We start from the raw sequence: 55,803 nt of genomic DNA on the forward strand, positions 1-55,803 counted from the left end.
AGCGGTACGCCAAACAACTGTGCAGCCACGCCGCCTGGAAAACTCCCCGCGCGGAGTGGACCCCGCCGGACGGTGTGATCGAGTTCCCCGCCGACATGGGGACCTGCCGGATGACCGTGGAGCCCGACCACCTGCTCCTCGCCATCGAGGCCACCGACGCCGCGAACCTCGCCAGGATCCAACAGATCATCGGCGCGAACATCGAGCGCTTCGCCAGCCGAGACGGCCTCACCGTCGAGTGGATCCCGGACGCAGATCACTAGACCTGCGACTGCGTCCCGCGCCGCCCGGACTCGCCGGCTCGTCGGACGGTGATCCGCCGCTCCTCGCGGATTCCCTGGGGTGGTGTCCTGGTCGGGAACTATCTACTACCTCCGTACGTAGATAGTAAGAGAAGGTGGTCGGACGCCCGTGCCGGCCCCGGTGGAGGAGCCATGCAGTCGGTGTTGTGGGGTATCGCGGTCCTGGCCTGCCCGGTCGGGATGGGCCTGATGATGTGGCTGATGATGCGCGGCCAGCGCAAAGACCATGGTGACGCGAAGGAACAGCAGGTCGCGCAGTTGCGCGCGGAGGTGGAGCAGCTCAAGGCCGAGCGCGCGAAGGGCCTCCGCTGATGCCTACCTGGTTCGTCGCGGCGGTCGCGATCGCGGCGGTCACGGTCACTTACTTCTCGTGTGTGCGGCCGATGCTGCGCGAGCGTGGGCACTGCGACGCGCCCGGCAGAGGTGGCGACCTGGATCGGCGGATCGCCGAACTGCGGGAGGAAGTGCGCGTGTTGCGCGCTCAGGACTCCCTCGATGGTAGCCACTGATGGATCGATCGAAGGCTGGCGAGGGGGCGGTGGCGATGACGGATCCGGGACTGCGGGCCTCGGACGCCGATCGGGAGCGCGTGGTGTCCGGTTGCGCGAGCAGGCGGGCGAGGGCCGACTGACGTTGGAGGAGTTCCCGGAGCGGTCGGCCGTCGCGTACCAGGCTCGCACCCTGGGCGACCTCGATGCGCTGACCTGTGATCTTCCCGTCCCTGAGCCATCGCCGCGCGGACGACCTCGCCGCGATGGCTGGTGCCGACGGTGATCGTGCTCGCGGCGGGCCCCTTGCTGGCAGCGGCGGGTCCGGTGACCGCGGACGCGATGAGCCAGATGATGGCGGAGGTGGGCCGCCTGTGCGGCTGACCCCTTGCGGTCAGTCGTGGCCGGGGTAGACGAACCGGCGGTGGATCAGGTGGGTGTCGTCGGTGAGGGTTTCCTCGCTGAGCCGCCCCCGCCCGTCGAGGGTCAGGGCGACGGTGATGGCGGCGGCCGGGTAGCCCAGGGCGAGCCGGACCGGTTGGCCGTCGCGGGAGATGCGCGTGGCGATCGGGGCGCTGCCTGCGGCGTAGGGCTCCTGGGAGGCGAAGAACTCCCCGGTCAGGTCCAGCTGCTGGGGTTCGGGCAGGGCGGTGGTGGTGTCGCTGGTGACGGACTCGTAGAGGGTGAGGCGGTCCATTCGGCGCAGCGCCTGCACCGCACGGGCCAGTTCGGCCGTGCCGGAGGTGGCCGGCCAGGGTACGAGCAGGCTGACCGTGCCGCCCAGCCAGGTGGATGCGTCGGCGTGCAGGCTGAGCACGTTGTCACCTGCCTTCCAGTCCACAGTGGACATGAAGCAGCCGTCGCCGCAGCCATGAAACTCGACCGGCGTGCTGTCCTGACGCGGCGCGGTGAGCCGGCCGGAGAGCGTGAAGTGCTGGACCGTTTGGGGCGCGTAGTAGTCGCCGCGGCGTGGTGTGGTCAGCCGCACCACCAGTTGCCCGTCGCTGGCCTGCGCGGTCACCCCGACCTGACCGGCCAGGGTGCTCAGCGGGACGACCTGCCCGCGGGGTGGTGGTGGTCCGGGTTGCTTGCTGGTGGCGGGCGGGGTCGAGACGAGTACCGCGCTGATCGCGAGCACCCCGATGAGCACGACGCTTTCGATGCGGGTCAGCAGGCGCACCCGGTCGGGGAGGTCCCGGCGCCGCAGGGCGAGTCGGGCGGTGAGCGCCAGGCTGGTCGCAAGGGCGACGAGGCCGAGTTTGATCAGCAGGATCTGCCCGTAGGTGGTGCTCAGCAGTGCGGAGAGGGGCACCAGCAGCAGTGCGCTGATGACCCCGGTGGTCACGACGAGCGCGAACATCCAGGCGGCGAGCCGCAGGTAGCCGGCCAGCACCCACCGCACCGCCGGGCGCTCCCCGCGCCACACGAGGATGGCGCGGGCCACGTGCGTCAGGGCGCCCACCCAGACCGCGACCGCAGCGAGGTGCACGCCGGTGAGCAGGGCACCGAACCCCGGTGTGGTCACGTTCGCGTGTGAGCGCCATCCCTCGGCGAGCACCACGACGACCAGCGGTACGACCGTCCACGGCCGCCACCGTCCACTTCGGACGACAGAGAGTCCGAACGCGACGGTCAACCCCAGGGTTTCAGCGATCAGCAGCGGCCCGACTCGGCCCTGCCACAGGGCGGTCGGCGTGCTGGTGTCCGCGATGAGCAGGATCGCCAGCCCCGCTGCGCCGCCCAGCCCGACGAGCACACCGGGCGGCACCCACGAGCGCAGGACGGGAAGGCGGGGGTTCTCCGCACGGGCGGAGGCGGTGAGGCGCTCGCCGAGCACCCCGCCCAGCGCGAGGGCGAGGCCGGTGAACAGCAGCCACCGCAGGGCCGCCTCGCCCCACGAGGTCGACGGGCCACCGGTCGTGCCGGTGCCGGTGACCGTGGTGCCGACGGCGAAGCGGAACTCTTCCTCGACCTGGTCACCGTCGGACCCGGTCGCCTGCCAGCGCACCCGATAGGTGCCCGGGTCCAGTTTTCCCGCGAGTTTGGCCGTGACGACGTGGCCGTCGCGGGCCGTGGTCGTGGCAGCGAGCGGCACGGTGCGCCCGTCGCCGTCGAGCAGGGTCAGGGCGTGCGGGCCGGCCGTGACGGCCTCGTTGAACACCAGCGTGATCACTGGTGGTGTGTCGGGGACCGCGGTGTCGGCGGCGGGGTCGGTGAACAGCAGCGTCGGATGCGCGCTGGCCGGTGTCGCGCCCAGCAGGACCGCACCGAGGACCAGGAGCACAAGCACGGCGATGCGGCGAAGAGCGTGGCGCCACGAGGGGACGGTCGTGGTCATGCGTGATGGTGCGGGAAGCGCTTGTCGAGGGCGCGGCGCAGCTTGCGTTCGGGCAGCCGTCCGAACGAGAACGGCTGCCCGGCCACCACAACGCCCGGCGCGAACAGCACACCCGCCTGCGCGGCCAGCCGCCGGCCGTCCTCGGTGGCGAGGTCGATCTCGGTGACCTGCAAGGGATACTCGGCTCCAAGGCGGTCGAGGACTTGTTTGGCGTGGTCGCAGAACCCGCAATCGTCCTGGGTGAGCAGGGTGATCTCCACCGGCTCACCGTCCGCCGCGGGTTCGCTCACGGTTTCCGTTCCGTGGCCAGGTCGGTGAGCATCTTCTGGGTGGGCAGGAACATCGTGTAGTCCGGCGACCCGCCGTAATCGGCCCGCCAGCGGATCGTCCCGTCCAGGCCGACCAGCAAGAAGCTGTGGCCGTCGCGCATATCGCCCATCATCCCGTAGGAGTTGGCGTGATAGGCGCGCGACACCGCCAGGTCCGGGTCGGACAGCACCGTCGTCGACAGCTTCTCGTCGGCCATCTTCTGGGCGATCAAGGTAGCCGGGTCGGTGGTGATCGAGACGACGGCGTCGACCCCCGCGTTCTTCAGTGCCTGCTGGTTCTGTTCCAGATCCTTGATCTGGTCCCAGCACGGCTGACACGACAGGCCCTCCTGGAAGTACAGCAGCACGCTCTTGCCACGGAAATCAGCCAAGCTGACCTGGCCGCCCTCGCTGGCCGCGAGCGTGAACGCGGGAGCCGCCGTGCCGACACCGGGTTGGCCGGCCGTGTGCCTGAAGCCACTCCCGCCGCCGGTCGCCGTGGTTGCCTGGTTTCGCTGGGAGTTCTGGTAAATCAGGTAGAGGACTGCGACCACCAGGACGACCACCAGAACACCGGCGATGGTCCACACTGGACGGTGGGACGAGTCACGAACGTCGCGTATCGACCGGTTGGCCTGCTGGTGCTGGCGCGTCTGAGTCTGGCGGACGCGTTTACCGACCGGGGATTGATTGGTGGTCTTACCGCTGGTCTTGCTCACGTCGGTTCTCCTCGACGGTGACGGGGGTCAGGGTGTCGTTCTGCTCGGCACAGCAGGCCGGCGGCGATGAGGCCGGGGTTGTCGCGGTCGCGGTCCTGTTTCGTCGGGCTCGGCGCACCAGCAGGGCGAACCCGAGCAGCAGCACGACCAGCAGGACCCAGCCGGGGATCCAGGACAGGGCGGCCAGGGCGAGACTGGAGATGTGCTGGAGCCAGGCGCTCAGGTCGGTCTGCCAGCCGCCGCTGGGCATGCCGGGTCCGGTGAACGCCAGCACCATCGCGAGCACGCCCATGGCGATCATCAACCCGCCGCCGACCGCGCTGCCCAACGCCAGCCGCCGCTGCCATGGGCCCAGCCGCAACCGGATCGTGCGGTCGGTCAGCAGCCGGGCGGCGCGTTCCCGGCGGGTGTCCCACAGCAGCGCGACCAGTGCCAGCGGCGCGACCATGCCGGCGACGTAGGCGGCACCGATGGCCAGCGCCGCGGGGAACGAGGCGGCGGCGCCGGAAAGCACCGCCACCCCGGCCAGCACCGGGGCACAGCAAGCGCTGGCCGCCCCGGAGAACGCGCCCAGCACATAGGCCGAGCCGAAGCTTCCTTCCTTGACCGCGCGGGCGCCGGGCATCGGCAGGTTCGGCTTCCAGCCCGCCAGCACGGCGACCCCGCCAATGATCATCAGGATGCCGCCGATCGAGAAGATCCACAGGTGCCCGTCGACCAGCAGACGGCTCAGGAAGGTGGCGCCCAGCCCGATCGGGAGGATCACCGTCGCCACCCCGGCCCCGAACATCAGGGTGGCAGGGAGCACGCCGCCGCGGTGCCGGAACCCGGTGGCCAGGTAGGCGGGCAGCATCACCGACACGCAGCACGGCGCCAGCAGCGCCACCATGCCACCGAGGAAAGACGCCAGCAGCGTCGTGGACAACAGCAGCTCACCCATGGCGTAGCTCCACAGCCACCAGGTCCGGCAGCAGCTCCCGCATCGTTCCTCCTCGCCTTGAGTGGCCTGAACAGCTACTATCTACGGTCTCCGTACGTAGATAGTAGCTTGGTGGCGTGAGGTCCCTGTTCGACCGGCTCGCCGTGTCTGCGACCTGGGGAGACAGGGCGAGCCGGTCGCCGACGTACCCTGTGGGGGACGGTCGGCGGTTTCGATGAGGAGGTGGCGTGCGCGGGTTCGGCGAGCTGGAGGCAGTGGTCATGGACCGCATGTGGGACCGGGACGGCGAGACCACGGTCCGCCAGCTGTTCGAGGACTTGCGCCTGTCCCGCGAGATCGCCTACACCACGGTCATGTCCACGATGGACAACCTGCACCGCAAGGGCTGGCTGGCCCGCAGGCGGCAGGGCAAGGCGTTCCTCTACTGGCCGAGCCTGACCCGCGAGCAGTACAGCGCCCGGCTGATGCGCGACGCGCTCGACGCCGGCGGGAACGCCTCGTTGGTGCTCAGCCATTTCCTGGAGCAGATGAGCGACGAGGAATCCGCCGCCCTGCGACGGCTCGCCTCCGAGGAAACAGGATGAGCGTCGCGGCCTGCCTGCTGCTCTACAGCTTCGCCGTCGCGATACTCGCCCCGCGCCCGCTGATCCGGCTCACTTACGCCGGGGCCGCGCCGCGACTCGGGGTCGCGGCGTGGCTGGCCGCCATCGGCAGCGTCGTCGGCTCATGGGCTGTCGCCGCGGGTTTACTGGCAGCCGAGCTGGTGCGCGACTGGAGCCAGCCCCGCCCGACCATTCTGAGCACCTGCTTCGCACAACTACGCGCCGTCGCCACCGGCAGCTACGGCATCGGAGTCCAAATCGGACTGCTCTCCCTCGCCACGTTCGCCGCGGCGGCCGTGACATTGCTGCTGGCGCGGCTGGGCCGGTCGTTGCTGCGGGCGCGAGCCGCGACCTACGAGCACGCCACGATGGCCCGCCTCGCCGGTCGACACGACGCCAAGCTGGACGCGGTCGTGCTCGACATCCCGGAACGCGCTGCCTACTGCGTAGCAGGCCGACCGCACACCATCGTGCTCACCCGCGGGGCGCTGGCCGCACTCGACGACCGCCACCTGGACGCCGTGTTGTCCCACGAGCGGGCCCATCTGGCCGGCCACCACCACCTGTGCCTGGCCCTCACCCGCGGGCTCGCGGCCATCCTGCCCCGGATCGCGCTGGTCGCCACCGGCGCCGCCGAGATCGCCCGGCTGCTGGAAATGTGCGCCGACGACGCCGCGGCGCGCACCCATGGCCGCGGCACCGTGCTGCAGGCCCTGCTGGCACTCTCCGGCGCAGCACCCATTCCCGCCGGGGCCCTCGGGGCCAGCGGCGTCGGCGTGCTGGCCCGCGCCGAACGCCTCGCCGCACCACCCGGACCCGCCCGCCGACTGCGGGTACGCCTGCTGCTGGGCACCACAGCAGTCCTGATCACCCTGGGGCCGCTCCTCGCGGGCGGGCTGGCCACGACCGGGGTCGCCCTGTGCGGCCCGATGACCGGCTGATCATCGTCCGTCCGGTAAGCGGGCGCTCCCCATGATGTGCGCGTGCGGCGGCACGAACCGCAACGGGGCGTACGAGAAGCGATGCAGGGGCCCGATGTCGAACCCGGCCGCCCGAATGGACTCGGCGGTGTCCCGGTTGAGATGACAACCACCCCCCGCCCGTGACCACAACGGGGTCAGCGCATCCTGCAGCAGTCCCAGCAGTGGGTTGATCGAGCGCACATGCTCGAAGAACCGCAGCTCCCCACCCGGCCGCAGCACCCGGCCGATCTCCGCCAGCGCCGCGGGAACGTCGGCGACCGAGCACAGCACCAGCGAGGCCACCGCGGCATCAAACGCGCCATCCTCTCCGGGCAGGGCACCTCCGTGCCCGGCCACCACCCGGACCGGCACCCGAGCGTGCGCGGCGGCCCGCTTCGCGAGTGCGCGCAACCGGTCCTCTGGCTCCACCGCCACCACTTCTGTCACGGTTTCCGGGTAGTGGGTGAAGTTCAGGCCGTTGCCGGCGCCGACCTCGATCACCCGTCCGGCCAGTCCGGCCAGCGTCAAGTCTCGTTGCTCGGCGGTGCCGCGCTGCTCGGACTCGGCACTGATCCGCTCGTACATCCGCGCGAACCGCGGATGCTGGAACTCGGAGAGATCTGCCATCGCTACACCCTTCCTCGGACGCCCCGACCGTAGCCCCGCATGAACCGGTCGGCAGTATCTACTAACCTACGAAGTAGCTACGTAGATGTCGATCGAGGGAGCCAGGATGCGCAGGACGCGGTGGCCGGGCCTCGCCTTCGCCGTTGCCGGGCTGCTGACGCTGACCGCGTGCAGCGGCGGCACCGACGCGGTCGCACGAGGCAGCACGTTCGAGTTCGTCTCGCCCGGCGGGAAGACGACGATCTTCTACGACCCGCCCGAGAACCGGGGCGCGGCGCCGGACTTGAACGGGGAGAACCTGCAGAAGCCGGGCACGCAGATCCGCTTGTCCGACTACACCGACACTGTCGTCGTGGTCAACATCTGGGGTTCGTGGTGCGGGCCCTGTCGGGCCGAGACACCCGAACTGGAGAAGGTGTTCGAGCAAGCCGCGGCGTCCGGAGTCCAGTTCCTCGGCGTCGATGTCCGGGACGACCGCGCCGCGGCCGAAGATTTCGTCCGCGACCGGAAGGGCACCTACCCCTCGATCTATGACCCGTCCGGCCGGTCCCTGCTGGCGCTGAACGGCTACCCGCGCAGCGTCGTGCCTTCCACGATCGTGCTCGACCGCCGGCATCGGGTGGCCGCCGTGTTCCTGGTCGCCCTGATCGCCAGCGACCTGCTGCCCGTCGTGCGGCGCGTCGCCGCCGAACCGACCGCCTCACCGGGACGGCCATCGTGAACTTGACTGACCTGGCCGTGTCCGGGCCCCTGCTGCTGGCCGCGCTGCTGGCGATCGCGGCCGGGGCGGTGTCCTTCGCTTCGCCCTGCTGCCTACCACTGGTGCCGGGCTACCTGGCCTACCTCGCCGGCCTGGTCGGTGCCGATCCTCCTCCGGTCACCGGCGAGGCGGCCGCGAGGCCGATCAGCGGCCGGTGGCGTGTCGCCGGGGCGGCACTGCTGTTTGTGCTCGGCTTCACCGTCGTCTTCACCGCCGCCACCATGGCCGTACTCGGGCTCTCGGATGCGTTGCTGGCTAACGAAGAACTCCTGCAGCGCATCGGCGGCGTGGTCACCATTGCCATGGGCCTGGTGTTCCTCGGCATGGTCCCGATGCTGCAACGCGGTGTGAAACTCCGGCACAAACCCCGCGACGGCCTCTGGGGCGCGCCGGTACTCGGCGCCGTGTACGGGCTGGGCTGGACCCCCTGCCTTGGCCCCACCCTGGCCGGGGTGATCGCCCTGGCCAGCGGCACCCAGGTCGGGCCAACCACCGGGCGCGGCCTGCTGCTGATCACCGCCTACTGCCTCGGGCTCGGCCTGCCCTTCATCCTGCTCGCCCTTGGCGCCCGCTGGGCTGTCAACGCCACCAGTTGGGTGCGCCGTCACATCCGGCGCGTCCAGCAGGTCGGCGGGGTGCTGCTGATCGTGATCGGCGTCGCGCTGGTCACCGGCCTGTGGGGCGAGGTCATCGCCTGGCTGCGCGGGCCCATCGCCAGCTTCACCATCCCGATCTAACCCTCGCCCACAGTGTGTTTGCCGGGTAGTCCCAGTTCTGCCCCAGAGTGTCCGGGGACGTCTGGCAACGCTGCGCGCCACACAGCTACACCGACTGTGGTTGACCAGCGACAGCGCGCCGAAGGCGGTTGTCGCCTGGATCTTGCCCTCGGCCGGCGCGCGTTGCGAAGGTCAGCCGGTGACCGAGCGACGCGAGGACGACGCTCCAGCGAAGCCTCGTTGAGATGGCAGTGGTTGAGGTCAAGTTGATGAGGGTGGCACCGGGGAGGTCGAGGCTGATGTCGGCCTCAGAAGGCGTCCGGAAACTGATGTCATGTCGTCCAGTTTGGTGCCTAGGGCCGCGTTCCCTTCGGTCGCGACCCCAGGTTTGCCGTGTGCCCTGATGGGAGCCTTCACGGCGTTTAACGCTGTCATGGTGGCCTTCAGGGGCACGCATGAAACGGTCGTGGCGGTATGAAACGGGCGAATGGGTGGACTTTCTGTCCTTTGTGGAGGGTGGGCGGCTTCGCAGGACAGGCGCCCGAGGCTTCGAGCGGCGGCTGCTGCGACAGTTCTCAGACGCGTTCTAAAAGGTAGCGACCGGATGGTCCTGATCACCGGGTTGAAGGTGGCGGGTGTGGTAGCCAGGTCAGTTCCAGTTCGCCAGCGAGGGTGAGGGCCGCTGCCGCCGTCTGCGGACGGCAGGCGGCCAAGCCCGGCAAGTGGCCCGTGCCGGGCTTGGCCGAGGTGGCAGGCAGAACCGCGACGAACGCCTGCCACCGCTGGGAAACTCGCGGGCCGCGTCAGTTTTGGGCGGGGCGGTCGACATCGCCGCGCCACGCACCGGTCTCGTGACCGTCACGATTTTCGATGAACGTCTTGAAGCGTTCCATGTCGGCCTTCACCTTGCGGTCCAGAATCCCGAGCTTGTCCGCGACGTTTTCGACGAATCCGTCGGGATCGATGTCCATCTGCGCGGTCACCCGGGTGGTGTCGTTATCCAGGCGGTGAAACGTGATCACCCCGGCGTGTGTCGGCCCAGAGTCGGACCTCCAGGCGACCCGCTCGTCGGGGTTCTGCTCGGTGATCGTCGCGCCGAACTCCTTGGTGACTCCCGCTACGTTGATCTTCCAGTGGGTATGGGTCGCGTCGGTCTGGCGAATCTCTTCGACGCCGTCCATGAATCGCGGGAACGACTCGAACTGCGTCCACTGGTTGTAGGCGGTCGAGACGGCGACCTTCACGTCGACGGATTCGGTGATGGTGCTCATCGAGTGACTCACTCCTTCGAGAATCGCTTTTCCGGGCTGTGTGGAGCGGGGGAGATCCGCGCCGTAACCCGGGGACTATCCAGGTATACCCACTGACGTCGGCTTGAAACGACGACCACGCCATGCATTGTCGGCTCGCCTTCACCTGCCCCGCGGTGGATGTCGGGTGTGAACTAACCAAGACCGGTGCACCCATTCGACATCGTGCTCTATCGCGAAAAGGATCCCGCATCATGAGGAACCGTTGCCCCGGGGTCAAATGAGCGATGCTCTGCTTGCTCATAGCGTCGGTCTGCCGCATCCACCGCCCGACACTGTGATGGCGTACGCGTCGGCCGGTCCGTCCGGAGACGCGACGGTGACCGATGAAGACCTGCGGTTGAGTTTGTGGTCTGCTACACGGCGATGAAGGCGGTGGTGCCCGCGATGGCGGCGGCCGGTGGTGGGTCAGCGGCCGATGCTCGTGCCGAGCAGGGATAGTCCGGTGTGGAGTGTTTTGGCGGGCACGTCGTCGACCAGGTGATGCATCACGATCAGCCCGTGCATCAAGGAGAACAACGTCGTCGCCGCGGCGCGGGTGTCCGCGTCCGGGGGCAGGTGGCCATCCTGTCGCCAGCGGTGGGCCAGTTCGTCGATGTGGTCGAGAGTGTCGGTGTAGATCGTGTGCGCGCGCTCTCGCAGGCGCGGGTTGCGCAGCGCCTCGGCCCAGGCCTGCAGTGCGATGCGCGTCATGTCGTAGTCCGGGTGGGTCGTCCGGCTGTCCAGTTCGCCTGTCAGCAGAACCACCGTCTCGGCGGGGGAGGGGCACGGGTCGCGGTCGAGGATCGCGACGAAGATCCCGCGCACGCGCGTGAAGCCCTCCTCGGTCGTCGCGTCGATGATCTCGTCCTTGCTGCGGAAGTAGCGGTAGACCGCGCTGGAGGACATACCGGTCTCGGCGATCACGTCGTCGATGGACGTGGCGTGGAAGCCGTTGCGGGAGAAGCACTTCCACGCGCTCGTGAGGATGTGCTGCCGGCGGTCCGCACGGGTCTTCTCGCTGAGTCTGGGCACGCCTCGTAGTCTAAACGGAAACGATCGCTTGCGCTACGTTGGTCGCGAGCCTAGGCTCCCCGCTAAACAGAAACGTAGGTTTCTTTTTGGCGAGAGGTTCCCCGATGGACAACGACGTTCGTCCCCGGCTTGACCACATCCTCGACGCCGGGGGCCTCGGCCGCGGCCAGGTCGCCGTCGTCTTGTTGTGCGCCCTGGTCGCGATGGCCGACGGGTTTGACACCCAGTCGATCGCCCTGGTCGCGCCGGACATCGCCGCCGAGTGGGGCATCGCGACCGCGTCGTTCGGTGTCGTGTTCGGTATCGGGCTGTTCGGGGGCTTGGTTGGCGCCATTTTCTTCGGCTTCACCGGCGACCGGTACGGCCGCAAGCCGACCCTGCTCGTGGCGATGGCGGTGTTCGCCGGGTGCTCGCTGCTCACCCCGCTCGCGACCTCGTTGACTGCGCTCGGCGTCCTGCGGCTGGTGACCGGCTTCGGACTGGGGGGTGCGCTGCCGTGCGTCATCGCTATCACGGCCGAGTGCACCCCGGCCCGGATGCGAGCCACGGTGGTCGGGCTGATGTTCTGCGGGTTCCCGCTCGGCGCCGTCGCCGGTGGCCTCGCCTCGGCGCGGCTGATCCCGGCCTTCGGCTGGGGCAGCGTGTTCCTCGTCGGCGGCGTCGTGCCGATCCTGCTGGTCCCACTGCTGGGGGCGCGCCTGCCTGAGTCCGCCCGGTTCGTCGCCGTCAAGGGAGACGACGACGCGCTGCGCGCGGTCCTGCGACGGCTTGGCATCGACGGTGTCGTCGAGCCCGAGCCCGAGGAGACCAGGTCCTCGGTGACCCGCCTGTTCACCGAGGGACGGGCGGGCGGCACGTTGCTGCTGTGGGCGACGCTGTTCCTCAGCCTGCTACTCACGTACTTGCTGACCAACTGGATCCCATTGCTGGCCAGGCAAAGCGGTATCGACGCCGCGTCGGCGATCTTCGGCGTCGTGGCCCTCAATCTCGGCGCCGTCGTCGGCTGCCTGGTGATCGGCCGGCTCGCCGACCGGTCCCGGCCCACCGTGGTCATCGGCTCGGCCTTCGCCCTCGGCGCGGTGGCCATCGCCGCGATCGGTCACGCGGGCGGTTCGGCCGGCACGTTGCTGGTCGCGGCCTTCCTGGCCGGGAGCCTCAGCGTGGGCGCGCAGATGTGCACGGTCGCGCTGTGCGCCGGGTTCTACGAGACGTCGGTCCGGGCCACCGGGATCGGCTGGGCGGTGGGGATCGGCCGGATCGGTGGCATTGCTGGGCCGCTACTGGGCGGCCTGCTGGTCACGCTCGGCGTCGGCACGCCGGAACTGTTCCTTGTCACCGGGTCGACGTCGCTGGGCGCGGCCCTCGCGGTCTTCGCCCTCGCGAGGTTTCTCGCCCGCACCCACCGAAAGGCCGTACCCCATGAATATTCAGCAGGAAAGGGACAAAGCCGTGGTCGCCCACTTCAACAAAGTCTTCATCGAGGGCTGTGACCTGGACGTCTTCCGCGAGACCAAGGCGTACTTCGTCACCGAGGTGCTCCGCCCGGCCTTCCCGGACCTGGCGGTCACCCTTCACGACTTGGTGGCCGAAGCGGACCGGATCGTCACCCGCAAGTCCTGCCGGGGCACCCATCGGGGGACTTTCCAGGGCTGGGCGCCGACTGGGCGGTCCGTCGAGTTCTGCGTCCTCGACACTATCCGGATCGAGGACTGCCGCTACGTCGACCACTGGGCCGTCGCCGACATCGTCACCCAGCCGGAAGGGAAGTGACGTGGTCGCCTTGACCGACGCCCAGGCGATCGTCTCAGCGGTCTTGGCGCACGCGCGTGCCGCGGACCTGCCGCCGATGACCGTCGCGGTCCTCGACGCCGGGGGAGCGCTCGTCGCCTTCGCCCGCGAGGACCGGTCGTCGCTGCTGCGCGAGAAGATCGCCCGCGGCAAGGCCGCTGGCGCGTTGAACCTGGGCGTGGGCAGCCGGTCGCTTGCTCGGCGGGCCGAGGCGCACCCGCACTTCGTCGCGGCGCTGACCGCGCTGGCCGAGGGGAACCTCGTGCCGGTTGCCGGGGGAGTGCTGGTTCGCGACGCAGCGGGCGGGATCATCGGCGCCGTCGGGGTCAGCGGGCACCTGCCCGACTCCGACGAGGCGTGCGCACTCGCGGGTATCGAAGCGGCCGGGCTGGCTGCGGATCCCGGCGAATAGGCGTGCCTGCGATCAGCGGCGTCCACCACGTCACGTTCGTCGTCGGCGACCTCGATGCCGGAGTCTCGTGGTTCACGCAGGTCCTGGGTGCGCGCCACATCCAGCGGTTCGACCACCACGACGCCTTGGGCGCGCTCTTCGGTGTGATCCTGGAGCTGTCCGGCTTTCCCGGCATGATCGAACTGCGGATCGCCGACGCGGGCTACCCGGCTCGGCCCGGCTACGACCCGGTCACCTTTGAGGTCCCGGACGACGCGGCTCTCGAAGCCTGGGCCGGGCATCTGCGGACGGTTGGTGCGGCCTGCACGCCGATCAAGCGGCGCAGGACTGGCCGGTCGATCGAGGTCGAGGGCCCGGACGGGATCGTCGTCCGTCTCTTCACCGCGCCCGCCGGCGGCTTCGGCGCGGTCCCGTTCCAGGAGCGGCACGTGGATCCATAACGGAAACGATCGGTTGCGTTAGGTGAACGCGATGGCTACCATCACAGTCAAGTGAAATCGATCGTTTCTGTTTGGAGTGAGGGATGCCGCGAAACCGCCTGCTGACCATGCTCGACGAGCACGTCGTGCCCATCGGCATGCAGTGCTTCACCGGGAACCACACGCTCATCGAGGTGCTCGGCGCTACTGGGTTCGACTACGTCTGGCTCGATACCGAGCACAGCGCCCTCGACCCGCGCGCGCTCGAAGACACCATGCACACCTGCGAGGCCGCCGCCGCAGACGCGGGCACCGCTGGCTACACGCGGCCTCCGGCGCCGCCGAGCGGCTTCCCCTCCTCGTGCTGAAAGGACCACCACCATGGCGCAGTTGCGACGCTACGTCGTCGGCCTCGACGAGAACGGCCATTCGGCCGTGCTCCGGACCGGCCTGCCCAACCAGCAGGAGCAGCCCGGGTTCTTCTGGCGCGGCACGCTCTGGAAGACCCGCGAAACCCCGGTGGACAACGACATCGACGGGGACCGCTCGCTCGACGGCGGCGCCGCGCGCTCGCCGTTTCCCGGCGGGATGCTGGTGCGGGCCCTGGAACTCTGGCCGGACCCGGAACCCGGGACGCACCAGAAGATGTTCGCCGACGTCAACATCTTGGTGGGGCAGCGGCACGAGCCGACCGACGCCGACCGGCGGCGCGGCCCGACCATGCACCGCACCGACACGCTCGACGTGATCCACGTCGTCCGCGGCGAGATCCACCTTGTCCTTGATGACGAGGACGTTCACCTGAAGGCGTCGGACACCGTCATCATCCAGGGTACGAATCACGGCTGGAGCAACCGGTCCGACGCCCCGTGCCTGATGCTGGGGACCATGATCGACGCGTTGCCGCGGGAGGCACGATGACCGACCTCGACCTGTCCGGACTCGCCGCCGAGCGCGGCGGATCCCCGTCGCTGCGCGGCTACCTCGCTACCCCACCGGGTGACGGGCCGTGGCCCGCGCTGGTGATGGTCCACGAGATCTTCGGCATCGACGACGTGATGCGCCGGCACGCCGACCGGCTCGCGAGCCTCGGCTACCTGACCCTCGCCGTCGACCTCTACAGCGAAGGTGGCGCCCGCCGGTGCCTGGTGTCGACCATGCGAGCGATGCTGAAGGGCAGCGGCCGAGCCTTCGCCGACATCGAGGTCGCGCGCCGGTACCTGGCCGGAGCCGGGCACTGCACCGGCAAGATCGGCGTCATCGGCTTCTGCATGGGCGGCGGGTTCGCGCTGCTGAACGCCGGAGCGGGGTACGACGCCGCGGCTGTCAACTACGGGCAGCTGCCAGCGAACCTCGACGAGGCGCTGGCGGGCGCGTGCCCGATTGTCGGTAGCTACGGCCGTCGCGACCCGTCGCTTCGGGGCGCTGCCGCCAAGCTGGAGACGGCGCTCACGAACGCCGGAGTCCCACACGACGTCAAGGAATATCCCGCCGCGAGCCACGCCTTCCTCAACGACGACGAAGCCGGCCCGCGCGTGCTGCGCCCGCTCATGCGCGTCGCCGGGATCGGCCCCGAGCCCGATTCGGCGGCGGACGCGTGGAAGCGCATCGACGCCTTCTTCGGCGACCACCTGCGCCGAAGCCCGCGTCGAGCAAGGATGGGTCGCCGGGCGCGAACGCGGCGGCGTCACGGTCGTCTCCCTCAATTACCGGCTGGGCGCGTTCGGGTTCGCCGCCCATCCCGAAGCCGGATCGAACTTCGCCGTGCTCGACTGGGTGGCCGCGCTGCGCTGGGTCGCGGCGAACAGCACAGCGTCCGGCGGCGACCCGGACACCGTCACGGTGTTCGGCCAGTCCGCGGGCGCTGCGGCGGTTCGCACCCTGCTCTCGGTGCCCGGCGCGCCGTCATCCAGAGCGCGGGGTTCGAGGACTACGCGGTGGTGGCCTCCCCGTCGGCCGAGCGGGTCGCTCGGCACAGCGCGGCGCTTTTCGACCGGCTGGGTGGCCGGGACCTCGATGTCCTGCGCGAGCTGCCCGCGGAAGCCGTTCGCGAGGCATCCCTGGCCGAGTCCGGGATCGTGCCGCCCGCGGGTCAGGTGCACACGCCGGCGAACCTCGTCTGGTACCCGGCCCGCGACGACGACGTCGTGGCCGAGGACCTGTCGGAATGGACGCCGGACGTGGCCGTCCTCTTCGGCACGACCCAGGACGAGGCGCGGTTCTTCCACCGCCCGCCTGGGCTCTACGGCCAGCCGGACCTCGACCCGGCGGACGTCTACACCCCGCGGACGCTGGCGACGATGGCCGGAGTCCTGAGCCGTCCTCGCCGGGGCCGATCCGTACGGCGCGCTCGTGGAACTGTCCACCACCGCGGTGTGGCTGGAGCCCGCTTTGGCAACATATCGCCGCTTCGCCGGGCTCGACCGCGACGCCTACTACTACCACTTCGCGCGAGTTTCGCCTGCCCGCCCGGCGCTCGGGCCTGCTGGCCTGCCACGGTGCCGAACTCCCGTACGTGTTCGGCACCGTGGCAGGCGACGAAACCGACCTCGCGGTCTCCGTGACGTTGCGGCACGTGTGGACGGAGTTCGCGCATACCGGTCGCCCACGCGGCCCGGACGGCGCCGCCTGGCCGGAGTGCACCCGCGACGACCCGCGATACACGCTGATCGGCGACGCCATCGAGCCGCGGGATCTGACCGCCAACGCCCTGACCGCAGGGATCTCCACCCTGCGCGAGTCAGGACCCGCGCGGCACTTCCGAGCAGTTCGCCCTGCTGGTGGGGATTGACGAAGAAGCCACCCGACGCGACCAATGAGGTCCGGGCGTTGGCTGCCCCCTTCACGGCAGCGCCGGATCAGCGGCCGACCTCGTCCGCTGTTCGCGGCGATCACTACCGAGTCCAGTGCGGAGACCGGACTTTGAGGTGTGCAGTGCGGCCCGGGACGCGGGGGAAGGCGACCACGTCGGCAGAGATCGGTCGTCCGGGCCGCACGCCGGATGACCGATCTTCTCATCGAGAGAAGACGCATGGCCGCGGCGTCTCCCGGGCACCCGCGTCCCGCGTGGCCTCGGCCAAGAAGACCTCGGACACCGCGACCCAGGCGCGACTGCCGGGCCACAAGCGTGCCCGTACCTCAGAAACAGCCACCCGTAGATCATTAGCCACACGTGAAGATCAAGTCGGCCCGCTGTCCGCGGAATCGGGTCAGATGATGTGGACACGTTCATAAGGATCTCCGGTACCACCCCCGGTCAGGAATCATCCTCACTTGGGATGTCTCACACCGTCAGCGTCATCGCAGGTCAGTGTTCGCGTAGCGATCTCACGAGAGGGAGAGTTCGAAGCACGTCGTCGCTGTGGCCTGAGGTGACTGGGTGGTTGTCGGCTGTCCTGTCGGCAGCGTCAAGCCGACTCCGGCCAATCGGGGGACACACGGTTCGCCGACATGGGGACGCCTTCCTCCCCTTGGTGGCCCCAGCTCGAGCATCCAGGATCGATTGTGCCAATGAATGAAACTAGCGTGTTGTGGCGTAGGTCACCTGCCGCACCATCGTGGCCGTGACTATCGAGACCCGCTCAGCGCCTGAGCAGACGACAGTCCTCGTCGCGGACGGGGTGTGCTGCGGTCCTGCAGCGGCTACCCGATCGAGGAACTGGAAAGCCCTCAGTTCATCCACGACCGCAGGCGACCGACTTCAACTACCGTCAAGGCCGGCCCCTATTCCAACCGCGGACATTTACACGGCGCGCGAGGTCTTGCGGATTCGGCGCGCAATAGATCAGTCATCGGAACCAGACGAGCCGGGAGACTACTTCTGGGCGGAACTGTTCAAGGACTGTGGCGACTCGGACGTACTAGAAGCGACGTGGGATCACTACCGGACGCAAACCCGGCAGTTGTGGCCCGCCGACATTCTGCAATGGACGGCCCAAGCCGGTCGCCAGCGACGAACATCGGCTGCTGCGTTTCGCGAACGGTCATTGCAGGAGCGCGGAGCGTCGACCTGGGACGCGGAAAGGCACGACGCGTGGACTTGCATCTTCGATACCGAGGTCAAGCGTGGTGCGCCGCCCATCGACGCCCGCGAGCTCGCGGATGCGGCGGAACGGACAGCAAAATACACCACCACAGCTATGTAGCAGTCAACAAAACCGAGAACGGAAGAGATCGCAACATTTCAGCGCACAATTAATCCTGAACCAAATACACCGGGAAGAAATGTCAGGTGAGTCAAGACATGGATAAGGCACCGCCCCGTCGTGAGCCTCGCGCCTTTGATGGTTCCAGCGAAGTTTTCCGCAGTCACCTGGGATCGTTGATCGCCGGGTGCTTCGCCATTTTGCTGGCGCTAGCCGCACCGAGCCTCATCGGCACGATCACCGGGTCCATCGCAGTCAAGCTGCAGATCAACGGCACTGAACTGACCTGGGCGGTCTCCGTCGTGTGGTTGGGCGCGGCCGCGGCAGCCTACTTGTCCGGCACGCTAGCGGACCACTTTGGACGGAGGCGAGTCCTCGTGGTGAGCGCCGGTGTGCTCGCCGCAGGGGAGGCCATATCTGGGTTCGCCGGTTCCGTGCCGATGCTGTGTGCCGGCCAGGTATTGGCAGGCATCGGATCTGGTGGCCTTGGCGCCGTTTCCCTGGCTATGGTGGCGGCCGCTAGCCGCAACTCCAACCGGCGTCCCATGTACTTGGCAGCCTTTGCTGGCAGCCTTTCCGCCGGTCCTATCGTGTCCGCCTTACTCGGTGGTTTCCTGGCCACGAGGAACAGCTTTGAAGGCGCTTTCCTCGGCTTGGCAGTCGTCGCTATGCTGGGAATGGTGCTTATTCAGACGGTCGGTGCGAATTCCAGGGCCGAGCGACCCAGGTCGATTGACGTGCGGGGCCAGGCGATCCTGGTCGTCGTCTTGACGGCTTTACTGTTCGCTGTGATCCAAGGCTCGGCGACCCGCTGGGGGGCGCCGTTGGTCGTCAGCGCGTTTATCGTGACAGTGGTGGCAGCGTTCTGCTTCGTCCTCGCCGAAAAACGTCCGGCCGCGATGCTTGATCTTTCCATCTTTCGTATCAAAGCGTTTTCGCTGGCAGCGATTCTCGCCGTGGTTTCGTGGTTCGTTTCCATCGGCAGCGCCTACCTCTTCTCACTCCGACTCGCCGTGGCTCAAGGTCACTCGCCCCAGTTTACCGCCATGGCGCTCATACTTATCGGGGTTGTGGCCAGTATCATTGGTTTTGCCTGCCGCCCAGCGCTGGCCCGATTCGCCGGCGTGCGGGCCTTGGTTGTGGGTGGCCTGCTGTCCTTCACGGTGGCGAACCTCTGGTTGGCCTGGGCGCCAATTGAGAACACATCGTTCGCGTTAGCGCTCGGCTTTGTGTTTTTCTATGCGATTGGTCAGGTCACTACTACGGCGGGCGTGAGCGCGGCGGCAGTCAACTCGGTGCCAGCTGAACTGGAATCCACCGCCGCGTCCACTCAGGAGACGCTGCGCGTGGTGGGCCCCCCGCTGGGGATCGCCATCCTCGGCGCAGTGACCTTCGCTCGCTCCGCGCCGGCCTTCCAAAGTCGCCTTGGCAGTTTGGGCCTCCCGCCTGAGGTGGGGCATGTAGTGGCCGAGGTCAACGGTCACGGCGGTGTGCTGGCGGTCCTGGGGTCCGGGATCGGGGACAAGTTCCCAGCGGTGGGCCAAGCGGCCTCGACTGCTCTCGGTGAGGGGATAGCTAACGGCGGGTATGTCGGCGCCGTCTTGGCCGCGATCATGGCCGCCATCGCCGCTGTGTTTCTCCGCGACAATAATCATCGGGCCGAACTCCCGCCACACGCGGCAGTGGTCGAACCAGCAGACCGTCCCGCAAGCAGTCACGGATAAACAACCCGCGGGACTGTTCCAGCACGAACACTGTTGAATACCTGACCACATCGGATCTCTCCAACGATTCGCCGTTTCGTGCTTGGCCGCATTTTTGAGCAGGAGTTTGCATGACATACATCATCGGAATTGATATCGGCGGGACGTTCACCGACGCATTTGCGGGCAATGAGGTCGGACGTGCATTCTCGGCGAAGGCCCCATCCACGCCGAAGGATCTCGCAGAGGGAGTAGTCAACTCTCTCAGAGAGCTTGCGGACGTAGCGGAAACGTCACTTGAGGAGTTCCTCGCTGACACCAGTTATATCTGCCATGGCACGACGTCATCCCTCAATGCCTTGGTGACCGGAAACGTGGCCAGGGTAGGATTCCTTACGACAAAAGGCCATGCAGACTCGATTCGTATCATGAACGCTGAAGGGCGCCATACAGGTTTGTCGCCCGAACAGATGCAGAACATGCCTCAAACCGACAAGCCCCCACCGTTGGTACACCGTTCGCTTGTACGCGAGATCACCGAGCGCGTCGACCACAAGGGCTCAGTCATCATTTCCATCGACGAGAGCGAAGTGCGCGACGCAGTCAATGACCTACTGAAGTTGGATGTCGAAGCAATCGCCGTATCTTTTCTCTGGTCTTTCCGCAACCCCGCTCATGAGCAGGTTGTTGAACGCATTGTCAATGAAGTAGCCCCCGGAATGTACGTTGGTCTGTCTTCAACGCTCAGTCCGCGTATCCGTGAGTACTCGCGCAACGTGACGACGATTATGAGCACCCAGGTCGCGCCGCGGCTGCGTGCCTACCTCGACCCACTGTCGCAGCGCCTGCACGGGCTCGGATTCACTGGCTCGCTCCTGGTCATGCAGGGTTCGGGCGGGGCTGTGACCTTCGAAGACGCTCCGAACAAGGCCATCACGACCGTCGGCTCGGTGCTGACCGGAGGCATCGTGGGCTGTGTTCGGATGGGCGAACTGCTCGGCCATCGCAACATCATCTCCACGGACATGGGCGGCACAACGTTCCTCGTTGGACTCGTTGTTGACCAACAGCCTGTGATTGTGCCGACGACGATCCTGGGGCAGTACAAGATCAATGCTCCCATGGTCGATGTCACCACCATCGGCAGCGGCGGCGGTGCCATCGCCTGGATTGACGACGGCGGCAATTTACGTGTGGGCCCTGATAGTGCCGGAGCTCTACCCGGACCCGCTTGCTACGGCGCCGGCGGCTCGCGGCCGACTATCACAGACGCAAATCTGGTTCTCGGCATCCTGAACCCAGACTACTTCCTTGGCGGCCGGAAGAAGTTGAACCTGAAGCTCGCCGAGGACGCGATACGCACCCACGTTGGCGACTCGCTGGGGCTTACCGTCGAGGAGGCCGCGGCGGCGATCTATGCGATCACCAACGCCCAGACCGCGGACCTCGTGCGCCGCGTCGTCGTAGGCTCTGGGCATGATCCTCGTGACTTTGTCCTCTACGCCTTCGGCGGCTGCGGCCCCGTTCATTGCGCCAGCTACTCCGCCGAGATCGGAGTTAGCAGCGTTCTAGTCCCGCTTGGCACCACTGCTTCCGCATTTTCTGCTTATGGGCTTGCGGCATCGGACATTCTGGTGTCAGCCGAGTCGTCGAGTCCCAGCAATTTTCCCTTGAACGTTGGCCAGGTCAACAGCGAGTTCGGCGCACTTGAGGCCAAGCTTGCCGCAGACCTCGCGCGACAGGGAATCGAGTTCAGCGAAACCATCTCGGCCCGCGAGATTGATATCAAGTATTCGATGCAGCTGGCCGAGGTCGCGACGCCTGTGCCGAACGGCATCCTGACATCCGACCAAGTTATCGGCGTTGGCCAAGCCTTTGATGAGAAGTATCAACGCTTGTTCGGGGCCGGCTCCGGCTTTCGTGAGGCGGGTCTACAGGCGATCACTTACCGTGCGTTTGCTACAGGGGTACTACCTATGCGTCCAGAACTACCGCTGCTTTCTGGCGCGGTAAGCGGTCCGATCGAGCCGCAAAACTATCGCAAAGTCTGGCTATCGGCCGAGCACGGGTGGCAGCGCACTGCCGTATACGACTACAACCAGCTCTGTCCCGGTGCGACGCTGCGTGGGCCTGCCGTGGTCGAAGCCGCCACCACCACAGTCTCAATACCAGAAGGAACTCGCGGCGTTATCGACGCTTACGGGAACATGCTGCTTGAGTTCCAGACTCTCGAGTAAGCCACTGTCGACGCGGTGCCAGACGCCCTTCTGAATCAAGGAGAAACCATGACCGCTTTCCCAGTCGCAGGCTCGGAAAAATTCGCGAACAAGCTACTGGCAAGAGACGATGAGCTCCTGGCAAAAATCTCTCCCGCGCTCAAGGTTCACGGCCGCAACGCTGCCGCGACAGACAGCGTTGACCCCCTGACCTATGAAGTCGTTCGCCACCGCTTGTGGGCGATCACTGAGGAGATGGGCGACGCGGTCAAGCGCATGTCCGGCTCGGTGGTGGTTACCGATGCCAACGACTTCGGTGTCGCCGTGATGGACGAATTTGGTAACTCGGTGCAGGTGGGGTTATACAATACCGCGCTGTGCGCGTCGATGGATATGGCCATTAAATGGACCATGGAGCACCGCTCCGGCAACCCGGGCATTCGGGCAGGCGACATGTTCATCTGCAATGACCCCTGGGTCGGTGGCGGCATCCATCAAAACGACGTCTCGCTATTTGCACCCTTGTTCATCGAGGACGAACTGTTCGCTTGGACGTGCGCGGTCGCCCACCAAGTCGACCTCGGTGGCGTCTCGCCGGGAAGCTGGTCCGTGCATTCAGAAGACGTCTTCTGGGAGTCGCTGCCGATCCCACCGCTCAAGATCGTTGCCGACGGACGAATCCTTGCCGACGTCGAGGACGCCTACTTACGCCGTTCCCGCATGCCGGCGCTTGTCGCGCTGGATCTGCGCGCGAAGGTCGGCGCCAACAATGTCGCCCAGCAGCAGCTCACTCGGCTCGCTGAGAAGTACGGCGCCGGCGTAGTCAAGGCCGTAATGAGGCAAATGATGGACGATGCGGAATTTCGTCTGCGCGCGCGATTGCGCGAGCTCCCCGATGGGACCTGGACGGGCCTGGCCTACCAGGATCAAGCCAGGCAAGGTGACCGCGGTCTTTATAAGATTACCGTCGAAATGACCAAGAGGGACGACTCCCTGACGTTCGACTTCACCGGTACTGATCCTCAGGTTGACGGGCTCATCAACTGCACCTACGCCGGTCTACGTGGTGGCATCGTCACTGTGATCCTTACCCAGCTCTGCGGGAAGATCCCATGGTCAACTGGCGGGCTCATGCGGTGCATCCGAATTATCTCCGAGCCCGGCACCATCAATAACTGCACCTTTCCGGCGGGCATCAGCAAGGCCTCCGTGGCGAGCGGGTGGGCTACTACCAACGCCGTCCACGAGTGCGTTGCGTCTATGCTCGATGCTGAGGAAACGGATGATCCGAGCTTCACGAGTGTCTGTAAGGGATCCTTCGGCCTCTCCCTCCTCGCTGGAGTCGACCAGTACGACAGGCCGTTCGTCACGATGCTTTCGGACGTGATGGCCGGAGGCTTCGGCGCGCGACCCGACCGCGACGGCGTCGACACCGGGGGTGAGGTACCGATCGCTGCCGGCCGAATTGCCGACGTCGAAATGAATGAGTTCTCCTACCCGGTACTTTACTTATGGCGGCGCGAGGAGCCCGACACAGGCGGTCCAGGCCGGTTCCGCGGCGGTGTTGGCGGCTCGTCCTGCATGATTCCTCATGATACGACGATCAAGAGCATTCACTTGGTCAGTTCCGCGTCGGGTAAGGCAGTGCCGCAGGCCGTGGGCATCAGTGGCGGCTACCCCGCCAGCGCAGCCCACGAGGTCATCGTCCGCGGCAGCAATATTCGGGAGCTTATGGCGAGCCGGTCCATGCCCAGCACGCTCAGGGCCATCCTAGGGGCCCATGAGGTGGTTCCCCCGGCGCTGGAGACAGACCTGGACTGGGACGATGTCTATTTCTACGAATGGTCGGGTGGCGGCGGGTACGGTGATCCTCTACGCCGTCAGCCGAGTCTTGTGCTTTCAGACGTCAACAACGGCAAAGTATCGAGTAGGGCGGCCAACGAGGTTTACGGAGTAGTTTTGACGACCGAGACAGGAGTAAACGATACCGAGACTGAACGGCGTCGGGATACTCTACGGAAGGATCGCGCTGGAGTTGCAGGAGCCTCCTCATGACAACCAATACGAAGAGGCTCGACGACAACCTCGTAAGTTCGAGCGGCAGCGTTCTATGCACACACTGCGGAACCGTCGTGGGAACGGCGAATGAATGGTTGAAGGAGGCTCTTGTGCGTGAGAGGCCGGCCCAGGACGGCGGGAGCCTGGTGGCCGAGGACCCTGCGGTATATGTCAACGCGCCGGTTGTCTTCCGTCAGTTCTTCTGTCCGGGCTGCTTGACAGCACTTCAAACCGAGATCCTCGCGGTGGCAGACGAAGGTATTCGAGTCAAGCGGCTAGGGGGACTGGCGGACGAATGAGCTTGGATCCGCTGCTCGGGTGAGGCGTAGACGATCGAGCTTGGTGATCTGACATTTCGTGTCTCTCGGCAGCAGAGCTATGCCGGACAATTGGCGAGGCCCGGAATTCGTTGAGTCGCCTGCCGATTAGCCGATGGCCACAGGCCCTAGCCGACCGCCTTGGCGACCTGGGCCACTTGCAGAGCCGAAATGCGCACCAGTCAATGCCCATTTTCGCCGGTCATGATGGCGTGGGCCTGACGTTTCCGTTCGCCTGTCGGAAGAGTCGGGGTATCTGCCGACGTTCGCCCTCTATGCAGCCCGAAGGAAGTTAAATGCGCGCCCAGTATCTGGATACCTTGGAGATCCGTGACCTCATCGAGAATTGGGTCATCTGGCGTGATGCCGGTGACTGGGAGCGCTTTGCGACGGTATGGCACTCAAAGGGATTCATGACGGCGACCTGGTTTGAGGGATCGGCCTCTGAGTTTATTGCGGCCAGTCGCAGGGGATTCGAAAGTGGAGCGCGTATTTTGCATTTTCTCGGCGGTACGTCGGTCGAGGTTGATGATCAGCGGGCTGTTGCGCAGACAAAGATGACAATAAGTCAGCGCTCATATGTTCACCAGGTCGCGGTCGACGTCGTATGTACTGGCCGCTTTTTCGACTTTTTCGCTATTGAGGACGAGCGTTGGCGACTTGTGCGTCGTCAACCTATTTACGAAATGGATCGCATGGATCCCGTCGAGCCAGATGCGAAGGTCGCACTGGATATCGGCCAGTTGAAGAGATTCCCGGAGGGTTACCGGCACCTAGCCTACCTTCAGGAAGGGGCCGGTTTCACCGTTAAAAATGGACTGCCCGGCTTGACCGGAGGTTCCGTAAATAGACTCTATGCGCAGGGTGCCGCGTGGCTGGCCGGCGCGGACAGTGCCGGTGCGCTGGAATGACTAGTTGAACGAAGAGCGGCGGAGCCGTTAGCGGCGAATTATTGGTGACTTGGTTGATAAAGCCCGTGGACTGGCAATTCGTGTAGGCGGGTCCGCTCGACGAGCACGTCTTCGCCCTCGTGGGACTTGGGTTCCAGTGAATCTGAAGGACTGGACTGGACTGGACCGTACAGGCTTCGAAATGGCCACCGTCGCGTCGTGTGGGCGAGCCAGCACGCCAACTGTTGGTCGGCGGTTCCTGTCGCGCTGTCGTGGTCAATGGTGCTGTTGGCCTACTCCATCGTGGGGTTCCACTGTCGTGGATTGAGTTATTGCTCGTGACACGGCGCGGGCCACGGCGATAACCCCGACCTTGGCGGCGGTGGCGTCGAATCCGAGTGGCGCAACTACCGATAGTGCGGCGATGACTGCGCCGTCGGGGGCGAAGACCGGGGCAGCTACGGACGTCATTGGCTCTGGATACTGACGTGATACGACGGCCGAGCCGCTGTGGCGCACCTCGGCGAGAGGAGCGCGTAGCTCGAGGCTGGAGATTCGCTCGCCTTCAGGAGTGAGTGTGAGGTCGCCCTCGAGCACTTGCTCCTGGAGGTCCGCGCTGGCGTTGGCAAGCAGGACGAGTCCAACGCCGGTGGCGTGCAACGGGAGGCGCCCGCCGACCCGGTAGAGGACGTTTCCGGCCTGGCGCGCCGAGAGTCGTTCAACGAGCACGGCCTCCAGTTCATCGCGAACAGCGAGCAGGACGTGCTGTCCACTAGCGTGGTGGAGGTCCTCCATGTACGGCAGCGCGGTCGCGCGGAGCCCGTGGCCACGCGGAGCCAACGACGCGATTTCGAGTAGTCGCAGACCGATCACGAACTCTCCGCGAGCGGTGCGTTCCAACGCCCCCCACTGGACAAGTTTGCGGACGATCCTGAGGGCGCTGCTCTTCGGAAGGTCCGCGCGAACACTGAGGGATGTCAGCGTCAGCGACCGGTCTGAGGGCCCGAACGCTTGAAGGATGCGGAACACCCGATCGAGTACGGGTTCGCCCACCGGGGGGCGCCTTCCTCGCCTCGGCGGAACGGGCTGGTCGTCCGGGACTAATTGTTTCATTGAATGAAACTAGCATTATGTGCTGCAGGTCACCAAGCCCACCATCTTCGTTGTGACCATTCAAACTCGCTCCACACCCGCGCAGACGACCGTCCTCGTCGCGGGCGGGGGCCCTTCCGGTCTTGCCGCGGCCGCCGAGCTCGCGCATCAGGGAATCGACTGCGTCGTCATCGAGCCGCGCCCGGAAGTAGCGCACTCGCGGCCTCGGGCCAAGACCACTAACGTCCGCACGATGGAACACTTTCGGCGGTGGCGAATCGCCGACACCGTGCGACGCGCGGCGCCACTTGCGGTGTCGTGGTCGCAACGGGTGACGTTTTGCGCGTCGCTGACCGGTGAGCGGATCCTGGACTTCGATGGTGCCTTCGGCCTGACGACCGACCGCGTTGATCACTTTGCCGAGCCGGGACAGCAGGTGCCCCAGCCGATGGTCGAACAAGTGCTGCGCGGCCACGTCCTCAGCAGCCGGAAGGTCGACTTTCGGGTGGGGGGTTCAGTCGTCGGCCTCGACGACCGGGGTGCCTGGGTGGATGTCAGGGTGCGCGATGCCGAAGGCGTCGAGACCGTGATCTCGGCCCGCTACGTGCTGGGGTGTGACGGCGCCAGTAGCGTGACGCGACAGCAGATCGGCGCGAGCTACGTCGGAACCTCGGACCCGCGCCCCAACTTCAATGTGGTGTTCAGCGCTCCCGAACTCGAGACACCCCTGGGCCGGGCGGTCCAGTATTGGATCGTTGGTTCCGCCGGTGCTGGACTCATGGGGCGGCTGGATCTGTCCGGAGTCTGGTGGGCCATCTTCCCGGGAGTGGGCCCGGAAAGAGGCGCGGAGCAGGCCTCTGCCCTGATCGAGCAACTCGTCGGCGCCAAGGTAGACCATGAGGTGCTTGCTACCGACTCATGGACAGCGCGCATGCTCATTTCGGACACCTTCAGCAAGGGGCGCGTCTATCTCGTGGGCGAAAGCGCGCATCTCAATCCGCCCTGGGGAGGCCACGGCTACAACACGAGTGTCGGTGACGCGGTCAACATCGCGTGGAAGATCGCCGCGGTCGAGCAGGGCTGGGCTTCCGCGGATCTGCTCGACAGCTACGAGCCGGAGCGTCGCCGCGTGGTCGAGCAGACCGTGGCCTCGGCTGCGAGCCACTTGGGGTCACTCGCCGGAGACCTGTCCGCAGACGCCCGGTCCATCGAGGTGGCCAAGCGCAGCGAGTTTTACAGTCTGGGCCTCGTGCTCGGCTACAGCTACGCCGGGTCGCCCGCCGTCCAGCCCGGACCAATGGCACCGCCGCTCCTGGATCTAACCGTGTACGTCCCGTCCACGGCTCCCGGTGGTCGTCTTCCCCATCAGTGGCTCCCCGACGGATCCTCGTTGTTCGACCACCTCGGAGCGGGGATGACCCTGCTCGGCCCGCTGAGCGCGAACGCAGACCAAGTCGAACGGTTGGTCGCCCGAGCCGCTGACCGCGGCATACCTTTGACGTGCCTCGAGTCGCCACCGAACTATCCCTGGCGCGATGAGTTCCTGCTGATCCGACCTGACCAGCACATCGCTTGGCGCACAACGCAGCCGGACGACATTGATCTGCCGCTGGTCACTGGTCACCGGTCGCCAGATGCGTGGCCGGCCAGCCGTCAAGACGATCTGACCCGGCCCTCGGTGCTTCAGGGGACGGCACCGGTGATGGACGTAGCTGGGCCGGGAGACCGTCCCGCAGCAAGCAGTCAGACATGAGTATGAGCCTCATCAAGCACGATTCTGTCCGAGGTTTGAACTCGTTCGAATGGGAGTTGTCGCGATGACTGAAGTCGTCAAGACTGAGGACACGATTGTCGAGATCGGCCCGGGACCGCTGCGAGGGAACGTCGCGAATGGCGTGCACTCGTTCAAAGGCATCGCGTACGGCGAAGCAGTAAGTGGTCGTCGGCGGTGGCAGCGCGCTATGCCTGTCACCCCATGGACCGACATCAAGGACGCCACCGAGTACGGACCCCGCGCGATCCAGCCGGAGTGCCACGACATGAAGGTGACGAGCTCCGAGATGGAAGAGCTCATGGAGGAGGTCGGGGCATCGGACGATCGGTGGCGCGCTCAGAGCGAGGAGTGCTTGACGCTGAGTGTGTGGACGCCAGACCCTTCCCGGCAACGGAGGTTGCCCGTGATGTTCTGGTGCCATGGCGGCAAGTACTTCGGAGAGACTCCGCCGGTATCTTGGTTCGATGGGGAGAACTTGGCCAGGAGTGGAGACGTCGTTGTCGTGACGGTGCGCCATCGCGTTGGAACACTCGGGTTTCTCCACCTCGCCGACCTGCCAGGCGGGGCCGAATACGAAGACGCCGCCAACATCGGCATGCTCGACATGGTGGATGCCTTAAAATGGGTCAAAGACAATATCGAAAACTTTGGTGGCGACCCGGACAATGTGACCATCTTCGGGGAGTCGGGTGGCGGAATGAAGGTCTCGGTTCTTCTGCGTATGCCCGAAGCGGAAGGGCTCTTCCATAAGGCGATTGTGCAAAGTGGCTCCCAGCTGAAGGCCGGCACTCGTACCGAAGGGACAGAGAGAACTCTCGCTCTGATGGCGGAACTCGGCCTGGAACCCAACGACATCGAAGGCCTTCTCGATGTACCTTCCGAGCACCTGGTCGAAGCCCAGATACGCCTCACGCCGCAGCTGTTCACCCAGCGCGCAGGCGCTCACTTCGTTGAGTTTGAGCCAATTGTCGACGGAAAGACCCTCCCGGTCGGATGCTTCGATCAGCTAGGCTCACCCCTGAGCAAGGAGGTCCCACTCCTGGTCGGGACATGTGCCACAGAGACCACGTGGTTCCTGTCGTCCGTGCCGGGCATGTTCGAGTTGGATCGCGCACAAATGCACAAGATGGTTGGCGGAATGCTCGGTGCTGACAGTGAGCGAGTCGTCGGCATCTATGAGACGGGGCGGCCGGACGCGACCCCGACCGAAATTGCCCTTGCCATCACGGGGGACCTCATCTTTCGCAGCAAGGCGATCCGCATGGCTGAGCTGAATGCTGACCATGGCGGGGCGCCTGTCTACATGTACATCCTCGGCTTCGAAACAAATGCGTGCGGTGGGAAGTACCGAACGCCGCATACGCTCGACGTTCCACTGGTCTTCGCTCACCCGGATCACCCAATCTTGGGAAGCGATCCTGCTAGATTCATTGTTTCGAAGCAGATGAGCGACGCATGGACGGCATTCGCGCGGACCGGCCATCCGTATAGTGATTCGCTTCCGTACTGGCCGGCCTACGACACGACCACCCGGGCCACAATGCACTTTGACAGAGAACCCCAGGTCGTCCTCGATCCCATGTCGGCGGAGAGGATGGTTTGGTAGGAATGTCGCTACCCGAATCCCGGCGTTCGCGAAACTGGCCATAAGCGTCTTCTGACAACAGTGAAACTCTTACGAGGAGCCATCACCATGCTGCATCACTTCGGGTGTGAATCATGACCGATTGCTTGGTGGCGCTGGTGACGGGGGCCAACAAGGGCTTGGGCAAGGAGGTCGCGCGCCAGCTTGCCCAGCGTCAGATGACGGTTCTGATGGGTAGTCGCGAGCTCGCCCGTGGCACCGATGCGGCAGCCGAACTGTTGGCCGACGGTATACAGGTGGAACCGGTGCAGATTGACGTCACCGACCCCGCGAGCGTCGATGCTGTCGCCGCCCGGCTACAACGGGACCACGGACGGCTGGATGTGCTGATCAACAATGCTGGCACTATCGTGGAAGCACCGGCAGCTGAGGTGAACGCGGCGCAGATGCGGCAGATCTTCGACGTCAACGTCTTCGGTGTGGTCACCACCATCGGCACTTTGCTGCCGCTGCTGCGTGCCTCGCGCGAGCCGCGGATCGTCAACGTTGCCAGCACGACGGCCTCTCTTACGCTCAGTAGCGGGGGCACCGACTTCGGCGGCGACGCCTCGCAGCGCCTCGCCTACACCACCTCCAAGACCGCCCTGAACATGCTCACCATCCAATACTCTCAGGCTTTCAAGAGAGATCCCGGCCTGTGCAAGATCAGGATCAACTCCGCGGCACCCGGTTACACCGCCACCGACCTCACCCACCACCGCGGCACTCGGAGCGTCGGCGAAGGAGCGCGCGTCATCGTCGCCCTCGCCACGCTTCCCGACGACGGGCCGAACGGCGGCTTTTTCAACGACCAAGGTCCCCTGCCGTGGTAGGCGAGCGTCGCGAATTCGATCGTTCGCCTGCGGAGAGAGGAAAGGGGATGGGAACTCGCTCTGCTGAGCGGGTCCACTTCCGCTTCGGGGAACGGCCAGAGAGGGAAAGGAGTTGGGAACAATGCCGAAGCTAGGTGTCACAAACCGCGAAGGCGAAACGGAGATTGTTGACGGGGAGAGCGGCCTGTCCACGATGGAGGTGATTCGACAAGCTGGCAACGACGAGCTTCTGGCGCTGTGTGGTGGCTGCTGCTCCTGCGCAACATGTCATGTCTATGTTCACGGCGAACTGGCCGACCACTTGCCGCCCCTGAGCGAGGACGAAGACGAACTTCTGGACAGCTCCGAGTATCGTCAGCCAAACTCGCGCCTGTCCTGCCAGCTTCCCTTCAGCGAGGCATTGGACGGCCTTCAGGTGACGATTGCCCCGGAGGACTGATGCCGAGAATGACCGAGGGTACTGCAGGCGGACCGTCAGATCAGTATGACGTCTTGATCGTCGGAGCCGGTCACGGTGGCGCGCAGGCGGCCGGGGCGTTGCGCTTGGCCAAGTTCGAGGGGTCCATCGCCTTGCTCGGCGACGAGGTGGAGCTGCCCTACGAGCGTCCTCCACTGTCGAAAGACTACCTGTCCGGCGCCAAGCCGTTCGAGCGCTTGCTCATCCATCCGGACACATTCTGGTCCGACCGTGATATCTCGATTCTCAGTGGCCGTCGCGTGATCGCGGTCGACCCCGTGTCGCATCAGGTGCGTTGCGAAGACGGCGGCGAGATCGAGTACGGCCATCTCGTCTGGGCGGCAGGAGGGTCGCCGCGCACCATGGCGTGCTCCGGACACGACCTCGTGGGGGTGCACACGGTGCGGACACGAGCGGACGCCGACCGTATCCGCGCTGAACTCGGAACGACCTCCCGGGTCGTGGTGATCGGCGGTGGCTATATCGGACTGGAGGCCGCAGCGGTTCTTGCCCAGTCTGGCAAGGCGGTCACGGTGCTGGAGGCGCAAAACCGAGTGCTTGCCCGTGTCGCCGGCGAGCCGCTGTCGCGGTTCTATGAGCGAGAGCATCAAGCGCACGGCGTCGAGATACGGCTCGGCGTGACGGTCGAGTGCATCGAGGAGTGCAACTCGCGAGTGTCGGGCGTGCGACTCTCGGATGGCGAGGTCCTCGCCTGCGACATGGTGATCGTCGGAATCGGCATCGTCCCGGCAGTGGAGCCGTTGCTGTCGGCGGGCGCCGAGGGCACTGGCGGCGTCGAGGTCGACGGACAGTGCCGGACGAGCCTCCCCGACGTGTTCGCGATCGGAGACTGCGCATCGCATCTGAATCGCTACGCCGGCGAGACCCTCGTCAGGCTTGAATCAGTCCAGAACGCCCATGACCAGGCTACCGTCGTCGCCAAGGTGTTGACCGGGAACGAAGCAAACTACGACGTGGTCCCGTGGTTCTGGTCCAACCAGTATGACCTCCGGCTCCAAACCGTCGGCCTCTCTACGGGCTATGACGAGACGGTGGTTCGTGGCGATCCGGGCACTCGCCGGTTCTCCATCGTCTATCTCCGGAAAGGACAGGTCATCGCGTTGGACTGCGTGAACGCCACCAGGGACTACGTGCAGGGGAAACGCCTGGTGACGGACGGCCTGAGCGTGAATCCAGCGCTGCTGGCCGACACCACAGTAGCGCTCAAGACCCTTAGGTGAACTAAACATCAAACGTCTGGAGACACACGGGCCTCGGCTACCAACTGGAAGAACCAACCCCTACTACCGATTAGGAACAATGCCGATGTTTGACCGAGCGGAAGCTGTCGCACGATGGGCCCGCGTACGCCAGCTCATGGAGGACCAGGACATCGACGTGCTGGTGGCCATCGACTGGTCTCGGGACGAGATACTGCGGGGCAACCAGCGGTGGTTGACCGGGTACATCCCCATCGGCGGCCCCGCGGCTGCTTTGCTCGACCGCGACGGCACCGTTGAGCTGATCTCGGACCGCATCGGCAAGCCGGTGTCCGACTACTACACCGCTCATGAGTTTCCGATCGAGCTGGTGAACGGCTTCTCGCCGTCCCTGCTCGTTGAGCGTATCGCTCGCCGAAACCCCAGCCGACTCGGCGTCGCGGAGACCGAGAGCTTTCCGTGGACCATCGCCGCGGCGCTGGACTCACGATCCCCGGCCCCGCAGTTGGTTGACGTCTCTGGGTCACTCGAGCGACTCCGCCTGCGCAAGAGTGCGCAGGAGATCGCACTGGTCCGCAGGGGCTGCGAGATCGCCGATGCCGTCTGGGAGCACGTACCCGAGATCTTCAAAATCGGCCGCCGGAACCGCGAGATCGTCGCGGACATCGATCACCTGGTGCGCCTGGAAGGCGCCGAGGGGGGATTTCACCTAGTTCTGCCGGTACCTTTCAGGGGCAGGCCGATGCAGTCACTGGCGAATCCCGAACGGATCGAGGCGAACGCGCGTTATCTGGTCGAAATATCGCCGCGTTACGACGGATACTACTCGCAGGTCACGATTCCCGTCACCACCCGTCCTGATGACAAGGACATGTGGCGGGCGTACGAGGATCTCGTGGAAGTCAAGCAAGCAGTACAGCCGGATATGCGGCCCGGCGCCGACCTCTCAGAGATCGCCAGGTCGGTCGAAAAGCTCTTGGCCAAACGCGGCCACACGATGAAGTCGTTGTCCTTGGGCCACTTTTGTGGCATGGCGCTGGAGGAGCCCCGGCATGACCCGACGGTGCCGTTCGAGCTCGAGGAAGGAATGACGCTGATCTTCCATCCCATTCTTGCCGACGAAGAGTTCGTCGCCCTGATGCGAGCGGACACGTATCTCATAACCGAGAGAGGAGCAGAGCGGCTTACCCGCTACGAGGGTGCCAAGGTCACGCTTTCTTAACCGTGTGCACTGAATCCAGAGGCAAGAACAGCCGATTTGCGTTCCTGTGCTTGCCCATCTAGGCTAGAGTAATAACTCACAAGGGAAGAGTCTTATGACCATGACATCGCAGTCGTATCCCTCGGACGATTTTTCGATCGTGGAGAACGATGCTATCGCCGGCCAGTACTTAGCGACGTTCTGGCAGCCGGTGGCCCTTTCGAAGGATTATGCCCCGGGCACGTCGAAGCGCATCAAGCTTCTCGGGAAATTTTATACCCTGTATCGGGGCGATGAGGGTGCGATCAACCTCGTGCAGGATCGTTGTCCGCACCGCGGCACGAGCCTGGCCTACGGTTGGGTCGAGGGAAACTGCATCCGTTGCCGCTACCACGGATGGAAGTTCTCCGGCGACGGTCAAGGCGTAGAGTTCCCCGCAGAAACCGCCACCTACGCTCGCAGCATCAGCCTGGAGACGCACCCCGTTCGCGAGTACCTCGGGGTTGTTTTCGGCTACCTCGGCGAGGGCGAGCCGCCCGAGTTCCCGCGGTATCCCGAACTTGAGGATGAAAGTGCCGGCGAACTGGTCTCGATGGCGGTGACACTGCCATACAACTACTTCCAGCGTGTCGAGAATGACGTCGACGAGGTGCACATCTACTATGTGCACCGCGATCTCATGGCGAACTTCGGGCTCATCGAGCTCCCGCGCATCACTGCCAAAGAGACCGATTACGGGCTGCTGGCCACCACAGCGCGCCCAGACGGCAGCAAATTCTTCACTCACTTTCACATGCCCAATCTCATGTTGCGCGAGGCGGCGATCGGTCAGGACAAGGAAAACCTGGCGATCCATGCCGCATGGCGCCTGCCGATTGACAACGTCACCACGCTGAGCGTGATGATCGACCGGATTAAGAACTACGACGAGTCGATCCGCGAAAGTGAGAAGGAGATGGTTGACCCGGCAGAGATCGCGGCGCGGGTGCTGGCGGGCGAGCTGACGCTGGACGAGGTCGACCAGAACCATCCCTTGCTTCCCGTGATCCAGGATACGGTCGCGATGGCCGCGCAAGGACTGTCGTTGACCGTGCCGCCGAGCATTTGGGCCAATCCGACCGAGCCCTCGGTCTCCTCCGACGGATCTGGTCGCGCGAACTCAAAACTCTGCAGGATGGCCAGCCGCGCAAAGACTGGCGCCGCTCCAATGAGGAAAAACTGGTCATGTACGAGCCGGGCGATGACACGCAGGCCGACAGCACGACGGGCACTCACGATGTCGCGACGACCGATGTGGTTGCCGCCGCCGATGCCGGCCTGACCAGCGGTCTTACTCGTGGTTGAGCCGGTGAGTGAGATCTGCGGACCAGGGAAGGGCGGTTAGCGAGTCCGCTAAGGACGAGCATGACGGAGGGGAGCCGTTAGGCCGGGTCACGGCGGGCCGACGACGGCCTGGTGGCAGCCAGGGACCCTGGATAAGATGCGAGACGATGAACCGTTCATTGGGGTCTTCGTGGAAGTCCTGCGCACGAGACCATTGTTCCGCTCAGGGAAACTGGTTGTCCGGCTCGAAGCCTCGATCGTGCTCGGTGTGTTCTGCCGAGGGTTTGCCGCCGTCAGTCTTGACCAGGGCAAACCACCTGGTCATTTTCAGGTGGCGCGTTTAACCCGTTCGGATCGTCCGTAATCAAACCGAGTAGAAGGGTCGCGAAGTGCGGGTAACCGGCAGAATCGACGTTCATCAGCACGTGCTCCCTCCCTTTTGGGTGGAGGGTCTCCGAGAGCGGGGGTCGGTCCATCGGCCCCCGGACTGGGCGCCGGCGCAGGCGATCGCCTTCATGGACTCGCGAGATATCGCCACGGGCTTCCTATCGCTTACGGCACCGGGATTGGCCGCCTGGTCGGATGGCGAGAGTCGTGAGATGGCCCGCAAGGTCAACGACTATACGGCGGACCTCGTGGCTCGGTGGCCGGAACGGTTTGGCAACTTCGCGACACTTCCGCTGCCCGACGTGGTGGGTGCGCTCGCCGAAGTGGCCTACGCGCTCGACGAGCTGGGGGCCCAGGGCGTCGTTCTTTACTCCAACTACGGCGATCGGTACCTTGGACATCCGTCGTTCGAGCCACTGTGGGCAGAACTGGATCGACGTCAGGCGATCGTGTTCATCCATCCCACCCGTACTACGCTTCCCGAGCTCGAAGGCATTCCCGCGCCGTTCGTCGACTTTCCGTTCGCCACTACCCGCACCGCGGTAGACATGGTGTTGAAGGGCGTCCTCGATCGCCATAGGAGAGTACGGGTGATCCTGTCGCATGCCGGCGGGTTCTTGCCGTATACGGTTCAGCGCATCGTGGCGTGCGCAACCACTTTGCCGGGCTCGATCGGCACCGACGCGCTGCAGGAGTCCTTCCGTCGCTTCTATTTCGACACGGCGCTCTCCTCCGGCCTCTCGACGATCCCCAGCCTGATGGCCTTCGCCGACCCGTCCCGCATCCTGTTCGGCAGCGACTTCCCTTACGCGCCCGGAGGACCGGCGGAGCAGTTCACCGCCGCCCTCGACGCCAGCACAGACCTGTCCGACGTGGCGCATGCCGCCATTGACCACGACAACGCCGCATCGATACTTCCCAGCAGGCGCTGAAGGCCAACGGTCGTCGCTCGTCCGCTGCCCTTGTTCCTCAATCTGACGCGCCGTCGATCGTGGTTCGGGGTGCACCGAAAATCGGGTTCCGGTGTTGTGCTGCGCGATCAGAGTCAACGCCGGCTCGCGGACTCGGTGGTCGAGAGCGCATCGACGATGGAATGCTGTCCAGGCGGTGGGGCGTCGCCTTCGTGCGTGGCGCGCTACTGCGTGGGTGCGAGCATGGCCGTGGATTAGGGCGAAGGCGACGCCTCGGCTCGTTTCGACCGAGGCGTCCTTCGCCGGATCTTCGGTTACTTCCGGCCACACTGACGGCGGGGCTGGCATCGGCGTGCAGGCCGTGCTGGGCCTTGCCCCGGCGGTGATGTTCAAAGCGCAGCCCGATGCTGCGAGCCATCTCCTTGGCTCTGCTCGACATAGTCCGCTCGCGCACCGTGAACATCGAAGCAATCGATGGGCACACGCTCGGCGAACTCATGGACGGCCGTCTGCTGGTGTACGTCGAGCTCGTCGAAGCCATCGCTGGGCGCGATTCGGAGCACTGGAGCAGGTCACTACGTACCCGACAGCGGTATCCAAGCAGAGCGCTGACCGAAGACGTACTGGCTCAGCCGAGCAAGCCGGATGGGCGTCTCAGCCGGACCAAGCTGTCAACTTGGAAGAAGCACCGTCGTCGAGTGTGGCTGACGTCGAACAAAAGCGCGCTGTAGAGCGGATGGTCGATCGCGGCGGTGAAGTCGAATCCTGATGTGGAGCCGTCTTTGCTGGCGAGTGGCCTCGCAGGATCGTCATCGCAGCTGTCTTCTGATTCCACACCGGAGTCAGAAGACGATGACTGGTTTGACGGTGGCGCCGGACGAGGAATCGGCGAACGCGGCGTTGATGTCCGCGAATTCGTAGTGCTTGATCAGCTTGTCGAAGGGGAATCGGCCCTGTGCCCACAGGTCGGCCATGCGGGGGATGAAGAGCTGGGGCACGGAACTACCTTGGATGATCGTCTTGAATGTCCAGCCTTTGACCAGCGAATCTCCGATTTCGAAGGGAACTTCGGTGCCCGAAGGGGCGGATCCGACGAGGGCCAGGGTGCCCCTGACCGACTGCGCGCGGACCAAGGGAGCGAGCACCGTGGGCAGGCCGGTGGTGTCCAGGATGTAGTTGGCGCCCCGCCCTGCGGTGATCCGCATCAGTTCGGCCGGGACATCGGTGTCCTTGCCGTTGATGGTGTGGGTGGCGCCGACCTCTTGGGCCAGTTCCAATCGGGAGTCGTGGACGTCCACGGCGATCACTGCGGTGCAGCCCGTCAGCCGGGCCGCCATGATCGCTGCCAGTCCCACCGCTCCCGCACCCGAGACGGCGAATGACGAGCCGACCTGCGGGCGCAGTTCATTGAGGACTGCGCCCGCACCGGTCTGCATTCCGCACCCCAGCGGCGCGAAGATCTCCAGCGGAGCTGACGCGCTTACCGGCACCACGCTGCTTTCCACGACGTTGGCGTAGGTACTGAAGGCGGACTGACCGAAGAAGTGGGAGGAGACGGCTGAGCCGTCCCGCGTGGACAGTGATGTTGAGCCGTCGCCGCGCCGGCCTCCGAAGTCCTCGGCGAACAAGTTCTCGCAGTAGGCCATGTTGCCTGCCAGGCACTCCGAGCACTGCGTGCAGTAGGCCACGGACAGCACGACGTGGTCGCCGGGTCGCACACGGGAGACCGCCCTGCCGACCTCCTCGACGATCCCCGAACCCTCGTGGCCCAGCACGGCCGGCAGCGGAGTCGGGTAGATGCCGTCCCGGACGAAGGCATCGGCGTGACAGATGCCCGAGGCCACCATCCTGACCCTGACCTCGTTGTCCCGGATCTCGTCCAGTCGCAGCTGTTCCAGGATCAGCGGGGCGTTCCGTTCCCGCGCGACAGCCGCGGTGACGTTCTTCATGGCGCCGAGCTCCTGTCCGTCCGTCAATTGACGCCGTGAATCGGGGGTTCAGGCGTTGGTGGTCACAGGGGGGAGTTTGGCGGCCCATTCGGTGACGGTCTCGGCGTAGAGCTCGGGCCGGTGGCCGTGCATTGAGTGGGGCATGTCGGGGAAGTCGAGGTAGGTGAAGTCCTGGCCGGCGGCGGTGACCAGTTCTTGGACGCGGGTGGCCTGGGGATCGGAGATCGCGCCCTGGTAAATGCCGGTTTTCTCGTCCTGCTGGTGGTAGTGGTGGGTGAAGAGCACCGGGACCTTGACGTGGGAGAGCATGGTGGCGTGGTCGCAGCCGGCGGTGGCCAGGCCGCTGGCGAAGGAACGGCCCCACTCAGGGTCGTACTCCTTGAGGTTCTGTGGGGCTGGGGCGTCGGCGGGGATGTCCTTCGGGCGCGGGATCATGACGGAGATGGCGTCGAGTAGCGGCCGGGACAGTTCGCGGGGCGCGGCGGCTTTGAAACCCTCCCAGTCTCCGACGGTCCACTGGTCGCCCAGGTATTTGTTCCACAGGGCCATGGAGGGACCCATGCCCTGGTTGACGGGCTGGCCACAGGTGGTGATGAGTTCGGAGGCGAACAGCGGGGCGTCTTCGAAGACCGCGCCGAGGATCTGGCCGGGCTTGGCGTAGGCGGATAGCCAGGCGGCGATCACGCCGCCGGAGGACATGCCGCTGACGAGGGTGGGCCGGCCGATGACCAAGTCGATGAAGCGGACCACGTCGCCGGCCATGGTGTCGACGGTGTAGCGGCCCGGGGTCCAGGTGGAGCGGCCCTGGCCGCGCAGGTCGATGGCGAAGACCTGGAAATGCTCGGCGAGCAGAGGCATGGCGCGCTCGTAGCCCCACCAGGACTCGGACTGCGCGGGGATGAGGAGCAGCGCGGGGAGGGTGGGGTCGCCCAGGGTGGCGTAGTTCATCCTGATCTCGCCCAGGTCGACCAGGTGCTCCTCGACGGAGTGCGGGATGAAGGTGCCGGCGCGGTCGGCGGCTTCCAGATACGGCATGAGGTGAGTCCTTTGATCGTTGTCCGGGCGATGGGTGAGGGCGGGTCGGCAGAGGGGAGTGTCAGGACTGGTTGAGCCAGGCTGTGCCGGCGGCCTTGATCTCGGCCTCGAGAGCGCTGTCGCGGGTGGGGAACTCGCGCACGATGGGGAAGCCGGACCTCTCCAGGAGGTAGGCCAGCGCGGCGTACTCCCGCGGGAAACCGCGCACCGCCTTTTCGTCGATTTCCTCGACCTTGGTCAGGAAGGTGAAGTGGCTCATGTCGTAGCTGCTCTCGCGGCGGGTGATGCGCCAGGCGCCGTCGCGCTTCTCGACCTGGTCCAGGAAGCGGTTGTGGGTGGTGCAACCGAGCTCCAGGAAGGTGTTCTCGGCGACGATCATGGCGTTGGTCTCGACGAAAGCCTTATCGCCACGGAAAGTGATCGTGGGGGTGGCGACCACATGCTTGTTGCGGAAATCCGAGGCGCCCATGCGGGCAGAGCCTTCGACGAAGTCGGTGGCCAGCCCATCGAACCACGTGATCGCGATGGTGGCGCCGGGGTGGAACAGCTCGCCCAGCTGGTCCCACTCGCTCAAGTCCCGGTGGATCCAGCCGCTCATCAGGTCGGCGATGGCGGCGCGGTCCTCGATGCGCGTGTGCATAATATTTGACTCCAAGATAGAGGACAACATCGTTTCTTATTTAGAGTACACCCATCCCGTCGTTGGGCGCGACTCCGCGCCGAGAGCTATAACGGGACGGGTGACCGCCTCTTCCTCAGCTTCCACCCCGCCAACCCGCACCGTCACCACGCGCCGCCGCGGCACGGAGCTGAGCCAGGCGATCTACCGGGCGACCCTGGAGGAGCTGGCCGCGACCAGCTTCGAGGAACTGAGCTTTGAGAAGATCGCCCCGAAGGCCGGCACCGGGAAGTCCGTGCTCTACCGCCGATGGAGCACCACGGCCGAGCTCGTCCTGGCCGCACTCAAAGATCACGAGGCCGGCCTGGGTAAACCCCTGATACCGGACACCGGGACCCTGCGCGGGGACCTGCTCGTCCTCCTCATCGCCTTCGCCCGGGTCCTGGACGAGCCACGCGGACGCGCCCTGCGTCCCCTGCTGACCCAGCGCCCGCGCCACCCCGAGCTCTTCGCGCAGGTCATGGACCAGGTCGTGCTTCCTCATCAGGCCGTTCTTCTGGACTGCATGCGCACCGCGGTCGAGCGTGGCCAGGCCTCCCCTGAGCGCGCCACCGCCCGCACCGCGGCCATCGGCCCGCGCCTGATCGTGGCCGAATCCATCGACCGCGGGACCGTCACCGACTCAGAAGTCGAGGCAGTCGTCGACCTGGTAATCCTTCCCCTGCTCGCCCGATAGAAGGCAGCGCACGGCCGCAGCGGTTCGGGGAGACCTGCTCGTATCGGTGCGGTCGCCGAGGCTTGCCGCGCCGCCGAGCCACCCAGTCCTCCTGCGGCTCTGCGGCGAGGTTGGCGCGGCTGTTGACGGAGATCAGGCCCGCATCGAGCCGACGGGCGACGCGCAGTGGACGATCCGTGTCGCGGCTCCACCTGCACGCTCGGTGTCATTCGCCAGGGCGATCGTTTCGACCTCGGTGCGGAAACGCTGGGCCAACAGTGCGGCGCAAAGACTTCCGGCTGGACGATGGGCGGCGGGGGATCCAACGCGAGTCCAGCCGCCACTACACGTCGCGCAGCCCTTGGCCCAACAGCAGCTTCACGTCGCGGAAGTCGTCGACGACCCGGCCGAAGATCGGCTCGAGGCCTGCTCCCACAAGGCATGCAGGGTGGGGTTGTCCAGCTGGAGCCACTTGGCCGCGGCCTGGGGGTCCTGCAACGGGATGGCGGCGAAGCGGGAGGGTCTCGGCTGCGCAGGCTGGGCGATCGGGGTCGGCAGTGGCCAAGTGTTCATCGAGCCGATCGTGCGCATCGCGGCCCCGCTGCCAGTTGCGCGTTTCACTATTGCGCATTGACTTTACGTATGGGGGAAATTAGCGTCCGCATGGCCACAACGGGCGAAGGAGGCCGAGGCGATGTCGGTGGACGGGTCCTGTGACGTGGCGGAAGCCGCGGATGTGGTCGTGGTTTGCTACGGACCGGCAGGCCGGGTCACGGCCGCGCTGCTCGGCCGGGCGGGCCATCGGATGGTGGTGCTGGAGCGCCATGAAGGGCTCTGCTACTTGCCCTGGGCGGCCAGCTTCGACGACGAGACGATGCGGATCTTCGCTCGCCGGGGCATCGCCATGGAACTGCCTCCCGAGGTCCGGAGCCGGCACGGCCACGAGCGGACGGGGTCGTCCGGCAAGGTGCTCGCGCAGCACCGCCATGACGAGCAGGGCTCGAGCGGCCGGGCGAAGTGGACACGATCTACCAGCCCGATCTTGAGGAAGCCCTGGACGCGGTGTGCCTTACCACGCCGGGTGTGGAGATCCACCAAGGATCGCCGGTCATCGGCATTGACCAGGACGGTTGCCGCGCCGTGTCCACAGTGGAGGGCGGCGTGACCGTGACCGCGCGCCAGGTGGTCGCCTGCGATGGAGACAGCGGCTTTGTCTGTCACGCCCTGGGCAAAGACCAGGACGACTACGGCCAGCGGCGCCAACCCTGGCCGCGCCGCCAGCCACGCACCATGCCCAGCTCGCCGGTTGTCTCCCTGGCCGCGCTCACCGGCGCCCTCCGACAGCCCTGCGGTCGGCCAGATCGCGTGTTTCCACCTTTCCGACATTTCCAGCCTTCCCCCCACTCGTGCAGTTCCACATGAGGAGTACGGACATGAATTCCAACTTCGGTAGATCCGGGACTCGGGCTCGCCCCGGTCCCGCGGTGGCGCTCGGGCTGGTCATCCTGTGCATCGAGGGGTACGACCTCTTCATCCTTGGTGTCGTCGGTCCCTCCCTGTTGACCCATCCAGGCTGGGATGTCACCAAGTCGACGCTGGGGCTCCTGGGCGGACTCACCGCGCTCGGGATGCCCCTGGGCTCCATCGCCGCCGGTTGGGCCGGCGATCTCCACGGTCGCCGCCTCCCCATGCTCGTCAGCCTGGTCTGGCTTTCTTTGAGCATGCTCCTGAGTGCTGTAGCCGGGGACTTCACACTGTTTGCCGCGTCGCGGTTTCTCGCCGGCATTGGCATCGGCGCCTTGATCCCCCTCGTCACCGCCTACGTCAGCGAAGCGGCCACGCCCGCTCGCCATTCCCTGCAGGTGGGCACCGCTACGGCAGGGCTGGGCGTCGGTGGAATCATCACCGCGGTCGTTGGCCGAGTCCTGCTGCCGCAGTGGGACTTCCATAACCTCTTCTTCTTCGGAGTCATCCCGCTGGTGCTCGTTCCCGTGGTGTGGCGCCTGGTGCCCGCCGTCGTACAGGACCACCCGGCACGGGTACCGCTGTCAGCCGAGTCGAACCCGCCCGTGCCGGGGGTGGACGGCTCCAGCAACCGGCTCGGCCAATTGCTCTCTGCGCAGTACCGCCGGGCGACTCTCCTTTTCTGGGCGGCCACGTTCGCCGGGCTAGTCATCGTCTACGGCGCCGGTACCTGGCTGCCGACTCTGCTGGTCAACTCGGGCTACGACCTGGGCTCTTCGCTCGACTTCTCCATCGCCTTCAATGTCGGCGCCGTCGTCGGGATCCTCGGAGCCAGCCTGATCGCCGACCGCGGATTTCTGAAAATCGCCGCGGTGGTCAGCTTCCTGCTTGCCGCCGTCGCCATGATCACCCTCAGCACACCGCAGCCCCGGCCCTTGCTGCTCGTCGCCTCCGGCGTCGCCGGCTTCGGCGCGCTCGGTACCCAGGCTCTCGTCAATATCTTCGTCGCCGTCTCCCACCCGGCCCGCCTGCGAGGTACCGCGCTTGGCTTCAGCCTCGGCGTGGGCCGTGTCGGCGCCATCGTCGGCCCCGGCTATCTGGGCGCTGTCACCGTGCTGATCAGCTCGCCCAAGGCCGGCTTCTACGCCTTCGCCGTCCCAGCCCTCATCGGTGCGATCCTGATCGGGCTGCTGCGGCCCGCGTCCACCGCCATCGCGCAGTCCGACGCGCCCCTTGCCCGATAGCCACCGCGCCCGTCCTCGAACCGAATACTGTTGGCCTGCCAAGGAAACTGGGCGCTTTTCCCCGTCCGGCCAGGGCTCGCGTGAACGCGAAACACAGCTTGCTGTTATCACATATAATTGTTATGGTAGTGCCTGTTCCGCTTGTCAGGCTTCCTTCGGCGACCTCGCCGACCCACGATCCCCACCTGGGAGCGGCATGCCGAGCACGAACAATCAGTGGCAAAGGAGCCGCCAGTGCGCATCGCCAACGTATCCGGCCGCGCGAGTCTGGTCGTGTCAGACGACTTCGTGGACATCGACGCAGCGAGCGGGGGCAGATTCCCCGCTGACATACAAGCTCTGTATGGCCGATGGGACGAATTTCGAGTGTGGGCCGAGGGCGCCACCGGCGCATCGTCCCCGATGTCCGCCGAGACGCTCGGCGCCCCGGCTCCGCGGCCCCGCCAGGTGTTCGCGATCGGGTTGAACTACCGGGAGCACGCCGCGGAGTCCGGGATGGACTTGCCGACGTCGCCGGTCGTGTTCACGAAATTCCCGTCATCGATCACCGGCCCCGCGTCGGTGGTGAGCCTGCCCGCAGGCTCGGTGGACTTCGAGACCGAGCTGGTCGTGGTGCTCGGGCGTGACGCCTACCGGGTGCCGACGGCAGCGGCGTGGGACCACGTCGCAGGCCTCACCGTGGGCCAGGACCTCTCGGAACGACAGCTACAGCTGAAGCCGCCGGTGCCCCAGTTCAATCTCGGGAAGTCGTTCCCCGGTTTCGCCCCGATGGGCCCCGTACTGGTCACCGTGGACGAGTTCGCCGATCCGGACGATCTCGAGATCGGCTGCCTGCTCAATGGCGAACAGATGCAGAAGTCCCGCACCAGTGACATGATCTTTCCGGTCGCGGACATCATCGCCTATCTCTCGTCGATCCTTCCGCTTTACGCCGGTGACGTCATCTTCACCGGCACCCCCTCAGGTATCGGCATGGCCCGCGAACCCGCCCGCTATTTGTGCCATGGCGACGAACTGGTCACCTTCGCCGAAAGTGTCGGCTCGATGCGCACCCGGTTTATCTCAACTTAGTGAGCAAGTCCGGTCAACGTTTCCTTAACGGAGAGGAATTTCGATGTCCGCCACCCCGAAGTTCGCCCATGTGGTCTTCCAGACAAGCCAGGCCCCGCAGATGCGTGACTGGTACTGTACTGTGCTCGACGGCCACGTCGTCTATGAAGACGACGCGTTGACGTTTGTCACCTTCGACGAAGAACACCATCGCATCGCGTTGCTCAACTCGCCGAACCCGTTGCAGCGCAAGACTCCCACCACCGCGGCGATGCACCATGTCGCTTATACCTTCGACAGCCTCGATGACCTCCTCGGCCGCTACGAGCTACTGCGGGACAAGGGGGTCACTCCGGCCGTGTCGATCGCACACGGTGTGACGACTTCGATGTACTACCAGGACCCTGACGGCAACTTCGTCGAAATGCAGGTCGACAATTTCGCCGAGCCCGTCGAGGCGACCGCCTACATGAACGGCCCCGAATACGCGGCCGATTCGGTCGGGCCCGCCTTCGACCCCGAAGTCATGCTCGTCGCACGCCGCGCCGGCGCGGACGTCGAAGAGCTCACCGCTCGCCCATGGTCACTCAAGGCGGATTTGCCCGACCCGATGGCCGTGCTCGTCGGTGCCGGCTGATTGCGGGTGATCAGGATGACGACCAAACGCGCGGCCGCAGCGCACAAAGCTGTCGAGCCGCAGCGATTCCGTGACCTGATGGCGGGCGTGTGTGCGCCGGTCACGGTGATCACCACAACATGCGGTGACGAACCGTATGGGGCGACGGCCAGTTCGTTCGCCTCGCTGTCACTGGACCCGCCGCTCATCACTGTCGCGTTCGACCGCCGCTCCACATTGCTGACACGGATCCTCGAGGCAGGGCGGTTCGGCGTGAACCTCCTCGGCCACGGCCAGGACGACCTCGCCACGCTCTTCGCTCGCCGTGGCGCGGACCGCTTCACCACCACCTCCTGGCACGACGATTGCGGGCTACCCCGCCTCGACGGCGCGGCCGGGTGGCTGGTGTGCGAACTGAACCGTGTCGTCGAGGGCGGCGACCACCTGCTGCTGTTCGGTCTGGTGACCGCCGCCAGCCGGTGCGAGCTACCACCGCTGGTCTACGCACACCGCACCTTCGGCACCCACTCTCGCTTCGCCGAACGGCCCCGCCCGCCGATCGCCAATCACATCGCCGCCTGCGCCTGCTGACCCGCTGGCACGACACCGACCGAAGAGGAACTGGACATGACCAGCGTCACCGAGAATCCCGCCGCCCTCACCGATACGGCGGGCACCGACCTGCTGGGTCGGATCCGGGAGCTGCAGCCACTACTGGCTGACAACTCCGCACAAGGCGAGACCGATCGTCGTGTCGTCGAGGACAGCATCACCGCGCTGGTTGACGCCGGGGCGTTCCGGATCGCCCAGCCGAAACGCTACGGCGGGCTTGAAACCTCCATGCGCACCATGCTGGACGTGTCGGCCGCGGTGGCCGAGTCCGACGGGGGAACCTCTTGGGTGGTGACGTTGTGCAATGTCTGCGCCTGGATGACCGGCCTCTTTCCCGAGCGGGCGCAGGACGACGTCTGGGCAAGCAATCCCGACGCCCGCGTCTCCGGTGTGCTGGCCCCGACGTCGGAGTCGGTCAAGGTCGACGGTGGGCACCGGGTGAGCGGGCGCTGGTTCTACAACTCCGGCTCCTGGCACTCGCAGTGGGCCATGCTCGGAATCCCGGTCACCGACGAGCACGGCGTGGCAGTGGATCAGGGGCTCGCGTTGATCCCGCGCGACGACTTGCGTCTGGAGGAGACCTGGTTCGTGGCCGGGATGAAGTCCTCCGGCTCGAATTGCCTCATCGCCGAGGACGTGTTCGTACCGGACCATCGGGTCGTGTCGGTCCCGCAGGCGATCGACGGAAACTACGCCACTGAACGCACCGATGAGGAGCTCTACCGTGCCGCGTTCGTGCCCTTGCTGTCGCTGGTCCTGGCCGGCCCGCAGCTGGGCATGGGCCGTAAGGCCCTGCAGATCGTGACAGAGAAAGCGCCGAAGAAGGCGATTTCCTACACCTTCTACACCGCGCAAGCCGATTCGGTCGCCTTCCAGCTGCAACTCGCGCGGGCCGCGATGCTGATCGACACGGCGCACCTGCACGCCTACCGCGCCGCCGACGACATCGACGACGCCGCCCGGCGCGGCAGCTACCCGGACACGCTGGCCCGAGCCCGGGTCCGCGCCGACACCGGATGGGTGCTCGAGCACGTCACCAAGGCGATCGACATCCTGCTGTTCGCCCACGGCGCGGGCAGTTTCGCGGAAGTGAACCCGCTGCAGCGCCTCTGGCGTGATTCCGCGGTCGCCGCCAGGCACGCGGTCACGCTGCCCGCGGTCGACTACGAGATTTACGGCAAGGCACTGCTCGACCGTGACGATCAGATCACCCCGCTCATCTAAGGCGGACACGACGTCTGCGCCCACCGCCCCCGAAACTACGCCGACGCACCGAACGGTCCCGTCGGCCACGATCTGGAGACAATGCCATGAGCGCGACACCGGATTCCGGCAACTGCCTGATGTGCGGCATGGAACAGGTCGCGGAGACCTCCGTCGTCTTCCGCGACGACCTGTGGGCAGCGGAGATCGTGCCCGCGTTCGCCGTGCCCGGCTGGTTCTTCCTGCGCGCACGAAGGCATGCCGAACTCATCACCGGTCTCAACGATGCCGAACTGTCCACCTTCGCCCGCCGGGCCAGGGATCTCGTCGCCGCCGTCGCTGAAGCCACCGGTGCGCCCGCGACCTACTTTCTCGTCTTCGGCGAAAACTATCGACATTTCCACGCGCTGATCACGGCGCGTGGCGTCGACGTCCCCACGGACAGGCGTTCTGGAGACATCTTGAAATTGGTGCCCGATCATGTCGACCCGGTCGAGGCGGCGCGGCTCGTCCCCGAGGTTCGCCGTGCCTACCACCGCGCCGCGTCGGCTGGCGGTGCGCCGGTCAGCATCGCCGGCTGACGCGGTCGCCGCCGAACGGGCCTGCGAGAAATCGCGTCGTTCCGGCCCGGTGGCGCGGATGCCGCGTTTCAGCGTCTCGAAACCTCTAGCTAAACCCTTGACCACTTGGAGAAGTTCATGCCCGAAGTCCTGAAACGGCCGCTCTCGAAAGCCAAGGTCCGCCAAGACCTCAGCGAGGTCCGCGAACGAGTGAGCTCCATCATCGAGGACATCCGGAGCCGTGGCGACAGTGCGATCCGCGAGTACTCGGCCACCTTCGACAACTGGTCCCCGGAGTCTTTCCGGCTGAGCGCGGACGAGATTTCCCGGATCGTCGCGACGTTGCCCGATCAGGTCATCGAGGACATCGAGTTCGTGCAACGGCAGGTGCGGAACTTCGCGCAGCGGCAACGTGACTCCATGCTCGACGTCGAGGTCGAGACGATGCCAGGGGTCCGGCTTGGCCACCGCCACATTCCCGTCACCGCGGCGGGCGCCTACGTGCCGGGCGGAAGGTATCCGCTCACCGCCTCGGCCCACATGACCATCGTGACCGCCAAAGTAGCCGGCGTGTCCCGAGTGGCCGCCTGCACGCCGCCCATCCGCGGCGAGATCCCCGCCGCGACCGTCGCGGCGATGCACCTCGCGGGCGCGGATGAGATCTACCTGCTCGGGGGCGTGCAGGCGGTGTCCGCTCTGGCGATCGGCACCGAGACCATCGACCGGGTCGACCTGATCGCCGGGCCGGGCAACGCCTATGTGGCGGAGGCGAAGCGGCAGTTGTTCGGTGAAGTCGGCATCGATCTGTTCGCCGGGCCGACCGAGATCCTGGTGATCGCCGACGAGACGGCCGATGCGTTCGTCGTCGCGGTGGACTTGCTCTCCCAAGCCGAGCACGGCCCGGACTCGCCGGCCGTGCTGGTGACCACCTCGCGCCGGATCGGTGTGGAGGTGCTGGCGCACATCGACGCCCTGCTGCCGGGAATGCCGACCAAGGACTTAGCCGGGCCGACGTGGCACGACCATGGCCAAATCGTCGTAGTCGACTCGATTGAGGAGGCCTTCACCGTGGCGGACGGGTACGCCAGCGAACACGTCGAAGTGCTCACAGCCAACCCGCGCCAGGCGCTCGACGCGATGCACGACTACGGCGCGCTGTTCCTCGGCGAGGGTACCTGCGTTTCCTACGGCGACAAGGTGATTGGCACCAATCACGTGCTGCCGACCAGGGGAGCGGCGCGCTACACCGGCGGACTGTGGGTGGGCAAATACCTCAAGACCGTCACCTATCAGGAAGTCACCGATCCGGCCGCGAGCGCGCGGCTCGGTGAGGTGTGTGGCCGTGCCGCGCGGGTGGAGCTCTTCGAAGGGCACGCCCGCGCGGGCGATGTCCGGGCAGCGAAGTTCGGTGGTGCCCCGCTGCCGTGGGACACCCGTCCATCTGTGGCGGCGGAGCTGTGAGCGGCGTTTTCTCCGGGCGGACCGTTCTGGTTTCCGGTGGTGGCAACGGACTGGGCCGCGCGATGTGCGCGGCCCTGTCGGTCAACGGGGCGCGCGTTCTCGCGGTGGGACGGACCAGGGCCACGGTTGAGGAGACCGTCGCCCAGTTGGCTGGACCCGGTCGGGCATCGGTCTGTGACGTCGGTGATCCGGGCTCGGTGCGGCAGCTGGCCGCGGAATTCGCCGACGAGGAGATCTCGGTCCTGGTGAACAACGCCGGGATCGCCGGGCCCGTCGCATCCTTGGTGGACGTCGACCCGGCGGACTGGGACGAGGTGTTCGGCGTCAATGTCCGGGGTACGTTCCTGATGTGCCAGGCCTTTCTGCCGCCGATGATCGAACGAAGGACAGGGCAGATCGTGAACATCGCGTCCGTGTCCGGCAAACGGCCGTTGCTTCGCCGCACGCCGTACTGCGCGTCGAAGATGGCGGTGCTCGGGCTGACCACGACTCTCGCGGGCGAGGTCGGCCCCCTCGGTGTCACGGTGAACTCTCTTTCGCCGGGACCGGTCGAGGGCCCGCGAATGACTGGAAATTTCCAGCGGGAAGCCGTGGCCACCGGGGTCACCGTGGAGGAGGCAGAGGCCGTGTTCGTGTCACGTGCGGCACTGGGGCGGATGGTCACCGAGGATGAGGTCGCCGCGGCTTTGGTCGCGATGCTGCAGATGCCGGGTCTGTGTGCGGCCGACATCGACTTGTCCGCCGGAATGGTGGCCCGGTGAGCTTGTAGCGGCGTGTGGCGCAGCGGTCTGAGGAGTGCCGTAGCGCGCGATGTCTCCTGCGCGCGGCTTCGTCGCATCCGGATCCACGCGCACCACCCGGCCGATGCGTCCGGTGCCGGGCACGACTGGCGGTTCGAGCGGATAGTGGCGTTCGCCGTTGACACGTCGTGCACATGGGTCGCGACGACCTCGGCGAGCGTCTCACCGCTGCTGGCTTCCGGGTCGGGCAGATCGTGCATGGTGAGCGGAAGCCGAACTCGGCCGGTGTCGCTGCTCGGATGGGGGATATGCGGAGTAAGCATGGACGTGTCGAGTGCGAGCGGTCCACATCGAAACAGTCGCTCCGCTGTCCGGGGCGAAGTCATGGCCGCTCTCCAGCCGGCGACAATCTCTCGCCGACGTGTGGGGTGCTTCTCCGTGACGCGACGGTCTTGCCGAGCACGAGGCCGAAGACAAGGGCTAGTGGCAGCTGGATCACGGTGTACACGGCCGGCGGCAGCGCCATCTGCTCGCTGCCGATCACGGTGCGGGCGACGACGATCGCCATCACCGCGTTGTGCAGGCCGATCTCGAACGAACACGCCACCGACTGCGCGTGGGTCACCTGGAACACGCGAGGCACCACGTAACCCAGGGCGAGGTTCACCATGCCGAACACCGCAGTGATCCCGGCGAGGTGGCCGAAGTTGTCGGCGAGGATCTGGCGGTTCTGCAGGAGGGCCCCGCCTATGAGGAGACCGAGCACCACCATCGACGCGATGCGGACCGGACGGTCCAGGCGCAGGGCCACCCGCTCGCGCCAGCGCCGGACGAGCATGCCGATGCCCACCGGGACCAGCACGATGGCAAAAACTTCCGCGGCCTTGCCGAACTGCAGGCCGAGCGACTCGTCGCCGGCCGCGAAGTGGGCTGCGGCCAGGTTGTAGATGACAGGCATCGTCACGATCGCCAGCACCGAGTTGATCGCCGTCAGACTGACGTTGAGCGCGACATCACCGCCGAACAGGTGGCTGTAGAGGTTCGCGGCGGGCCCTCCGGGCGACGCTGCCAGCAGCATCATGCCGACGGCGAGGATCGGGGAAAGCCCGAACAGATAGATCAGGCCGACGCAGATGGCGGGCAGCACGACAAGCTGGGTCAGCAGCGCCGCCAAGACCACACGCGGCCGTTGAGCGATCCGCGCGAAGTCACCGACGGTGAGACCCAGGCCCAGACCGAGCATGACGATGCCGAGCGCCACGGGTAGTGCGGTACTCACCAGGTCCATGACGCACCTCCCGCGTGTGCGGGGACCGGTCTGTTCCAGACCGACTCGAAGAGCTGATCTCTCATCGTTGAGACACCTCTGCTTCATGCGCCTTGTGTGTGATGCGGGGTACACAAAGTGCGGGGGAAGCAGCCCGACGACCACTTTACTTGCACATGGTGCGACCTCGGTTTGATGTCAGTCGCGCCGCCGGACGACCACGTCGAGCCCGCGGCGGCTGCGTGCCGCGCCCGGCCCGATCAGCGCTGCCAGCCGGGGACCGAGCTCGGCGCAAGCACTGAGCAGGATCGGGGCCAGGTCGGCGAGCTCGGTCGCACCGGCCTGGTCAGAGCGGGACGCGATCGAGAGTGAGCCCAACGCCGTGCCGGAGTCCGGGTCGAGGAGGGGCGCTGAGATGCCCGTCATGAAGGCGTGGTTCTGGCTGCGGCTCACCGAGTAGCCGTCGCGGCGGATGCGCTCGAGTTCCTGGTCGCTCGGCCGTCGCTCCGCCGCGGGCCGGGTGCTCAGCACGGTCTGGGCTTCTTCCGGTGGCAGGTGGGCCAGGATGGCCAGCCCGCTCGAACCGGAGGTCAGCGGGGCCCGCTCACCCAGCACAACCTGGTCGCGCAGCGGGTGTGACGGTGAAGGGATGCCGACGGTCAGCACCCGGTGACCGCCGGACCGCAGGTGCATGGCCGCTGAGTGACCGGTGGTGGTCACCAGGCGGGTGACCACGGGATGAGTGGCTCGCAGCAACGGAGGATCCGGGCCGACGAGCACGGCCAACGCGATCGATCGGCTGCCCAGCCGGTACCCGACTCGCGGCGCGTGATCAACGTAGCCCTCCGCCTCCAGGCGTCGCAGCGCGCGATAAGTCGCCGCCTCGTTGAGTCCCGAGCGGGACGCGATGCGAGTCAACGTCGCAGGCTGCTCCAGACCGGCCAGCGACTCCAGGATCTCCAGGCCCCGCAGAACGCCCGCGGCGCCGGATCTGCTCGAGACCATGGTCCCTCCTTCGTGGCTGTACTTGCACATTGTGCAGCCTGTGTTGGTGGTCCTGCTGCGCGGCTTGTCACATGGACGCAATTACCCGTTCACGTATCAGTCAGGACACCGGCCATGACCTCCCGCACGATGAAACTGATCGCCTTCATGCAGGCGCAGAACTGCTCCAACTATGTCGGCTCGTGGCGTAGCCCGGCCAGCGTCCCGGACTTTCTCACCCCCGCCTACTACCAGCGCATCGCCCGGACGCTGGAGGACGCCTGCTTTGACATGGCGTTCTTCGACGACCGTCTGGCGATGCCCGACATCTACGGCGGCAGTGCCGACCTGGCGGTCGAACACGGCATCCGCACGGTCAAGATGGATCCGACGATCGTGCTGACGGCCATGGCAGCGGTCACTACTCACCTCGGGCTGGGCGCCACCGCCAGCACCACCTATTTCGAGCCCTTCGATGTCGCGCGCCGGTTCATGACGCTGGACCAGATGACCGGCGGCCGGATCGCGTGGAACATCGTCACGTCCCTCAACTCCGCCGAGGCCAACAACTTCGGCAAGGCCGCTCACCTCGACCACGACCGCCGGTACGACCGCGCCGACGAGTTCGTGCAGATCGTGCGTGACTTCTGGACCGCCTGGGACCCGGACGCTCTGGTCATCGATAAGCAGGCCGGGCGCTTCGCCGACCCCGCGAAGGTTCACCGCACCACCTACCACGGCGACTTCTTCGACGTGGATGGCACCTTCACCGTCCCGCAGTCCCCGCAAGGCCACCCCGTCCTGCTCCAAGCCGGGCAGAGCGGACGCGGCCTCGCCTTCGCCGGCCGCTGGGCCGAGGTCGTGTTCACCGCGTTCAGCAACATCGAGAAAGGTGCCCAGACCTCTGCCGCGATCAGGGAGGCCGTCGCCGCCGCAGGCCGGGATCCCGAAAAGGTCGCAGTGACTCCAGCGGTCGGCGTGATCGTGGCTGAGACCGAGGAACTGGCCAAGGCCAAGGAGAAGATCATCCGTGGGCACGCGCGCCAGGAGGACGGCCTGGTTCTGCTGTGCGAAACCCTGAACGTGGACTTCTCCGGCCGCCCTGTGGACAAGCCGTTCGCCGACGAGGAACTCGCGGCGATGTCGTGGCACGGGCTGCGGGATCGGGTGATCGCCACCAGCGGTACGCCCAACCCGTCGGTCGCCGACTTCGTCACGTTCTCCGGCCGGGGCACGATCGATGAGGGCCGGGTCTTCCGCGGCACCCCCAGCCAGGTCGCCGACCAGATGCAGGAATGGTTCGACACCTGCTGTGACGGCTTCGTGCTCTCGGCGAGCACGCTGCCCGGCTCCTACGAAGACTTCGCCCGCCTGGTCGTCCCCGAGCTACAGCGCCGCGACCTGGTCAAGACCGAGTACGCGGGGACGACCCTGCGCGAAAATCTCGGCCTTGACAAGCCCTCCCGACCAGCCGCCACAGCCACTGGGGTCACCGGGCCATGAGCGCGGCACTGACGACCATCCTGACCCCCACCGGCATGCTGGGTTACGGCTACCCGGTCGCGGACTTTTGGAGTGCGCTCGATCTGGGCGTCGAGGCGATCGTCGTCGATGCCGGATCCACCGACCCGGGCCCCTACCTGCTCGGGCTCGGCGAGACGCTGTGCACCGACGAATCAGTGGTCCGCGACCTGACCCCGATGCTGGAGGCGGCGGGGACCCGCGGTATCCCGCTGTTCGTCGGCAGCGCGGGGGGCGCGGGCACCGACGCCCAGGTCGACCACCTCGTCAGCCTGGTCGACTCCATCGGGCGCGAGAACGGCTGGCGACTCACCGTCGCTACCGTCCACACCGCCTTGTCGCCCGAGGTGGTGCTCGACCGGCTCGACCAGGGCCAGATTCGGCACAGCGTCCGCGACGAGCTGCCGACGCGCGCTGATATCGCCGATGCTGTCGCGCTGGTCGCCCAGGTCGGCGCCGAGCCGTTCACCCGGATCATCGAGTCCCCGCAGAAAGCCGACGTGGTCATCGCCGGACGCGCCTACGATCCCGCTCCCCACGCGGCGTGGGCCATCAGCCGCGGCGTCGCCCCGGCGCTGGCCTGGCACGCCGGCAAGATCCTCGAGTGCGGCGGTGCCTGCGCCGAACCCAAGGGCAGCGGAGTGCTCGCCCGCTTCTTCGACGACTGTTTCACCGTAACCCCGATGAGCCCCGGAGCTCGCTGCACCCCGCTGTCGGTGGCAGCCCACACGATGTACGAGAAGAGCCGGCCGGACCTGCTGCCAGGACCCGACGGCGTGCTCGATGTCCGTGCGTGCCGCTACGAGGTGGTGGACGAGCGGACCGTCCGTGTCTCGGGCAGCAAGCACCACGATGGCGAATCTCCGACCTTGAAGGTCGAGGGTGCCACGGTCACCGGGCACCGGGCGGTGTTCATGGGCGGGGTCCGCGACCCGATCCTCATCGACCAGATCGACACCTTCCTCGACACTTTGCGCAAGATCCTCAGTGGTCTGTACCCGGAGCTGGCCTCCGGTGCGGCCCAGCTCCACTTCCACGTCTACGGCCGCGACGGCGTGATGGGTGCCCGCGAGCCCGAGACCGGCACTCCGTTCGAGCTCGGCATCCTCGCCGAGGTCACCGCCGCCACTCCGGCGAAGGCCAAGGCGATCGCCGCCCACGCCCGCATCGGCATGCTGCACCTGCCCTACGACGGCCAAATCGCCACCGCCGGGAATTTCGCGCTTCCCCTCAACCCCATGGAGACCGCTATCGGCCCTGTCTGCCGCTTCAGCGTCTACCACGTTCTCGACGCCACCGGCCTGCCAGCGTTTCCCGTTCGACAACGAGAGGTGGGCGCATGATCCGCAGCACCGAAATCGGCCCGGAGCCCACCGTGCGGCTGCGCGACCTCGCCGCGGTGATCCGCAGCAAGAACGCGGGCCCCTACGAAATCACCTTCGACATCCTGTTCACCGATCCGGCGATCTACACGCATGTCCGTGACGCAGGAGTCCTGGACCGCCACAAGCTGACCGAGCTGTTCGGTGTCCCCGGCAACGACGTCGTCTTCTGCGACTGGTTCGAACCGGCGCTGGCGTTCAAGCTGACGCTACGGCGCTGGGGCGACCAAGGCGGCGTCGGTGAACGCGACACCTTCGGCGCCCAGCAGCATGCCCCGTTGCTGAATCTCCGAGTAGCCCGGCCCGCGGAGCACTGAGGAACCCATCATGGCACCAACACACCCTTCGCTTGGCCTCGCTGTCAGCGCTCGCGCTGTTGACTCACCTTGGTTCCGCCGGGTCCTGGGTCACTATCCGACCGGAGTGACCGCGGTGACCGCCATCGGTGCCGACGGGCGGCCGGAAGCGATGGTCGTCGGGTCGTTCACCAGCGTCTCGCTCGATCCGCCGCTGGTGGCGTTCCTCCCGTCCACCAGTTCGCGCACCTGGAACCGAATTCGGACGGCCGAACATTTCTGCGTCAACATCCTCGACGCCGGCCAAGAACGTCTGTGCCGACAGTTTGCCGCCCACCACGGCGACAAGTACGAGGGTGTCGCCTGGCATCCCGCGCCCAGTGGATCGCCCATCATCGACGGGGCCGTGGCCTGGATCGACTGCGAAACGGACACCGTGCACCATGCCGGTGACCACGAGATCGTCGTCGGCCGCGTCCTCGACCTCGACACCGCCGCGGAAGGGCGTCCGCTCCTGTTCTTCCAAGGCGGTTACGGGAGCTTCACCCCTCACACGTTGGTTGCCTCCGACGATCGCTTCACCGCGGAACTCCAGCTCATCGATCGCGCCCGCCCTCTGCTTGAGGGCACCGCCCGCGACGTCGCAGGCCAAATCGGCGTCGCGCACTGCGATGCCACGACGTTCACCATGCTCGCGCTCGCCGGACAGGCCCGCGACCACCGCATCACCCGCGCCGCGATCGGCCAGCCCGTCGCCGTTGCCGCCCCCATCGGGATCTGGTGGATGTCCCACGCGGACCCCGCCACCGTCGAACAGTGGCTCCGAGGAACCTCCGGCGCCCGACGCGACCACGTCTACGAAGCCATGCGGCTGATTCGCGCGGACGGCGGACTCACGGTCGGACTGAGCCCGGTCCACGACAGGCTCGACCGGCTACTGGACGAACGAATGTCGGGCGACCCTCGTTCCTCCGCTGGGGAAGCCGCCGAAACCCACGATCTCGCCTGGGAGCCGCTCGACTTCGTCACGTCCCGCCTGACCGACCATGCGACCGCGGCTGACCATCCCGAGATACGCAGCATCTGGGCACCCATCGTCGATCGGGCCGGCCAAGTCGTCCTGGGTGTCATGGCGACCGGGTTCCCCACTGAGAGCCCGCTCGCCGACATCGCCCGAGCCGTGCACCAGCTCGCTGCGAGGATCAGCTCCCTGTCCACGGTGAACGCCG

60 protein-coding genes and 1 pseudogene (2 of these 61 only partly in view) are annotated in these 55,803 nt (G+C 66.2%); 47 read left to right on the top strand and 14 right to left on the bottom strand.

Going from position 1 to position 55,803, the window contains the following annotated elements; genetic code table 11:
- The 5 genes from QMK34_RS03880 to QMK34_RS47685 form a co-directional block, all read left to right on the top strand.
- Positions 1 to 263, top strand: partial view of a DUF2218 domain-containing protein gene (locus QMK34_RS03880; RefSeq protein WP_326411536.1) — the 3' end only. The gene continues 391 nt to the left of window position 1, outside the view; only the last 263 of its 654 coding nucleotides appear in the window; its start codon lies off the left edge, out of view; its stop codon occupies positions 261 to 263.
- A gap of 171 nt (positions 264 to 434) precedes the next feature.
- The gene (locus tag QMK34_RS03885) at positions 435 to 614 is read left to right on the top strand and encodes a hypothetical protein (RefSeq protein WP_326411538.1); all 180 of its coding nucleotides are present in this window, start codon (positions 435 to 437) and stop codon (positions 612 to 614) included.
- Positions 614 to 811, top strand: a complete 198-nt coding sequence (locus QMK34_RS03890) for a hypothetical protein (protein WP_326411539.1) — start codon at positions 614 to 616, stop codon at positions 809 to 811. Before QMK34_RS03885 ends, QMK34_RS03890 begins: the two co-directional genes overlap by 1 nt.
- Positions 811 to 933, top strand: coding sequence for a hypothetical protein (locus QMK34_RS03895; RefSeq protein ID WP_326411541.1), 123 nt, complete (start codon positions 811 to 813; stop codon positions 931 to 933). Before QMK34_RS03890 ends, QMK34_RS03895 begins: the two co-directional genes overlap by 1 nt.
- Positions 934 to 935: 2 nt before the next feature.
- Complete coding sequence (locus QMK34_RS47685) at positions 936 to 1,076, top strand: DUF1707 SHOCT-like domain-containing protein (RefSeq protein ID WP_442785097.1); 141 nt, start codon at positions 936 to 938, stop codon at positions 1,074 to 1,076.
- 108 nt (positions 1,077 to 1,184) lie between these two features.
- Here QMK34_RS47685 and QMK34_RS03900 read toward each other — a convergent pair whose 3' ends face one another.
- Genes QMK34_RS03900 through QMK34_RS03915 form a run of 4 tightly spaced genes read right to left on the bottom strand, consistent with a single transcriptional unit; the run spans position 1,185 to position 5,095 of the window.
- On the bottom strand, positions 1,185 to 3,128 hold the full coding sequence (locus QMK34_RS03900; protein ID WP_326411543.1) for a copper resistance CopC/CopD family protein: 1,944 nt from the start codon (positions 3,126 to 3,128) through the stop codon (positions 1,185 to 1,187).
- A complete protein-coding gene (locus QMK34_RS03905; RefSeq protein WP_326411545.1) occupies positions 3,125 to 3,418 on the bottom strand; it encodes a glutaredoxin family protein in 294 nt (97 codons plus the stop codon). Before QMK34_RS03905 ends, QMK34_RS03900 begins: the two co-directional genes overlap by 4 nt.
- A complete protein-coding gene (locus QMK34_RS03910) occupies positions 3,415 to 4,155 on the bottom strand; it encodes a peroxiredoxin family protein (RefSeq protein WP_326411547.1) in 741 nt (246 codons plus the stop codon). Before QMK34_RS03910 ends, QMK34_RS03905 begins: the two co-directional genes overlap by 4 nt.
- Positions 4,136 to 5,095, bottom strand: a complete 960-nt coding sequence (locus tag QMK34_RS03915; RefSeq protein WP_326411550.1) for a cytochrome c biogenesis CcdA family protein — start codon at positions 5,093 to 5,095, stop codon at positions 4,136 to 4,138. Before QMK34_RS03915 ends, QMK34_RS03910 begins: the two co-directional genes overlap by 20 nt.
- 227 nt (positions 5,096 to 5,322) lie before the next feature.
- Here QMK34_RS03915 and QMK34_RS03920 point away from each other — a divergent pair, with 227 nt between their 5' ends.
- Both QMK34_RS03920 and QMK34_RS03925 read left to right on the top strand, forming a co-directional pair.
- Positions 5,323 to 5,679, top strand: coding sequence for a BlaI/MecI/CopY family transcriptional regulator (locus QMK34_RS03920; RefSeq protein WP_326411551.1), 357 nt, complete (start codon positions 5,323 to 5,325; stop codon positions 5,677 to 5,679).
- Positions 5,676 to 6,638: a M56 family metallopeptidase gene (locus QMK34_RS03925; RefSeq protein ID WP_326411553.1), complete on the top strand. Its 963-nt coding sequence runs from the start codon at positions 5,676 to 5,678 to the stop codon at positions 6,636 to 6,638. Before QMK34_RS03920 ends, QMK34_RS03925 begins: the two co-directional genes overlap by 4 nt.
- Here QMK34_RS03925 and QMK34_RS03930 read toward each other — a convergent pair whose 3' ends face one another.
- Entirely contained in the window at positions 6,639 to 7,286 is a 648-nt protein-coding gene (locus QMK34_RS03930; protein ID WP_326411555.1) for a class I SAM-dependent methyltransferase, read from the bottom strand.
- A 106-nt stretch (positions 7,287 to 7,392) separates the two neighbouring features.
- Here QMK34_RS03930 and QMK34_RS03935 point away from each other — a divergent pair, with 106 nt between their 5' ends.
- A complete protein-coding gene (locus tag QMK34_RS03935; RefSeq protein ID WP_326411557.1) occupies positions 7,393 to 8,007 on the top strand; it encodes a TlpA family protein disulfide reductase in 615 nt (204 codons plus the stop codon).
- Complete coding sequence (locus QMK34_RS03940; protein WP_326411559.1) at positions 8,004 to 8,783, top strand: cytochrome c biogenesis CcdA family protein; 780 nt, start codon at positions 8,004 to 8,006, stop codon at positions 8,781 to 8,783. Before QMK34_RS03935 ends, QMK34_RS03940 begins: the two co-directional genes overlap by 4 nt.
- A gap of 782 nt (positions 8,784 to 9,565) precedes the next feature.
- On the opposite strand, the gene QMK34_RS03945 is transcribed toward QMK34_RS03940, so the two are convergent.
- The gene (locus tag QMK34_RS03945) at positions 9,566 to 10,033 is read right to left on the bottom strand and encodes an SRPBCC family protein (RefSeq protein WP_326411561.1); all 468 of its coding nucleotides are present in this window, start codon (positions 10,031 to 10,033) and stop codon (positions 9,566 to 9,568) included.
- Positions 10,034 to 10,480: 447 nt separating this feature from the next.
- Complete coding sequence (locus QMK34_RS03950) at positions 10,481 to 11,086, bottom strand: TetR/AcrR family transcriptional regulator (protein ID WP_326411563.1); 606 nt, start codon at positions 11,084 to 11,086, stop codon at positions 10,481 to 10,483.
- A 104-nt stretch (positions 11,087 to 11,190) separates the two neighbouring features.
- On the opposite strand from QMK34_RS03950, the gene QMK34_RS03955 reads away from it, so the two are divergent.
- From QMK34_RS03955 to QMK34_RS04020, 14 genes and pseudogenes are all read left to right on the top strand, one after another.
- Positions 11,191 to 12,576, top strand: coding sequence for an MFS transporter (locus QMK34_RS03955; RefSeq protein ID WP_326411565.1), 1,386 nt, complete (start codon positions 11,191 to 11,193; stop codon positions 12,574 to 12,576).
- Positions 12,536 to 12,856: an ester cyclase gene (locus QMK34_RS03960; protein ID WP_326411567.1), complete on the top strand. Its 321-nt coding sequence runs from the start codon at positions 12,536 to 12,538 to the stop codon at positions 12,854 to 12,856. Before QMK34_RS03955 ends, QMK34_RS03960 begins: the two co-directional genes overlap by 41 nt.
- 1 nt (position 12,857) lies before the next feature.
- Positions 12,858 to 13,286 carry a GlcG/HbpS family heme-binding protein gene (locus QMK34_RS03965; protein WP_326411569.1) on the top strand — a complete coding sequence of 143 codons (429 nt, stop codon included), beginning with the start codon at positions 12,858 to 12,860 and terminating at the stop codon, positions 13,284 to 13,286.
- A 2-nt stretch (positions 13,287 to 13,288) separates the two neighbouring features.
- The gene (locus tag QMK34_RS03970; RefSeq protein ID WP_326411571.1) at positions 13,289 to 13,726 is read left to right on the top strand and encodes a VOC family protein; all 438 of its coding nucleotides are present in this window, start codon (positions 13,289 to 13,291) and stop codon (positions 13,724 to 13,726) included.
- An 83-nt stretch (positions 13,727 to 13,809) separates the two neighbouring features.
- Positions 13,810 to 14,073, top strand: coding sequence for a hypothetical protein (locus QMK34_RS03975; RefSeq protein ID WP_326411573.1), 264 nt, complete (start codon positions 13,810 to 13,812; stop codon positions 14,071 to 14,073).
- A gap of 13 nt (positions 14,074 to 14,086) precedes the next feature.
- Positions 14,087 to 14,626, top strand: a complete 540-nt coding sequence (locus QMK34_RS03980) for a cupin domain-containing protein (protein WP_326411575.1) — start codon at positions 14,087 to 14,089, stop codon at positions 14,624 to 14,626.
- A pseudogene (locus tag QMK34_RS03985) lies at positions 14,623 to 15,324 on the top strand (dienelactone hydrolase family protein); the annotation flags it as partial. The gene QMK34_RS03980 and the pseudogene QMK34_RS03985, both read left to right, overlap by 4 nt.
- Positions 15,325 to 15,418: 94 nt before the next feature.
- A complete protein-coding gene (locus tag QMK34_RS03990; RefSeq protein WP_326411735.1) occupies positions 15,419 to 16,021 on the top strand; it encodes a carboxylesterase family protein in 603 nt (200 codons plus the stop codon).
- Positions 16,022 to 16,232: 211 nt separating this feature from the next.
- Positions 16,233 to 16,496, top strand: coding sequence for a hypothetical protein (locus QMK34_RS03995; protein WP_326411577.1), 264 nt, complete (start codon positions 16,233 to 16,235; stop codon positions 16,494 to 16,496).
- 1,452 nt (positions 16,497 to 17,948) lie between these two features.
- Entirely contained in the window at positions 17,949 to 19,574 is a 1,626-nt protein-coding gene (locus QMK34_RS04000; protein ID WP_326411579.1) for an MFS transporter, read from the top strand.
- Between the two features lie 110 nt (positions 19,575 to 19,684).
- Positions 19,685 to 21,790: a hydantoinase/oxoprolinase family protein gene (locus tag QMK34_RS04005; protein ID WP_326411581.1), complete on the top strand. Its 2,106-nt coding sequence runs from the start codon at positions 19,685 to 19,687 to the stop codon at positions 21,788 to 21,790.
- Between the two features lie 48 nt (positions 21,791 to 21,838).
- Positions 21,839 to 23,824, top strand: a complete 1,986-nt coding sequence (locus tag QMK34_RS04010; RefSeq protein ID WP_326411583.1) for a hydantoinase B/oxoprolinase family protein — start codon at positions 21,839 to 21,841, stop codon at positions 23,822 to 23,824.
- Complete coding sequence (locus QMK34_RS04015) at positions 23,821 to 24,126, top strand: acetone carboxylase subunit gamma (protein WP_326411585.1); 306 nt, start codon at positions 23,821 to 23,823, stop codon at positions 24,124 to 24,126. The genes QMK34_RS04010 and QMK34_RS04015 overlap by 4 nt, the downstream gene beginning before the upstream one ends.
- 314 nt (positions 24,127 to 24,440) lie before the next feature.
- A complete protein-coding gene (locus tag QMK34_RS04020; RefSeq protein ID WP_326411587.1) occupies positions 24,441 to 25,055 on the top strand; it encodes a nuclear transport factor 2 family protein in 615 nt (204 codons plus the stop codon).
- Between the two features lie 255 nt (positions 25,056 to 25,310).
- On the opposite strand, the gene QMK34_RS04025 is transcribed toward QMK34_RS04020, so the two are convergent.
- Positions 25,311 to 26,087 (bottom strand): IclR family transcriptional regulator, encoded by a 777-nt coding sequence (locus QMK34_RS04025; RefSeq protein ID WP_326411589.1) that lies wholly within the window; start codon positions 26,085 to 26,087, stop codon positions 25,311 to 25,313.
- Between the two features lie 79 nt (positions 26,088 to 26,166).
- Between QMK34_RS04025 and QMK34_RS04030 the strand changes: the two genes are divergently transcribed.
- From QMK34_RS04030 to QMK34_RS04075, 10 genes are all read left to right on the top strand, one after another.
- The gene (locus tag QMK34_RS04030) at positions 26,167 to 27,879 is read left to right on the top strand and encodes an FAD-dependent monooxygenase (RefSeq protein ID WP_326411591.1); all 1,713 of its coding nucleotides are present in this window, start codon (positions 26,167 to 26,169) and stop codon (positions 27,877 to 27,879) included.
- Between the two features lie 64 nt (positions 27,880 to 27,943).
- Positions 27,944 to 29,506, top strand: a complete 1,563-nt coding sequence (locus tag QMK34_RS04035) for a carboxylesterase/lipase family protein (RefSeq protein WP_326411593.1) — start codon at positions 27,944 to 27,946, stop codon at positions 29,504 to 29,506.
- A 113-nt stretch (positions 29,507 to 29,619) separates the two neighbouring features.
- Entirely contained in the window at positions 29,620 to 30,357 is a 738-nt protein-coding gene (locus tag QMK34_RS04040) for an SDR family oxidoreductase (protein ID WP_326411595.1), read from the top strand.
- A 121-nt stretch (positions 30,358 to 30,478) separates the two neighbouring features.
- Positions 30,479 to 30,796, top strand: a complete 318-nt coding sequence (locus tag QMK34_RS04045) for a 2Fe-2S iron-sulfur cluster-binding protein (RefSeq protein WP_326411597.1) — start codon at positions 30,479 to 30,481, stop codon at positions 30,794 to 30,796.
- A 53-nt stretch (positions 30,797 to 30,849) separates the two neighbouring features.
- Positions 30,850 to 32,055: an NAD(P)/FAD-dependent oxidoreductase gene (locus QMK34_RS04050; RefSeq protein WP_326411599.1), complete on the top strand. Its 1,206-nt coding sequence runs from the start codon at positions 30,850 to 30,852 to the stop codon at positions 32,053 to 32,055.
- Between the two features lie 85 nt (positions 32,056 to 32,140).
- On the top strand, positions 32,141 to 33,256 hold the full coding sequence (locus tag QMK34_RS04055; protein WP_326411601.1) for a M24 family metallopeptidase: 1,116 nt from the start codon (positions 32,141 to 32,143) through the stop codon (positions 33,254 to 33,256).
- A 100-nt stretch (positions 33,257 to 33,356) separates the two neighbouring features.
- Entirely contained in the window at positions 33,357 to 34,556 is a 1,200-nt protein-coding gene (locus tag QMK34_RS04060) for a Rieske 2Fe-2S domain-containing protein (RefSeq protein ID WP_326411603.1), read from the top strand.
- A gap of 159 nt (positions 34,557 to 34,715) precedes the next feature.
- Positions 34,716 to 34,922 (top strand): hypothetical protein, encoded by a 207-nt coding sequence (locus tag QMK34_RS04065; RefSeq protein ID WP_326411606.1) that lies wholly within the window; start codon positions 34,716 to 34,718, stop codon positions 34,920 to 34,922.
- A gap of 25 nt (positions 34,923 to 34,947) precedes the next feature.
- A complete protein-coding gene (locus QMK34_RS04070; protein ID WP_326411608.1) occupies positions 34,948 to 35,877 on the top strand; it encodes an amidohydrolase family protein in 930 nt (309 codons plus the stop codon).
- Positions 35,878 to 36,260: 383 nt separating this feature from the next.
- A complete protein-coding gene (locus QMK34_RS04075) occupies positions 36,261 to 36,587 on the top strand; it encodes a hypothetical protein (protein WP_326411610.1) in 327 nt (108 codons plus the stop codon).
- Between the two features lie 111 nt (positions 36,588 to 36,698).
- Here QMK34_RS04075 and QMK34_RS04080 read toward each other — a convergent pair whose 3' ends face one another.
- From QMK34_RS04080 to QMK34_RS04090, 3 genes are all read right to left on the bottom strand, one after another.
- Positions 36,699 to 37,805, bottom strand: a complete 1,107-nt coding sequence (locus QMK34_RS04080) for an NAD(P)-dependent alcohol dehydrogenase (protein ID WP_326411612.1) — start codon at positions 37,803 to 37,805, stop codon at positions 36,699 to 36,701.
- Between the two features lie 48 nt (positions 37,806 to 37,853).
- Positions 37,854 to 38,840, bottom strand: coding sequence for an alpha/beta hydrolase (locus QMK34_RS04085; RefSeq protein ID WP_326411614.1), 987 nt, complete (start codon positions 38,838 to 38,840; stop codon positions 37,854 to 37,856).
- Positions 38,841 to 38,901: 61 nt separating this feature from the next.
- Positions 38,902 to 39,480, bottom strand: a complete 579-nt coding sequence (locus QMK34_RS04090; protein WP_326411616.1) for a nuclear transport factor 2 family protein — start codon at positions 39,478 to 39,480, stop codon at positions 38,902 to 38,904.
- A 100-nt stretch (positions 39,481 to 39,580) separates the two neighbouring features.
- On the opposite strand from QMK34_RS04090, the gene QMK34_RS04095 reads away from it, so the two are divergent.
- A complete protein-coding gene (locus QMK34_RS04095; protein ID WP_326411617.1) occupies positions 39,581 to 40,195 on the top strand; it encodes a TetR/AcrR family transcriptional regulator in 615 nt (204 codons plus the stop codon).
- A gap of 357 nt (positions 40,196 to 40,552) precedes the next feature.
- Here QMK34_RS04095 and QMK34_RS04100 read toward each other — a convergent pair whose 3' ends face one another.
- Positions 40,553 to 40,747 (bottom strand): hypothetical protein, encoded by a 195-nt coding sequence (locus QMK34_RS04100; RefSeq protein ID WP_326411619.1) that lies wholly within the window; start codon positions 40,745 to 40,747, stop codon positions 40,553 to 40,555.
- 121 nt (positions 40,748 to 40,868) lie between these two features.
- Between QMK34_RS04100 and QMK34_RS04105 the strand changes: the two genes are divergently transcribed.
- The 9 genes from QMK34_RS04105 to QMK34_RS04145 all read left to right on the top strand — a co-directional run bounded on the left by QMK34_RS04105 (position 40,869) and on the right by QMK34_RS04145 (position 49,145).
- The gene (locus tag QMK34_RS04105; RefSeq protein WP_326411621.1) at positions 40,869 to 41,339 is read left to right on the top strand and encodes an FAD-dependent monooxygenase; all 471 of its coding nucleotides are present in this window, start codon (positions 40,869 to 40,871) and stop codon (positions 41,337 to 41,339) included.
- Positions 41,340 to 41,607: 268 nt separating this feature from the next.
- Positions 41,608 to 42,882 (top strand): MFS transporter, encoded by a 1,275-nt coding sequence (locus QMK34_RS04110; protein WP_326411623.1) that lies wholly within the window; start codon positions 41,608 to 41,610, stop codon positions 42,880 to 42,882.
- A gap of 402 nt (positions 42,883 to 43,284) precedes the next feature.
- The gene (locus QMK34_RS04115; RefSeq protein ID WP_326411625.1) at positions 43,285 to 43,953 is read left to right on the top strand and encodes a fumarylacetoacetate hydrolase family protein; all 669 of its coding nucleotides are present in this window, start codon (positions 43,285 to 43,287) and stop codon (positions 43,951 to 43,953) included.
- Positions 43,954 to 43,996: 43 nt separating this feature from the next.
- Positions 43,997 to 44,569 (top strand): VOC family protein, encoded by a 573-nt coding sequence (locus QMK34_RS04120; protein ID WP_326411626.1) that lies wholly within the window; start codon positions 43,997 to 43,999, stop codon positions 44,567 to 44,569.
- 15 nt (positions 44,570 to 44,584) lie between these two features.
- Positions 44,585 to 45,139: a flavin reductase family protein gene (locus QMK34_RS04125; RefSeq protein WP_326411628.1), complete on the top strand. Its 555-nt coding sequence runs from the start codon at positions 44,585 to 44,587 to the stop codon at positions 45,137 to 45,139.
- A gap of 36 nt (positions 45,140 to 45,175) precedes the next feature.
- Positions 45,176 to 46,384: an oxidoreductase gene (locus QMK34_RS04130; protein ID WP_326411630.1), complete on the top strand. Its 1,209-nt coding sequence runs from the start codon at positions 45,176 to 45,178 to the stop codon at positions 46,382 to 46,384.
- An 86-nt stretch (positions 46,385 to 46,470) separates the two neighbouring features.
- Positions 46,471 to 46,944 (top strand): hypothetical protein, encoded by a 474-nt coding sequence (locus tag QMK34_RS04135; RefSeq protein WP_326411632.1) that lies wholly within the window; start codon positions 46,471 to 46,473, stop codon positions 46,942 to 46,944.
- Between the two features lie 117 nt (positions 46,945 to 47,061).
- Positions 47,062 to 48,384: a histidinol dehydrogenase gene (gene hisD, locus QMK34_RS04140; protein ID WP_326411634.1), complete on the top strand. Its 1,323-nt coding sequence runs from the start codon at positions 47,062 to 47,064 to the stop codon at positions 48,382 to 48,384.
- A complete protein-coding gene (locus QMK34_RS04145; protein ID WP_326411636.1) occupies positions 48,381 to 49,145 on the top strand; it encodes an SDR family NAD(P)-dependent oxidoreductase in 765 nt (254 codons plus the stop codon). The genes hisD and QMK34_RS04145 overlap by 4 nt, the downstream gene beginning before the upstream one ends.
- Before the next feature lie 361 nt (positions 49,146 to 49,506).
- Here QMK34_RS04145 and QMK34_RS04150 read toward each other — a convergent pair whose 3' ends face one another.
- A complete protein-coding gene (locus QMK34_RS04150) occupies positions 49,507 to 50,412 on the bottom strand; it encodes a bile acid:sodium symporter family protein (protein WP_326411638.1) in 906 nt (301 codons plus the stop codon).
- Between the two features lie 177 nt (positions 50,413 to 50,589).
- Positions 50,590 to 51,396, bottom strand: coding sequence for an IclR family transcriptional regulator (locus tag QMK34_RS04155; protein ID WP_326411640.1), 807 nt, complete (start codon positions 51,394 to 51,396; stop codon positions 50,590 to 50,592).
- A gap of 114 nt (positions 51,397 to 51,510) precedes the next feature.
- Between QMK34_RS04155 and QMK34_RS04160 the strand changes: the two genes are divergently transcribed.
- The 4 genes in view from QMK34_RS04160 to QMK34_RS04175 are tightly spaced (at most 10 nt apart) and all read left to right on the top strand, a layout consistent with a single transcriptional unit that may run on beyond the window.
- A complete protein-coding gene (locus QMK34_RS04160) occupies positions 51,511 to 52,878 on the top strand; it encodes an LLM class flavin-dependent oxidoreductase (protein ID WP_326411643.1) in 1,368 nt (455 codons plus the stop codon).
- Entirely contained in the window at positions 52,875 to 54,239 is a 1,365-nt protein-coding gene (locus QMK34_RS04165; protein WP_326411645.1) for an acyclic terpene utilization AtuA family protein, read from the top strand. Before QMK34_RS04160 ends, QMK34_RS04165 begins: the two co-directional genes overlap by 4 nt.
- Positions 54,236 to 54,595, top strand: a complete 360-nt coding sequence (locus QMK34_RS04170) for a DUF4387 domain-containing protein (protein WP_326411647.1) — start codon at positions 54,236 to 54,238, stop codon at positions 54,593 to 54,595. Before QMK34_RS04165 ends, QMK34_RS04170 begins: the two co-directional genes overlap by 4 nt.
- Before the next feature lie 10 nt (positions 54,596 to 54,605).
- Positions 54,606 to 55,803: the 5' portion of a flavin reductase family protein gene (locus QMK34_RS04175; protein ID WP_326411649.1), read on the top strand. 44 nt of this gene lie beyond the right edge of the window; 1,198 of the gene's 1,242 nt are visible here — the first part of the coding sequence; the start codon lies at positions 54,606 to 54,608; its stop codon lies beyond the right edge, outside the window.

The sequence above is a fragment of the Amycolatopsis sp. H20-H5 genome, assembly GCF_035828755.1.
Lineage (GTDB): Bacteria > Actinomycetota > Actinomycetes > Mycobacteriales > Pseudonocardiaceae > Amycolatopsis.

Bases quoted from the DNA above. Each gene is read 5' to 3' on its own strand.
- QMK34_RS04130 (WP_326411630.1), top strand. From the start codon at position 45,176: ATGACCAGCGTCACCGAGAATCCCGCCGCCCTCACCGATACGGCGGGC.
- QMK34_RS03945 (WP_326411561.1), bottom strand. From the start codon at position 10,033: ATGAGCACCATCACCGAATCCGTCGACGTGAAGGTCGCCGTCTCGACC.
- QMK34_RS04015 (WP_326411585.1), top strand. From the start codon at position 23,821: ATGACAACCAATACGAAGAGGCTCGACGACAACCTCGTAAGTTCGAGC.
- QMK34_RS04160 (WP_326411643.1), top strand. From the start codon at position 51,511: ATGACCTCCCGCACGATGAAACTGATCGCCTTCATGCAGGCGCAGAAC.
- QMK34_RS04100 (WP_326411619.1), bottom strand. From the start codon at position 40,747: ATGAACACTTGGCCACTGCCGACCCCGATCGCCCAGCCTGCGCAGCCG.
- QMK34_RS03885 (WP_326411538.1), top strand. From the start codon at position 435: ATGCAGTCGGTGTTGTGGGGTATCGCGGTCCTGGCCTGCCCGGTCGGG.
- QMK34_RS04000 (WP_326411579.1), top strand. From the start codon at position 17,949: ATGGATAAGGCACCGCCCCGTCGTGAGCCTCGCGCCTTTGATGGTTCC.
- QMK34_RS03900 (WP_326411543.1), bottom strand. From the start codon at position 3,128: ATGACCACGACCGTCCCCTCGTGGCGCCACGCTCTTCGCCGCATCGCC.
- QMK34_RS03935 (WP_326411557.1), top strand. From the start codon at position 7,393: ATGCGCAGGACGCGGTGGCCGGGCCTCGCCTTCGCCGTTGCCGGGCTG.
- QMK34_RS03915 (WP_326411550.1), bottom strand. From the start codon at position 5,095: ATGGGTGAGCTGCTGTTGTCCACGACGCTGCTGGCGTCTTTCCTCGGT.
- QMK34_RS04085 (WP_326411614.1), bottom strand. From the start codon at position 38,840: ATGCCGTATCTGGAAGCCGCCGACCGCGCCGGCACCTTCATCCCGCAC.
- QMK34_RS04120 (WP_326411626.1), top strand. From the start codon at position 43,997: ATGTCCGCCACCCCGAAGTTCGCCCATGTGGTCTTCCAGACAAGCCAG.
- QMK34_RS04170 (WP_326411647.1), top strand. From the start codon at position 54,236: ATGATCCGCAGCACCGAAATCGGCCCGGAGCCCACCGTGCGGCTGCGC.
- QMK34_RS04090 (WP_326411616.1), bottom strand. From the start codon at position 39,480: ATGCACACGCGCATCGAGGACCGCGCCGCCATCGCCGACCTGATGAGC.
- QMK34_RS04065 (WP_326411606.1), top strand. From the start codon at position 34,716: ATGCGAGACGATGAACCGTTCATTGGGGTCTTCGTGGAAGTCCTGCGC.
- QMK34_RS03890 (WP_326411539.1), top strand. From the start codon at position 614: ATGCCTACCTGGTTCGTCGCGGCGGTCGCGATCGCGGCGGTCACGGTC.
- QMK34_RS04155 (WP_326411640.1), bottom strand. From the start codon at position 51,396: ATGGTCTCGAGCAGATCCGGCGCCGCGGGCGTTCTGCGGGGCCTGGAG.
- hisD (WP_326411634.1), top strand. From the start codon at position 47,062: ATGCCCGAAGTCCTGAAACGGCCGCTCTCGAAAGCCAAGGTCCGCCAA.
- QMK34_RS03925 (WP_326411553.1), top strand. From the start codon at position 5,676: ATGAGCGTCGCGGCCTGCCTGCTGCTCTACAGCTTCGCCGTCGCGATA.
- QMK34_RS03975 (WP_326411573.1), top strand. From the start codon at position 13,810: ATGCCGCGAAACCGCCTGCTGACCATGCTCGACGAGCACGTCGTGCCC.
- QMK34_RS04105 (WP_326411621.1), top strand. From the start codon at position 40,869: ATGTCGGTGGACGGGTCCTGTGACGTGGCGGAAGCCGCGGATGTGGTC.
- QMK34_RS04150 (WP_326411638.1), bottom strand. From the start codon at position 50,412: ATGGACCTGGTGAGTACCGCACTACCCGTGGCGCTCGGCATCGTCATG.
- QMK34_RS04165 (WP_326411645.1), top strand. From the start codon at position 52,875: ATGAGCGCGGCACTGACGACCATCCTGACCCCCACCGGCATGCTGGGT.
- QMK34_RS04060 (WP_326411603.1), top strand. From the start codon at position 33,357: ATGACATCGCAGTCGTATCCCTCGGACGATTTTTCGATCGTGGAGAAC.
- QMK34_RS04055 (WP_326411601.1), top strand. From the start codon at position 32,141: ATGTTTGACCGAGCGGAAGCTGTCGCACGATGGGCCCGCGTACGCCAG.
- QMK34_RS04020 (WP_326411587.1), top strand. From the start codon at position 24,441: ATGCGCGCCCAGTATCTGGATACCTTGGAGATCCGTGACCTCATCGAG.
- QMK34_RS04135 (WP_326411632.1), top strand. From the start codon at position 46,471: ATGAGCGCGACACCGGATTCCGGCAACTGCCTGATGTGCGGCATGGAA.
- QMK34_RS04045 (WP_326411597.1), top strand. From the start codon at position 30,479: ATGCCGAAGCTAGGTGTCACAAACCGCGAAGGCGAAACGGAGATTGTT.
- QMK34_RS04005 (WP_326411581.1), top strand. From the start codon at position 19,685: ATGACATACATCATCGGAATTGATATCGGCGGGACGTTCACCGACGCA.
- QMK34_RS03980 (WP_326411575.1), top strand. From the start codon at position 14,087: ATGGCGCAGTTGCGACGCTACGTCGTCGGCCTCGACGAGAACGGCCAT.
- QMK34_RS04115 (WP_326411625.1), top strand. From the start codon at position 43,285: ATGTCCGCCGAGACGCTCGGCGCCCCGGCTCCGCGGCCCCGCCAGGTG.
- QMK34_RS03930 (WP_326411555.1), bottom strand. From the start codon at position 7,286: ATGGCAGATCTCTCCGAGTTCCAGCATCCGCGGTTCGCGCGGATGTAC.
- QMK34_RS04125 (WP_326411628.1), top strand. From the start codon at position 44,585: ATGACGACCAAACGCGCGGCCGCAGCGCACAAAGCTGTCGAGCCGCAG.
- QMK34_RS04075 (WP_326411610.1), top strand. From the start codon at position 36,261: ATGCTGCGAGCCATCTCCTTGGCTCTGCTCGACATAGTCCGCTCGCGC.
- QMK34_RS04040 (WP_326411595.1), top strand. From the start codon at position 29,620: ATGACCGATTGCTTGGTGGCGCTGGTGACGGGGGCCAACAAGGGCTTG.
- QMK34_RS03955 (WP_326411565.1), top strand. From the start codon at position 11,191: ATGGACAACGACGTTCGTCCCCGGCTTGACCACATCCTCGACGCCGGG.
- QMK34_RS04080 (WP_326411612.1), bottom strand. From the start codon at position 37,805: ATGAAGAACGTCACCGCGGCTGTCGCGCGGGAACGGAACGCCCCGCTG.
- QMK34_RS04110 (WP_326411623.1), top strand. From the start codon at position 41,608: ATGAATTCCAACTTCGGTAGATCCGGGACTCGGGCTCGCCCCGGTCCC.
- QMK34_RS03895 (WP_326411541.1), top strand. From the start codon at position 811: ATGGATCGATCGAAGGCTGGCGAGGGGGCGGTGGCGATGACGGATCCG.
- QMK34_RS04010 (WP_326411583.1), top strand. From the start codon at position 21,839: ATGACCGCTTTCCCAGTCGCAGGCTCGGAAAAATTCGCGAACAAGCTA.
- QMK34_RS04035 (WP_326411593.1), top strand. From the start codon at position 27,944: ATGACTGAAGTCGTCAAGACTGAGGACACGATTGTCGAGATCGGCCCG.